Here is a 56,597-nt window from a genome sequence, read left to right as displayed (position 1 = left end):
TGCCCGCCTTTTCGCAGGAGCACCCCGAGGCCCATCTTGAGCTGCTCGAACGCCCGACGAGCGAGATGTTCCGACTGGTGGCGGACAACACGGTGGATTTTGCCATCATGAACACCAATCTCAATACGCCCGACTACCTGACCACTGAGACCATTCTTTACGAAAAGATCCTCCTGGTCGGCAACCGCGGCAACCGCGCCGCGCAGGCGCTTGCGGAGGCCTGCCGCGCGGGACGGGAGCCGGAGCTCTCCGTTCTCGAGCACGAGCGCTTTGTCCTGCTCTACCCCGAGATCCTGCTCGCCATGCGCGTCAACAACTTTCTCGAACGGAAGCATATCACCGTCGAAAACGCGCTCTACACCACCAACGCCACCACGGCGCTGAACCTGACGGCGGAAAACTACGGCTTCTGCTTCGTCAATGAGACCGCTGTCCACAACGCGCCGAACCGCGGCGAGCTGCTCTTCTTCGACCTCGACTCCCCCGACCTTGTCCACCCGCTGAGCGTGGTCTACAAGAAAAAGCGCCACCTTCTGCCCGCCGCCCGCGCCTTCGTCGATGCCGCGCGCCGCTTCCTGCAATCGCAGTCGTGGCGCAGCGAGTGCGACTGCCGCGTGGAGCACGGCCGTCCGGTATAGCACGGCAAAGCCCGCCTCCGAAGCGATGTCGGAGGCGGGCCTTGTTCATTTCTTTTTCTCGCGCGCCAGAATACTGGAATAAAAGCGCTCGCCGAGGCGGCTGCTCAGAAGGCCGCGCAGCGCCGTGCGCTGCTCGTCCGTCATGGCTGCGGTCGGCACAAGGTAGAGCTGATCGGCCGAAAGGCAGAGCATGAACACGCTCGAAATTTCGATGGCCGAGGCGAGCTTCGCGAGCGCGACCGTGTTGCGGAGCTTCTTCTCGGGGATCTCGACCGAAAGCTTGCCCGCGTCAAAGCGCAGAACGTACTCCGTCCCCAGCAGCGACTCGTCGCTCTTGAGGTAGCGCAGCACGCGCTGCTCCTCGCGTCCGAGCAGCAAAAGCATCCAGACAAGATAGGCCGCCGCGATGTAGATCGGAAGGTAGCTCAGGGGAAAGGTACCCTGCACGGCAAGCACGGTGTAAAATGCCACCGCCAGCACGACGGCGATGCCCACGCGGAAGGTATTGCGGTTTCGCAGGAACATGGCGTAGAGCGACGCCTGCCGAAACACCTTTTTATTGACGCGGTAACGGATCTCCTGAGCTTCCATGGTTCTTCTCTCCTCGCTTGGATTCTTACGCTACAGTATACCGCGCGTCGGGGGCGCGGTCAATGAAAAAATATGAGGGTCCCTTTTCAGGACCCTCATATTCCGTATCCGGTTCAGCGGAGCTTACTTCTGCTCCTGCTTGGCCTTGTGCTTGTCCATGATGAACTTGGGACCCTTCTCCCACTTCTTCACGTTGATGAGAAGCAGAGCGACCGCGATCACAAGGCCGGTGATATCCGTCAGCGTGCCGGGGATGAACATCAGCAGGCCGCCGGCGATGAACACGATGCGTTCAAGCCAGTTGAGCCTCCACAGCAGCCAGCCCTGGAAGCCGGCGGACATGATGGCAACGCCGATGATCGCGCTGATGGCGACGGAGATGATCTCGCCGACGCTGCCCTGCATCATCATTGCCGGGTTGTAGCAGAACGCGAAGGGCACCATGAAGCCGGCGAAGCCGAGCTTGCAGGCCTCGACCGCCGTGGTCATCGGGTTGGTCTTGGCGATGCCGGCGCCGGCATAGGCCGCGAGGGCGACCGGCGGGGTGATGGCGGACAGGCACGCGAAGTAGAACACGAACAGGTGCGCCGTCAGCGGGGCAAGGCCGAGCTTGATGAGGGACGGAGCGAGGATGGATGCCGCGATAACATAGGCCGCGGTGGTGGGCAGGCCCATACCGAGGACAATGCAGGTGATGGCAGTGAAGACCAGAGACGGGAAGAGCATGTTATGCGCCGCCTGGATCATCATGTCGCCGAAGATAACGCCGATGCCGGTGATGGAGACCATGCCAACGACGATACCGGCGCAGGCGCAGCCGATGACGATGGACATGGCGCTGAAGCCGGACTTGACCATGGCGCTGGGGATGGTCTTGAGGGTGAAGCGCTTCTTCTTATCGAAGAGCATGACCACGGGCACCGCGCAGGTCGCCCACAGGGCGGAGTAGAGCGGAGAATACTGCGCGATGAGCAGGCAGTAGAGCAGAACGCAGATGATGAGCAGATAGATCCAGCCGTCCTTCATGACATCGCGGGTCTTGGGAATGTCCTTGGGGTCCATGAGGGTGACGTGCGCGATCTCGGTCTGCGTCATAACGGCGACGGCGCAGCCCCAGTAATAGAGCAGCGCGGGAATGACCGCCGCGATGACGATGGCGATGTACTTCTGCTCGGTGAACGCGACCATCAGGAACGCGCCGGAGCCCATGACGGGGGGCAGGATCTGACCGCCGGTGGAGGCAACGGCCTCAACGCCGCCGGCGAACTGGGGCTTGTAGCCGCGGGACTTCATCAGAGGAATGGTAAACGTACCGGTGCCGACGACGTTGGCGACGGCGGAGCCGTTGATGGAGCCCATCAGACCGGAGGCCACGACTGCGCTGAGCGCGGGGCCGGACTTGATCTTACCGGTAAGAGAGATGGCGATGTCGTTGATGAAGTCGGAGCAGCCGGAAGCCTCGAGGAACGCGCCGAACATGACGAACATGAAGATGACCGTGGCGGAAACGCTCATGGTCGTGCCGAACAGACCGTCAAGGTCGGTGGCGAGGAACTTGCAGATACGCTCGAGGGAATAGCCACGGTGGGCGATGGCCATGGGCAGGTTCGGCCCGGCCAGTGCGTAAGCGATGAAGAGGAGAGAGAGGATCGGCATGATATAGCCGAGGGTACGGCGGGCGCACTCGAGCACGATAATGACGAGGCAGGCGCCGGCGAAGGTCGCCATCCAGGTCGTCTTGCTCAAACGCTCGGTGAGGTGATGGACCTCGTCCTGCGCCATCCACACGGAGACCCATGTGAGGATGACGAGGATCATATCAAACGCGCGGCAGATGGCACGGAATGCCTTGCTGCCGGCGAATTTATCCTTGAAAACGTGCTTATAGAGAGGCTGAGTGAGCAGGATCAGCGTGAGGGCGAAGCCCAGATGCACGCCGCGCTGCACGGAGTAGTCGAACAGGCCCTTGAAGCCCGTGTAGATGTGGAAGGAGGTCATCAGGAAGGCGACGACGGAGGCCATCATAATGAACTTGTCGCCCTTACCCTCTTCGAGAGTTCTCGCTGCTGCCAGTTCGCTGTCAAGCGAGGCGACGTCGATCTCTTTGATTTCTTTCTTATCGGACATAAACGCATCCTTTCTGTTAAGTGGGGGGTCTTAACGAAACCTTAATGAAAAGGGGGAGCCGGAGTTGGGATGTCCCAACTCCGGCCAAAAAATGCTTTTCGCAGGGACGGTCAGATCGTCCTTTTGATCAAGTTTTCAGAATTCCTCGATTAGATGAGGCCCTGCTCGCTGTAGTACTTCTGGGCGCCGTCGTGCAGAGGAATGGGCATCTGGGTGCAGAGGAAGCTGGGATCGGTCATGTCCTTGAGCAGGGCGTTACCGGCAGCCATCTCCTCGGTGTGCTCGTTCATGGCCTTGCACAGATCGTAGACGAGATCCGCGTCCATATCGGCGGTGACGATGATGAGGCACTTGACGCCGAAGGTGTTGGCATCATTGTCCTGACCGGTGTAGGTGCCGGCGGGGATCTTGGTCTGGATGTAGGCAGCGTTGCCCGCGAGGACCTTGTCGATCTCCTCCTGGGTCATGTCGAGGACCTGGATCTCCTTGGTGGCAGCGAGGTTCAGCTGACCGCCGATGGGCAGGCCGGCGAAGCCGAAGGCCGCGTCGAGGATGCCGTCGCCGACGGAGTCGGCGCCGTCGCCGAGGCCGAGGTTCTCAAGGCTGGTGTTGCTGGAATCAATGCCCATGACACCAAAGGCGGCGAGGGTGGCATTCTCGGTCGCGGAGGCCGCAGGACCGACGGCAACGCGCTTGCCGAGCAGGTCATGGATGTAGGTCAGGCCGGAGCTCTTGAGCGCCACGCCGCTGAGCACGGAGGTGTAGACCGCGCCGATGACGCGCAGGTTGTCCAGCTTGCCGATGTCGGCGAACTTGCCGGTGCCGTTGTAGGCGTTGAGAACGACGTCGGAGGTAGCGACCGCGACGTCGACCTCACCGGTGGAGACGTCCTGGCAGTTCTGGAAGGAGCCGGTGGAGGTCTGGGTGTTGCACTTCACGCCCTGGACGTTGTTCGTCCAGACCTGGGAGACCGCAGCGCCGGCAGGGTACATGGAGCCGCCGGTGTCGGCGGTGCCGAAGGTCATAATGACGTTGCCGCGGGGGGGCTTGTCGCCATCGGTGTTACCGTCGTTGGAGGGTTGCTTCTCGCCGCAGGCGGCCAGAGCAAAAACCATTGCCAGCGCGAGGATCAGAGACAATACTTTTTTCATGCTGATATCTTCCTTTCAAAAATTATATACCCGGCTTGCGCCGAATACGACAAAAAAGTTAAATTCTCTGTTCCGGCTCGGAACAGAGAAAAGACCACATGGTCTTTTTCGCGTACGCCGCACCCTCGTGCGGTATGTTTGGTACGTTCACAGCTTATTCATTTTTTATGGACGGATTATAATTCATTCATCCTCGTCTTGTCAAGTCTTTCACAAGCATATTTTCCTGTTTTTTCGATGAAATTTTCTGGTCATTGTCATTCCGCACAGAAATGCTTCTTTCTTTTTGTGCTATCAGTCACTTTTTCCTTTCGTTTTTTCAGCAAAATTCAAATTTCACCGCAAATTTTTCATATTCTGCCGCATTTTCGCGCCCGCGCTCCCCCTGTATCCGGGGCGTTCAGGAGATGTTTTCCGCCGTAAGGACTCCGTTAAGCGCGCGCAGCCGTTTTCGTGAGAGCAGCGGATCACACGCAAAATGCTTTTGTATGAATATTCATTCTTCTATACATCAATATTTTGCCGTTTTCTTCTTGTTATCTGCTATATCCCACCAAATCAACAGGTTTTATTCTACGCTATTACGATAGCATAGTCAATCGCAAACATCACTTTTTTGGAATTTTAGGATATCTGCACAGCATTTTTCGCCGTTTTTTGACACCTCCGTGACATGATCCGTCCGCAGGCCGGTCCCGTTTCGCCGGGAGTTGCAATATTTCGCGCAATGGGTTATAATACAAATGATTATTTTCCGTGCAAGGAGGAAAACGCGATGAAGGCTAAGGTATATTTCTCCCGTGAGATCACGCCCGAGAAGGTCGTGGCGCTTTACCGTGCCGTGGGCCGCGAGCTGCCGGGAAAGGTCGCCGTGAAGCTGCACTCCGGTGAGCAGGGCAACCAGAACTTTTTGGGCCCCGACTTCTGGCGGCCGATGATCGAGGCCGTGCATGGCACGGTGGTCGAGTGCAACACCGCCTACGAGGGCGAGCGCAACACCACCGAGAAGCACCGCCGCACGATGATCAGGCACGGCTGGAGCACGAATTTCGACGTGGATATTCTTGACGCCGAGGGCCCCGATCTGGAGCTTGCCGTTCCGAACGGCAGGAGTATTCAGAAGAACTTTGTCGGCAAGGACATTGCCAACTACGATTCCATGCTCGTCCTCTCCCACTTCAAGGGGCATCCGATGGGCGGCTTCGGCGGCGCGCTCAAGCAGCTCTCCATCGGCTGCGCGTCCTCCTACGGCAAAGCCTATATCCACGGTGCCGGCGAGCCCGAAAAGATCTGGACCGCTGACCACGACAGCTTCCTCGACGCGATGGCGGACGCCGCCTCGTCCGTGGCGGAATATTTCAAGGACAAGACCGTTTTCATCAACGTTATGAAGAATATGTCCGTGGACTGCGACTGCTGCGCCGTGGCCGAGGACCCGTGCATGGCGGACATCGGCATCCTTGCCTCGCTCGACCCCATCGCGGTCGATCAGGCCTGCCTCGATCTGGTCTACGCCTCCGACGATCCGGGCCGCGACCACCTCGTAGAGCGCATTGAGAGCCGCAACGGTGTCCGCACGGTCGAATCCGCGGCGGCGCTGGGCTTCGGCACGCGGGAATACGAGCTCGTGGAGCTGTAACATAAAACGCCATAAGGGAAAAGCACGGGGCTTCCCGTGCTTTTTCTTGTACATTATAATAGGTATGGGTCACAGGAACTTATCCAGCTCGCGCTCGACCTCTGGCAGCTTCTTCGGCGCGGGATGCTCGACGCGATAGCCGTCCTTGATGACCATGGAGAGCGTGCGCAGGGCCGAGAGATCCGCGAGCGGATCCTTCGCGCAGACGATCAGGTCCGCCGCCTTGCCCGCCTCGATGGAGCCGGTCTCGCCGTCGATGCCGGCAAGCCGCGCGTTGAGCCGCGTCGCGGTGTGGAGCGCGAAGGCCGGCGTCACGCCGCAGTATTTCACGAAGTAGCACAGCTCGCGCCACATATCGTAGTGCGTGATATAGGGGCAGCCGGTGTCCGTGCCGAGGCCGACCGGAATACCGTTTGCCAGATTTTCCCGCGCCATGGCGATGATGCCGTCAAAGACGACCTTGCCGTTCTCCTGCTGCTCATAGGTCGCGTGGGAGACACTGCGGTCAAAGAGCGCATAGGGCAGTGCAGGCGAGAGCGTCGCGACCTGGAACGCGCCCTTCTCCTTGTAGAGCGCGGTGATCGCCGCGTCCGGCTGCGCGCCGTGCTCGATGGAGTCCACGCCGTTTTCCAGCGCCACACGCACGCCCTCGGGGCTTTCGACGTGCGCGGCGACCTTCATGCCAAGCGCGTGCGCCTTATCGCAGGCCGCCTTCACCAGCGCGGGCTGCATCCGCAGCACGCCCGGCTCGCCGACGACCTCGGCGTCAAGCACGCCGCCGGTGATCATGAGCTTGATGAGGTCCGGCTTCTCCGCCGCGATCCGCTCCACATAAGCCGCGGCCTCCTCCGGTGTCTTTGCTTCGTAGGCAAGGGAGCCGGCCATGTGCCCGTCGGGCACGGAGACCGCCATATTGGACGCCACCACGCGCGGGCTGAGGATCTTTCCCTGCGCGGCAAGGTCGCGGATGATCGTGTCGAAGTCCGCCACGCCGCCGACCGTGCGGATGGTCGTCACGCCGCTGAGAAGCTCCGTCTTCGCGTAGCCCTCGCACAGCTTCACGCCGATGCGGCGCGTGAGCGCGTTGGCGGTGATGAGCTTCACGAGCTTCTTCGGGTCGCTCGCCTTTTTCTTCGGCTTGCCGGAGGCGGGCAGATGAACGTGCAGATTGATCAGCCCCGGCAGCACATACTGTCCGCCGAGGTCCACGACCTCATAGCCCTCGCGGCGCGCCGCGGCATCGGCGACCGCGCCGATGCGCCCGCCCTCAATATAAATATCTCTGCCCGTCTGCGGCGTCATTTTCTCCGTGCCGTCGAGCAGCACACCGTTTGTGAGCACATAGTTTGTTTCATTCCGGAACATGGCATTTCCTCCGCTCCTTCCGTGTTTGCCTTATCATACCACACCGCTCCACGGCCGGCAAACGGATTTTTTGCGCACTTCGTGCATTCTGCACAATTTCGGGCCGACATTGTTTGACCAAAAGCGGGTGAAAAAACCTTGCATCCGCCGTCGAATTATGGTATCATTTCAATAGTTACAAATTGTAACCTTTGGTACCGTTCGGCGGCGCGCCCCGTCTGCGCCGCTTTTTCATGAGAATTTGAGGAGGATGCCCTATGAAACTGCGCCACGCGCTCCGCGGCACGGCTGCCGGCCTGCTGCTGGCGGTCTGCCTGACCACCCCCACCCTCGCGCTCACCGGCGTTGTGGACGTCGGCGGCAGCGTTCTGCGCGTGCGCAAGACCGCGAGCACCGGCTCCGCCATTCTCGATCAGCTGCCGAGCGGCAAACAGGTCGAGATCGTGGACACCGCGACGAACGGGTGGTACGGCATCCGGCTCGGCAGCGTGAAGGGCTACGTCTCCGCAAGCTACATCAAGCTGCTTGAGGAAGCCGTCCCCGTCGTCACGGCAGAAGTCAGCGCGGTGAGCGCCTCTGCCGCGCAGAGTGAGAGCGCCTACGTCAAGGTCACGGCGGACGTGCTCAACGTCCGCACCGGTCCGTCCACCGACTATGCGGTCGCAGACGAGCTCGCGCAGGGCAAGGTCGTCAAGGTCCTCGGCGCGCAGGACGGCTGGTATCAGATCGGCAGCGGCTACATCGACGCGGCGTACACCGAGGCCGCCACCTATGAGGAGGCGCTCGAGCAGCTCTACATCCGCGTCACGCAGGGTCCGCTCAACATCCGCTCCGGCCCCGGCACCGGCTACTCCAAGGTCGGCTCCCTCGCCAAGGGGCGCTGTGTGAAGGTCGTGTCCGTCCAAAGCGGCTGGTATCAGATCGAGCAGGGCTACGTCAGCGCCGCCTATGTGGAGGAGACGGACTACACTCCCGCCGCCGCTTCGAGCAAGGGGCAGGAGCTTGCGAACATCGCGCTCCAGTACGTCGGTTACAGCTACGTCTATGGCGGGGCCAGCCCGCGCGTCGGCTTTGACTGCTCCGGTCTTGTGCAGTATGCCTGCGCACAGCTCGGCTACTCCATCAACCGCACCGCCTCCGCTCAGCTGCAAAACGGCGTTACCGTTTCGTGGGACGAGCTTGCCCCCGGCGACCTCGTGTTCTTCAAGAAGCCCGGCAGCACCACCTCGAAGCCCGTCACGCACGTCGGTATGTACATCGGCAGCGGTCAGTTCGTCCATGCCTCGGACTACGGCGTCGGCGTCATCGTCAGCAACCTTTCTGACGCCTACTACACCACCGGCTATGTCAGCGCCCGCCGCATCGCGGTATAATGTCAAATCAAAACAGCAGGAGCCTGCGCATCGCGCAGGCTCCTTTCCTTATGGCTTTTTCCGTCACACCGGGTAGGCGCCGATGCGCGCGATCTCCGCGTCGCACAGCGCGTCGACCGCGTCGAAGTCCACACAGGGGCGGTAGAGCGCTTCGAGCGCGTCATGCCCGCGCTTGGCGCGCTTGAGAGACGCGACCGCTTCCTCCTCCAGCGCGCGGCGGACACGGCGGATGAAGCGCAGGTGCGCCTTTTCGGCGCGGGTCAGCTTCTCCTCCGCCATCGCGTCGACGCGCAGGCGGCGGTAGGGCTTCCCTTCATAGCGCACGCCCTCGCCGGTCGTGACGAACGCAAGGCCCCGTGCGGGGATCAGCAGATGCGCGATCTCCGCGGGCCGCAGCGGATCGCGGCAAGCCAGAACGTCCTCCCCCGTCTCCAGCGCCGCGTCGCGCAGCCGGCGCAGCACAGGCGCGGCAAGGCCGTAGCTGTCGCACAGCTCATAAACACGCGGGCAGAGAGCGTCCACGCTGTCGAAGCGGCACACCCTGCCCTGACAGGTCAGTCCGCCGAGAAAGACGTCCACCGCGCGTCCCCGCGTCTCTCCCCTGCCCTTGAGCTCGCGCGCGGCGATCCCCGCCGCGCGGCGCAGCAGCTTTTCCTCGTCGAAGTGCGCGCGCACCAGAGCGCGGCGCTCCGCATCCACACCGCCGAGCGCCCGCAGAACATGGTATGCCTCGCGATAGGACGCGCGGTAGGCGTCGGTCAGCGCCGTCAGGCCGTTCGCGACCTCCTTCGCCGCCGCGCTGTCGCAGCATTGCGACAGGTCCACATAGCGCTCGTGCGCCAGCGCGTACCGCGGCTCGAGGACATGGGGCGCGGTGCCGTCGACGATGGCCGTCCGGATGGCCGGAGCGATCACACCGTCGAGTGAATCGGGATCGCCGGAGCAATGGATGTACACGGTCTCCAGTCCGCGCTCCTCCAGCGCCGCGGCCACGCGGCGCATGAAGGTCGATTTTCCGCAGCCGGGAGTCCCCTTGAGAATGATCAGATCGTAAAGCCTTGCGTCGAGGAGCTGGTCATACAGCCCATAAAAACCCTCCGCGCTGTTCGCGCCGAGGAAAAAATGCGTCTGTTTCATGGTCCGCCTCCAATGGTCTTAGTTTCTACTTCAACCTATGCGCGGCGGCGCGTCCATGTTTGCGCAGCCGTAAAATTGTTAGACGCAAATAGGAAAAGCGCCCGTCTCGGGCGCTTTTCTCATGCTTTTTCAGATGCCGAGCAGCTGGCGCTTCTTCGCCGCGAACTCCTCCTCGGTGATGACGCCGGCGTCGAGCAGCGACTTATACTGCTTGAGCTCCTCCACGGTGCTCGGTGCGCCGCCCGCCTGCGCGGGGGCCGCGGTCTGTGCCGCGGAGGCGGCGCCGGTCTCCGGCGCGCCGGGGGCGATAAACTGCATCAGGTTGTGCGCAAGGGTGTGCAGCTCATTGACCTTCTCGTCGTACTTGTGCAGGAAGGAGTCCACGCTCGGATAGTCCTCGTCAAACTCCGGCGCGTCCAGCTCGTTGCGGTAGGCTTTCCAATAGGGATGGTCCAGCTCCAGCTCCACCACGAACTGACGGAACGGCGAGGACTCGCGGAACTCGGGCTTATGGAACTCCAGCTCGCGCTCACGCTCGCGCCACTCCTCGTTGGTGCGGTCGAGATACTGCACGCGCTCGGCCTGCATGATACGCTCATAGTCGCTTCTCTGCAGCTTGAACTGCTCGATACGCGGTGCGAGCAGACGGACGCGCTCGGGGTTCTTGCTCTCAGCGCAGACAAGACCGGCGGCCGTGCCGGTAAAGAGCGGTTCCTTATCTTCCGTGATGCGGAAGGACTTGAGCGCGGACTTTTCAAACACGATGGTGCTCTCGTCGTCCTTCAGGCGGAAGAGTCCGTTGGTCACATCAAGCACCAGCTGCGTGTTGAACGCGCCGAAGCCGAAGCGGTACTCGGGATGGAAGCGCTCGCGCAGCACCTGATTTTTGTTGTAAAAATCTATGTAGCGGCGGAAATCGTCGAGCGTCATGCTGTCCAGCACGCCGTTCGGCAGGTCGATCTTCTTGTCGCATTCCTTGCAGATGGGCACGCCCTCGACCTTGGTCGGCAGCAGGCGGGGCGTCGCGTTGCCGCAGATGGGGCAGGGCTTCTTATTATTGCTGAATAATCCCATAATGCTTCTCCTTCTATTCTCCGTTTTGTCCGGCGGCTGTCCGGCCGCCCCTCGGATACTCTTGCAGGAAAAGCATAGCACGCCCTGCGGAAAGATGTGCGTTTCTCGCCCGAAATGTATGGTTTTGGGGTGTGAAATGCATCCGTGTGCCGTCTCACGCCGCGAACGGCGTGAAGGGCAGGACTTCATATTGCTTGGTATAGCGCTCCATGAGCTGCTCCGCCTCGGCGCTGGGAATGGTCTTGCAGCGGTCTTCGAGCTGCGTGTCCTCCAAGGACAGGGCATCGAGACCCTTGGCGTGGTACCACACGCCGCCGCGGTCAAAAACGCTTTCGATGGGCAAAAGCGTCTCGCCGTAGCGGAGATAGGTCCTCCCCCAATGGTCGGCGCCGCCCGACCACTCATGTGCAAGCGTACCGTCAGAGCAGAGAAAATACTGGCTGCGGCTCCAGCCGTCCACGACGCGAACGGCTTTTGCGCCGTCGAGACGGTAAATATTAAAGATCACGCCGTAGCCGTCGCCCCAGTCCGCGCCGAGCAGCAGCTCGCTCGTGCCGTCGCCGTCAAGGTCGCGCAGCAGCCAGCCAGGTGTCTGGTAGTAGTCGTTCGCGGACAGGAGATCGTGGCTGAAGTCGGTCTGCACGTCGCTCGTGCCGGAGCGCCGCAGGTCGGCGATCTCGGCGAGCAGCGCGTCGTAGGCGGCGTAGCCGGTCGTGCTTGCCGCACCGCTGCGCGCCGCGTCCAGCGTCGTCACATACTCCAATATACCGCCGCGGTAACGATACAGATCTCCTCCCTCGCCCAGCTCGTCGACCGCGTTGATAAGATTTTTATATTCGTGCGGGAGATTGGCGATCAAGCCCGTGTAATTGGAAGCGATACAGCCAAGCGTCTCGTTCACATCGAGCCGTTCCACACGCCCGTCGCGCGCCGCGTAGATCACGATGTTCCCGCGGTCGTTGGCGCTCGCCCAGCGCAGCGCCTCGCAGCAGCCGTCATCATCGAGGTCGTGCATCTCGACATATCCGCCATCGCCCAGTGCGCACAGGTAAAGATAAAGCTCCTTGCTCTCCGTGCTCCTGCGTTCGCTGCCGCTGGTGAAGAACACCTCGTAGGGCTGCACACCCCTTTCCATCGTCACGGGACTCTCCTCGATCTTGAAGCTCACCGAGACGGCAGAGCTCCTGGAAGCGGTGGAAGCATCCGTCGCCTTGAGCGTCTGTGCCGCGTCCTGCAGTGCCAGGATCAGCTCGCTCGTGAGCGCAAGCTCTCCGCCGTTCGCCCCGGTCCCAAGGCGGTAGCTTGAGATGCTCTCGAAGCCAGCACGCGCAAGCAGCGCACCGACGAGGTCTTCCTCCGCACCGTCCTCCTCGAGCCGAAAGCTCTGCTCCATGACCTTGAGCTGGCCCTCCTCTAATCTGACCTGCCACTTGTCCGCGCCCTCATAGCTCCAGTACGATTCGATCTGATAGAAGCCGCCCTCCGGACGGGGATAGAGGCTGAGCATCGTGCCGCTCTCCCCCTCCCGCAAGGTGCAGCGGTAGTGGTCGGAGAAATACTTCAGCGTCCAGCCGGCGCTGTACAGCTCCATCAGCTTGTCGTCAAGGCCGCTCCCCTCCGTGACAAGGAAGTAAGCGCCTGTTCCCGCGCCCGAGCGCCAGAGCGGGCTGTCGCCCTCGCGCTCCCACCCGTCGAGGACGCGGATGCTCCACGCATCGGTGTAAACGCGGTCGGCATCCTCTGCCGCCTCGCTTGCACCAATACATTCAAGCAGATAGCCTCTCAGCTCCGTGCTTCCGGAACGCAGCTCATACAGCCGCGCTTTCCTGCCGTCCGTAATGGGATTGACCAGCATTTCACGCTCAGAGAGCATGACCTCGCAGCGTTCGCCCGCAGCGCTGATAAAATAGAGCCTTGCATAGCAATCCTGCATTCCTGACGCGGTGCCGAGGCGTTTGTATTGCAGGGCATCCAGCAAAGCGTAGACGGCGTCCGTTTCCTCCGCCGTCAACTGGACGTTGGATGGCTGCGCGCCGTTTTCGTCCGTTACATCGGCATAAGTGACCTGTTCCCGATGGAAACCGACCAGTCCGGCGGCGTCGGTATCCGTAGGCGGATTTGTCAAAAAACACACCGCCACAACGACGCACACGGCGACCGACGCCGCGACCGCCCAGAACGCGGGCTTTTTGTAGCGCAGCGCGTTTTTCACGCGCGCACCCACGCCCACCTCGCCGAAGGCGAGCGGACAGGCGGCAAGCATACGCCGCGGCACGCTGCACGCGAGCAGCGCGCTCGAATAGTCCTTGATCTGCCCGGCGTCCATGCCGCGCAGCACGCGCTCGTCGCAGGCCAGCTCGATGTCGCGGCAGAGCAGGGTATAGGCAAGCCACAGCAGCGGGTTGAACCAGTAGACCGCCAGCAGGGCAAAGCCCAGCGGCTTCCACCAGTGGTCACGCCGCGCGAGGTGCGCGCACTCATGCGAGAGCACACTCCCCCGCTGCGCCTCGTCCAGCGCGGAGGGTAGATAGATGCGCGGGCGCACGATGCCGAGAATGAACGGCGAGGCGACCTCGTCGCAAACATAAATATTCTCCCGCAGCGGAATGGAGGCGCTCACGCGCCGCCGCAGCCGCAGGTAACTCACGAGCGCATAGAGCAGCATCGCCGTGAGGCCGATGAGCCACACCCAGCCCGCGAGATAGGTCCACACATAGAGCGGGTTGACGCTTGCCAACGGCGCGGCGGCAAAGCTCTCGCTCAGCGAAGGGTTCACCGCGTTGTCGATGATCGTCACGCCGCTCGTGATGGTCGGCGCGGGATCGAACTGCACGACCTCGGGGCTGACCGTCTCCGCGCTCGGGATCAGGCTCAGCGCGCTCTCGATGGAGAACGGCAGCATCAGGCGCAGCGCGACCATGCCCCAGAGCAGGACGTTCACCCACTTCGGGGCCCTTTTAAGCACGAGGCGCAGCGCCAGCACGACCAGCACCAGCCAGCTCGCCGAAATGCTCAGATTGAGGAGCTTGAGAAAAATACCGCTCATACGCTCACGACTCCTTTCCGTATGCGTCGATCATCTCCCGCAGCGCGGCGACCTCCTCCGCCGAAAGCGCCTTGCGCGCGGTGAAGGCCGCGACAAAGGCGGGCAGCGAGCCGTCAAAGGCATCCTCCACCAGCCGTTCGCCCTGCGCGGCGTAGTATTCCTCCCGTGTGATCCGCGCGGTGACCACGCTGTTTTCATTTTGAAAAATGCCCCGCTCGCAGAGCTTGCGCAGCACGGTATAGGTCGTCGGCTTCTTCCAGCCCCATTCCCTCTCGCACAGCTTCACCAGCTCGCCGGAGCCGATCGGCTCATGCCTCCATACAAGCTCGGCAAACTGCGTCTGCACCGTGCCCATTTTTCTTTCGTCCATCGGCGGTCTCCTTTCGGTTTATTTTGGATAAACCATTCCTGCCGTGAGTTTATCATGGATAAACCATCCATGTCAAGACCCTTTTTCCCGCCTGAGGGCAAAAACAAGCACCCGCCGAAGCGGGTGCTTGTAAGAAGAGCTGTTAACGCTTGGAGTGTTGAACCCATCGTGTCAAAGTACCTCAATGCGTCGGAAACTCGCTATATCGTTGGATTTCGTAGAGGGGAAAATCGGGCATCGTGGGGTATCGTCGAGGGGTGTTCTGTATCGTCTTGCGTCCGATTTGCGTCAAACTTGCGGCAGTCAAAACGGCAGAAATAGAGCAAGCGGCAGGGTCAGCCTGCCGCTTGCTTGTTGTTCAGAATATTGGAAATCGTCTTTGCTGTCCGCTGTTTCGCTTCGGGGTATACATGAGCATATACACGGCTTGTAATGTCGCAAGAAGCGTGTCCGAGGTTCTCGCTGATTACCTGCATCTGCTCTCCGCTATAAACCAGCAGGGAGGCATAGGTGTGTCTTAACTTGTGAGCGGAAATCTCCGGCAGTCCGTTTTGCTTCATCAGTCGCTTCAGCCGCTTGTTCAGTTCGTTTCGGTCAAACCACTTGCCCGTTCCAGTCGTGAAAACCATTTCGGGCTGTTCCCATGCGTCACCAAACGCTTTCTTCAGCTTGTCCTGTTCCTGCTTGTGCCGCTTCAGCATAGCCCCGCTTCAGAAAGACTTCCACACGGTTGCGGCTGATGATTTTCTCCATATCTGCCCGCATGGCGTACCCGCATACCCGCAGACCATTGAGGGCTTGAATGTCTCGGAAGTTCAAACGGTTGATATTACGCATAAGCAGAAACCTCCTTTTTTGACATACTACGCTCGCTATCGGGCGTAGTATGCGAAAAAGAGGTTTGACACAGCCCCGCAGGGCTGTGAAGCCTGCTCCCGTCCCTCGTCCCCCCCGTCTTTCGTCCTCCGTCCCACCGCCCGACCAGAGCAAAGGCGGGAAAAAACAATGTCCGCCCATACTCCGCAAGAGTAGGGCGGCATTGTGGTCTGCCACGCTCCGCAAGCGTCGGCAGATTTTTTCGGCGGTGTCCTGCTATTTTGCGATACCAGCAAATTAGCGGGACTTGCGGCGGGAGGGACGGTGCTATTTTCTCGTTCAATTTCTATTTGCGTCAGATTTGCGTCAAGACATAAAGAAAGAAGCCCGAAACCGCTGCGGCTTCGGGCTTCTTGATGAGGCAATTTATCTCTTGGAGAACTGAGGCGCGCGACGGGCGGCTTTGAGGCCGTACTGTTTCTGTACGGAAGCCGCTATCCCTTGCAGCACAAGGCTTTGCGGGTTTGCCACCTGTCAAATAGCCTCGGTTAGTAACCACTAACAATCGGCACTTCCTAATACTTCAGTCTCCGCTTGCAAAAGCTACAAGTTCCTACACTTTCAAAATCCGATATTACATCTATCTGGCCTTTGCTTACAGACTCATTATATTAGCTTAAATTATTCCTGTCAATAACACTGGTTGGCCAACCCTGTTCATAGGGCAAGGCCGCGCTTTTAAGGTCGCAAAACCTAAGCCTTCAAAAATGCGTGCGACCTTGCGGCCTTGTAATGTTCCAAGCCCGAGTGTTCCAGTCTGAGCGTTATGTTTCTTTGACCTTCCTTTTCCCACGCTTTCAGTGATTTTATTGTGGAGCGAAACAGTTTCTCTCCCGTATGACGAGTCGCAACACGGATGGGCACGTTGTCGATCCATTCTACGGATTGGGGTATGCGCTGCTTGAAGCGCTCAAGTGCGACCGGGATCAGTGTTTCGATTTCTTTCACTGTCATTCGACTTCCCTCGCTTCAAACAGACCTATAGCTGTCACAGGCAGACCAGAGCTGAGAGATCGCATACAGCGGCAAGTTGATCAGCTTCTCCTGTTTTCGGTAATCCGACATGGAAGATCGCACGCCAAGGGACAGTTTGTTCCCTGCCACAAAGACCTTCAGGCTCTTTGCCATCAAATTCTCCTCCGCCTTGACCTCCAACGGGATCACATTCCCGCTGTGCTGAAGGACAAAATCCACCTCGCCGGTGGAGTTTTCGGCAGACCAGTAGTATGGTGTTGCGCCCAACTCTGCGATGAGCTGCTGGCAGACATACTGCTCCGTAAGAGCGCCTTTGAACTCCGTAAAGATTGCATTGCCCTTGAGCAGGGTTTTAGCGTCCAAGTCGGTCATGGCAGCAAGCAGACCAACATCCATCATATACAGCTTAAATGCAGGCAGATCCTGATATGCTTTCAGAGGAATTGCACCCTTTGTCACGCGGCCAACCTTATGAACAAGCCCGCAATCGATCAGCCACTGTATCGCAAGTTCAAAGTCCTTTGCTCTGGCACCTTCACGAAGGACACTATAAATAAACTTCTTATTCTCCTTCGCCAACTGAGATGGAATACCATCCCAGACCATGCGGATGCGTGGAATCACCGCTGTAGGAGCGTGTTTGGAAAAATCCTGTTCGTAGTCGGAGAGCAGACGCTTCTGAACTCTGCGTACAGAATTGAGGTTTTGCTTGGGAAGATAGGCGTTGACTGCTGCTGGCATACCGCCCACATAATAATAGGTTTTCAGCAAATCAATATACTTATCCTTGAAAGCAGTGATCATATCAAAGTCCTGCTGTTCCAGAAGCGATACCAGTTGACCGTTCCCGGTTGCATCAAGGAACTCCGTAAAAGACAACGGGTATAGATCCATGCTATCCACTTTTCCGACTGGGAAGGAAGTTCCTTCATGCATGGAGATGCCAAGGAGCGAACCAGCAGCTACGATATTGTAACGCTGTCGGTCATCTTCGCAAAAGTACTTCAAACTCTGAAGTGCAGCGGGGACTTCCTGTATCTCATCTAAAATGATAAGAGTATCTTCGGGAGCAATCTCTACTTCGCTTTCAATGGAAAGTCCACGCAAAATACGATCCACATCAAAATCCCCTGAAAAGAGCTGCTTCATACGGCTGTTGCGGTCAAAATTGATATACGCATATTTTTCAAATTCTGTGCGTCCAAATTCCTTCATCAGCCATGTCTTTCCCACCTGTCTTGCGCCGCGAATGATCATAGGAAGATGTCCAGGATCTTCCTTCCATTCAATCAGATGCTGCATTGCATATCGTTTCATGATGCTCACCACCCTTTCGCTTTACTCAAATTATATCCATACATCATCAGTAAGTCAACCGAAAAAATGTCGAAGCAAACACAAATATCGACTAATTTCTGTTGGCACGCAATAAGAAAGCCATTGCAAGCTCAAGATTTTTCTTTGAGCTTGCAATGGCTCTTTGAATGTGGGCTATCCAGCTCTGGCAAAGTCAGAATGCGGCGTTGATTTTTGCGTGTAGTTCTTCTGGGCGATTATAGGTGAGATGGGAATAGATTTCAAGCGTCGTCTTAGATTTCTCATGCCCTGCAAGATACTGAACGGTCTTTATATCGACGCCCCCCAGAAGCAGGTTGGTGATGTAGGTATGTCTCAGAATGTGGGGCGTTACATCGAAGTCGAGGCAGTAGGTGTATCCGCCACGCTTTGCCTTTGTTCCCAGTTTGGCTTCCACCTTGAACGCCGTCTTTTTCCCATCGGCATAACGGTAGTATATCCGCTCTTTAGCTCTTCGCCGTTCGATATAAGTCCACATACGCCTAAGCTGTGTTTTGGACAGGGGATCTCCGTTCGGTGCATGGATTACAAAGTCCGAGGTACTGTTCGCCTTCTCAGCCTTCAGGCAATCGGTGAGTTGGTTGGGAATTGGAATCGTCCGTCTGGCCGCTTTGGACTTCAGGCGATCCGTAACCACCGGCTTGCTGTCCTTGAATCGGGAAGCTCTCCGCACATCAATATGCGGCGGTTCGTCCAGATGCACGCAGTCCCACTTCAAACCAAGGATCTCTTCGGTGCGAAGGCCGGCGTACAGCCCGATCATGCAGAACAAGTACGGAGGACAGTCTTTGATGGCGTTCATAAGGATATTTACCTGATCGTCATTGAGAGCAGATCGCTCCGGGGCTTCGTTTCCCCCGTTATGCATCACGGGGCAAGGATTTTCCTCGATCAGCCCATTATCAAAAGCCGAAGTGAAGATGCGCTTCAGGAGCATAAAAGTGGTATTATGCAGCGTGTCGCTTTTGTCAGCCACCGCAGCGACAATGGTTTTGATGTCATTCTTATAGATTTCGCTCATTGTTTTTCCCTCGGTGAAGGGCTTGATATGAAGCTCAATAACTCTTTTATAGCTCGTCTGGGTTTCCTCAGTGAGCCCACCGGTATTCAGGCGAAACCACTGATCGATATAGTCATTCACCAGCGGGTCGTTGGGATCAGGACGATTTTCCATCTCTTCCTTAAACTGGCGAATTTTCGCTGTTAGCTCACCAGCCGTCTTCCCGTATAAAGCAACGAACTTACCATCCGGCCCTTTCACTCTCTTGCGGTAGCTCTGGTTCGCTTCAACATATTCATACTTTGACTTTTTGGGTTTCTTCGAGATTGCCATCGCTTTCTTCCTCCTCGGAGTCAGGGGTGTTTCCAAACGCATTCCGCACCTTGCCAATCAGCTCTTCAGGTCTGTTGTAAACAAGGTGTGCATAGATGTCCAGCGTAATGCGTGACCTCTTATGGCCTGCCAGATACTGCACCGTCTTGATGTCGATGCCGGCCATCAGCAGATTGGTAATGTAGGTATGCCTGAGCAGATGTGGGGTCACATCAAAATCAATCGTGTAGTAGTGTTTCTGATGTCTTGCCTTCTCGCCCAGCTTCGGCTCAATCGTGCCAGTCCTGATTTTGCCGTGATCCCAAGTCTTATAGGTGCGCTTCCTTGTGGTGCGGACAATCACGGCGTTCCACAGGCTTTTGAACTGCGAGCCGGAGAGTGGACCGCCCTTGCTATTTGCAATAACATACTCCGAGGTAGATTTTTCCTTTTCACCCCTCAAACAATCTGCCAGAACATCAGGGATGGGTATGGTTCTTTTGGCGGATTTGGTCTTCAGCTTATCAGAGACTACAGGCCGATTATGCTCAAAGCGCAGCGCACGCTTCACCTCAATATGCGGAGTATCCCCCAAGTCAACGCAATCCCACTGAAGGGCCAAAATCTCCTCACGGCGCAGGCCGCTATACAGCGCAATCATGCAAAAGGGATACACGTGCAAGTCCTTAACGGCTTCGATCAGAATCTGACACTGCCGTTCAGTCAACGCAGACCTCTCGCCCGGCTCAATACCTCCCTCCGGCTTCGGTGGACAGGGGTTATCCAGAATGTCATGGTTATCCAAAGCCGCCTTAAATACCTGGTTGATGATCTTATAGGTGCCATTAAAGATCGACTCGCTTTTATCGTTGAGTGCCGCCATGACCTCCAGAATATCATCAGGGCGAACATCTAACATTCGCTTTCCTTCCATTTTGGGTTTGATGTTGTGGTTGATGATGTACTTGTAGTTTACCTCCACCGTGTTGTGACCGAGACCGGCACCATGGAGTTCAAGCCACAGATCCAAGTAGTCGCAGACGAGCATATTTTTCTTTCCGGTTTCGCTGAGTTTCTCCCGTCTTCTAAACTCAGCAATTTTTTCTTCCAGTTTTTCAGGTGTCTTGGCAGCGAGTGCCACCAGCTTTCCGGTCACATCCAGAATCCTAATGCGATATAGCCCCTTGGATGGAATGTATTCATAGTTATGCTTTGGCTTAGCCATTGGGATCAACCTCCTTTCGTGGTCTCACACCATCAATTAAGGTTGAACCTGCCAGGTAACAACAATCGACCAATCGCCCTGCTTCGGCAGGGCGATATTTTTTTGCTTTTTTCAAAAAATCGTCGAAGGGGGGGGTATAAAACCCCCCTCCATTTCTACATTCATTACGAGGGGCATCGAAGGAGAGGTTTTACATCTTCCCACTGAATCGCCCCCAACAACGATCTCGCACCTGCACCTTGATAACTGAATACGACCTCAAGACTTTACCATATCGGAGCCACTGTAGCGAAGTGCTAAGGGCCGTGGACAAGCCCAGAGCGACGATGGTATGGGAAAACAATGATACTCCCGCCCGGCTGGATGCAAGTTCGGCGGCGGCAAGCCCACAGGAATGGGATGAGGCTGAAATGCCTGTGCTTCTCTTGACCAGAGAACTTGAGGTTGAAAATCTAAAAGATTGGGGGTGACGAGGTGGCCTGCACACAGCATAAGCAGCTCGTCTGTTTTCCAAAGGTACGGGTCCAGAAGAAATGGTTCCGGTACTTCAATGACCACAAGGATTTCAAAAACGATGGTACGGTTCATCTGTTCAGCCTGATGGCGCTCTTTTCCTATGCCAACTTCAGGTCAAACACCCGCACTATCGCTAATCAGCAATACATGGAAGCTCCCGGCCAGTGGGTCTGCAAGCTGTCTGCACTGCCGCGAATCCTCCGTGTTCATTCGAAGGCTCAGGCAAAAGAACTGTTGGATCACTTTCAGAAGCATGGGTTCCTGAGCTATGAGTTTCTTGACGAGGAAAGTAGCCTGCTGCGGTTCACGATTGCAGACTGGAAGCGCCACTGTGTCCATCTGGACTATAACTATTACAGCTACAAGGGGAGCGGTTTCTTTTTCTTCCCCCTACCCGTCAGTCGGCAACTACTGGCTACTGGACGCAAGGAAGGTAAGCTGGTCTTCAGCGAGTTGGATGCCATCATGGACTTTTGGCTGCACACCATCCTCAACGATCCGACAGTCGCCGGCTCTGAGCATATGCCGGTCGTCTACTACGCCAACATGAAGGGTCAGCCTCTGCTGTCCTATTCGTATCTGGCCAAGCGCTGGGGCTGGTCGAAATCCCGTGTCGGCCGCTTCATCCTGAAAATCGAGGAGGCTGGCATCATCAGTCGGGTCAGCTTCACCAGCTCTCACGGTTCGGTCATCTCTCCGTGCCGATACCGGGAAATGATCTATGGCGAAGATTGCGAAAAGCTCCAGCTTCTGAAGATTGGGGAGATCCTGGGACTTACCAGCATTGTTGCCCCGGCTGAGAACCTGGAAGACCTTGAGTTGAAGGTCGAAACTCGCGTCCCAAAACGCAAGCCTGTCTTGGACGGCGGAAAAGTCCTGAGAATTCAAGTGTTTCGGGCTGCCGGCTCCTCTTTTTTTGCCCGACCAGTTCCATTATGATTGGGTGATCTTGGCATGAGTATCATCCTCCTGTAGCTCTAATTTCATTTGATACTCAAACTATAGCATAAAACCTGTCCATTAAAAAGGACCATATACGAACATCCCCCTCTGCGAGCGGCTGCCTATCGGCGGTCGTTCTTTTTGTTCATAAAAAGTTTACAAATTATTTGCTGTTTTCCTGACACTTCCCGGAATTTGCAAGGAGAGCTAAAAGCAAGACAACCAAAGAAAGGGGCTTAGCCTATGAAGACGAAACAGAAAAGAAGCAAAACGACAATTCCCAGAAGACCAGTTCGCTGCCAATACTGCGGCGCAGTCGCCGTGCTTAGACCGGCCTCTGAGATCTATGGGGATGAGAAACGCACAGACATGCTGTATGTCTGCGGGCACTATCCTGCCTGCAACGCCTATGTGGCAGTGCATCCCGGCACGCTGGAACCTATGGGGCCGCTGGCCAATGGAGATCTGCGGCACCTGCGCATCCGGGCACATCGCACCTTCGATCAGATCTGGCAGCGCAGGATCATGAGTCGCCAGTCTGCCTACCGCTGGATGGCCGACTACTTCGGACTCCGCGTACAAGATGCGCATATCGGAATGTTCAACGAATACCGCTGCCAGAAGCTCATTGAGAAGAGCCAGGAGGTTCTTGAGCAGTGCGGCAAGGCAGCAAGCTGAGGAGGAATGAGACATGAAGAACATTATGACGGAATATCAGCGTGAACTGACCACCAATAACCTGCACCTCGTCAAGGAGGTCATCCAGAAGCGGATCAAGATCAACAACCTGCCGTTGCTCGCTTATGAGGACTTCTACGCCATTGGCTGCGAAGCTCTCTGCCGCGCCGCCATGGCCTATCAGCCCAGCCGGGGTGAATTTGCACCTCTGGCCTGCCGGTACATTTACAACACCTTGATCGATCATGTGCGTCACCAGAACTATTTCCACTCCTTCAGCGCATCTCCGTTCATTGACGATGATGATGAGCGCACCATCTATGATTTGATTGGTGCAACGGATGACATGGACGACAAAATCTATGGCAACAGCGTCATGGATGCTCTGGGCAAGTGCAAGGCCAAGTATTCTGGAATTACCCTAAAGGGGGTTGAAGCCATTGAGCTGAAACTGCTTGGCCACGAGACTCGTGAGATCGCAGAGCGTTATGGAACCACGGTCAACAATGTCAATGCGTGGATCGCGCGGGCACGCTCCAGACTGAAGGATGACCCGGAAATGAGCAAACTAAAGCAACTCTAAATTGCAACTAAAAATAGTTGCAATTTAGATCTGGTTGGCGTATAATATCAGTAACAGCAGGAGGATTGAATATGGGCCAAAAGGAAAAACTAATCCAACGCCTCAAGTCGAAACCCAAGGATCTCACCTTCGATGATCTCGAAACACTGCTTCGATATTTTGACTATTTGAGATCCAACAAAGGAAAAACCAGCGGTTCACGAGTCATATTTGTTTGTGAAAACCGTTCTCCTATCATCTTGCACAAGCCACACCCGCGAAAGGAACTGCTGGAATACCAGATCAAACAGATTATTGACGTACTGGAAGAGGAGGGTTTGATATGAGCAACACAATGGAATACAAGGGTTATGTCGGTAGCGTAGAGTTCTCCGAACCGGATGGAGTGTTTTTTGGCAAGGTCATCGGGATTCGGGCACTGCTCTCCTATGAGGGGACAAATGCCACTGAACTGGTGGAGGACTTCCACGGCGTAGTGGATGACTATCTGGAGCTGTGCGAGTCGGAGGGCAAGGAGCCGGAACGGGCCTATAAGGGCAGCTTTAACATTCGGATTTCACCCGAACTCCATAAGCAGCTTGCAATTCGGGCGATGGAGGCGCAGACCTCCCTCAACAGCTATATCGAGCGAGCGCTGGGGCGCTCTCTTCAGGCATAGGTCATGCATGAACCCTTCGGCTAAAATAGCTGAAGGGTTCATTTTTTGTTGTTCTCTTCGGCGTAGTGGCGTAATTAGAGTTAGAATACGGACGAGGAGGCAACTCTATATGATGACTTTTTATTGTGCTGTCGGAAGCTATCGGCTAAAGATCGAGCAGGGCCATAAAGTTCCATATATTCAGAAGCTGGGGGTGCTCCATCCCATCTCTACCCTGGAGTTCCTGATCTGGACCACCTTACTGTGGGAGGTCATGACCTATCAGGAGTTGAAGGAAGCGTATGTGGAGCAGTGCAAGGGGCTTGGCATGGATACACCGCCTCTGGACACTCTGTTGGATAATCTGGTGGCCCGCAAGCTTGTCGTGAAGGGCGTGGGTTACACCGGCGTTGATGCGCTCTACAATATGTTGGCAGATGCCTTTGTCATTCCCTATGAGCTGTCTGGTGTCAAGAAGACTGCCACCGCTGTTAAGCTATTCCTGAAAGGCAGGCTCTCCTTCATGGAAACGGTGCAGGTGCTGCGCTCCGGCAGCATGACTGCGGACGAAGCGCGGGTTATTGATTTGATTCGCCAGACGCCGCTGAGCACTGCGGAACTGGTACGCTGCTTTGATTTGAATCTCCGGGATGTAAGTACCCCGGATAAGCTGCTGGCAGGTCTGTATCCGGATGAGAGCTCTGACCAGGCCCATATTGCCAACGAAGAGATCTTCTCTCAGAACACCACGCCTGTGCTTCAAACAGTAGCCAATCTCTATCTGGATCGTAAGGTCATTTTGGAATATGCATAAACCAAAGGGGCATCTGCTTGATGATGAAGCAGATGCCCCGATTCTTATTTTGGAGGTAAGACATGGATACAAAACTCCCACCTGCGATCACGCAAAGGGTTTGCAAAACGATTGTGTGCGCAGTGGCCATCACCGTTGTTGGCCTAATCTGGGGCATCGCATCTCATGACGCCATTGTTGTTGGACTCACTTCTGCCATCGCTGTTGCTGGCGGCATAAAAGCTTGGGAGCTCTATCGAACGGCAAAGGCTCATAATTATGAAGCGGCAGATGGGATTGTGAGAGATCTCAAACAGAACAAGCTTCGCAAACGGACAGAATTGCTCTTTGAGGATCAGGGTGGTGATGTGCAGCGGCTGATTCTTGAGGGACTCCATCACTTACAGGTCGGAGTTGCTTACCGCCTCTATCTTCAGAAAGTCACAGTGGATTTAACATCTGTGCCGGAAGCACTTCTGCCCGGCCGGACCATGCTCGGCTATGAGATGCTGGATGCCTGAAGCAAATGCTCATGTACGGTAAAGTATCACAAGAAAATTATGTCGAATTGACAGCCGCCTCCGCTATACCGAATAAGGAAATAAAGAGTCCTCAAATTTTGCGCTACTAAATGAAGACGAGCGGAAGTAATCTCCCGCTCGTCAGTAAACTTAACTATGCCATATCAATCCCGCTTCTTTCCCGCCACCGGCACTAAGAACAGCGCGGGCAACAGCAGGAAAGCGGTACAGACCAGCCCCCAGGGTATGGACACCTGCTGGGCTACCAGCCCCACAATAGGCCCGCCGATGATCTGCCCGAAAGAGTCCAGCTGTCCGCTGGTGGAAAAGACTGTGGCGCGCATTTTCTCATCCACATGGTCGTTCATCCAGGCGGCCAGCACAGGCTCCTTGATGGTGCGCATAAGCCCCGCCAGCAGGAACACCAACAACATGAACCAAAAGCTCCGCCCCACCGCGAAGAGAACCAGGCACAGGATATACCCGGCACTGGTGGACATGACCACACTGGTTCGGCTGACAGTCCCTTTTTTCTCCATGCGGGCGATGAGCAACTGAGAAGCCAGAATACCTAAGCCGTTGCCGATAAGACTGATAACACCGAACCAAGTGACGCTGTTCAGCGGCCCGATAACGGGTATTACCGTGTCATTCAGAAAATGAGCGGTGGAGAGCCGGTCAAAGCCTTCACTGGCAAGTCCCCCGCATAGTGTGATTGCTAAGAGCGCCAGCAACACAGGTGCGCCTTTCACAAAGCCCAGGTTGAGCTTGAACAGGCAGACAAAGTCTTTAAGCAAGCCCTGCCGTTCCTCAATAGCAGGGGAGAAGTTGGTTTCTGGCATGATGCGAACCATCACCAGCCCCAACAACAAGCACAAACTGCCCCCCAAGATGACAGGCATTTGCAGGTTTATGTTTCCCAGCAGTGTGCCCAGCACCACGCCCAGAACGCCGCCGATTTGCCCCATTTGACTGCCCCGCAGGAACACCTTGTCTATGGGTTTGTCCTCTTCCTCCGAGGCAATCCACGCCTCCAGAGCGCCGGTGATGAAGGTATCACCGCAACCCCAGACAACCTGGGCCAGCAGAACCGTCGCGAACCACGGTAGCGCACCCTCCATCAGAAAGCCCAGGCCGTAGAGGAACATTCCAATCAGCACCGAGCGCCGACGGCTATACAAATCCGCCACCACACCGGTGGGCATCTCGAACAGAAAGCAGGAGGTCTCCTGAACCGTCCCTACCAGGACAAGCTGGAAAGCATCCAGCTGCACCACCTCCAGGTGGTACACGATGGAAAGCACTGTGGACATAGAAACCGCCAGGGAACAGACAAATCGGAACAGCAGGTAGACAGAATATGCCTTTGAATTTTTAGCAAACATGAAGTTACATTCTCCTAGTATAATAATGGTGTAGTCAAGAACGACTACTGGTTAATAGTTACAAAGTCCAATCTAATAAATCTATATAGATATAACGGAAGGAGGAGTTCCCCCTCCATCAGAAGTTATAGGACATATTTACCGTGTCTGAGGTTTCCTTAATGCACCAGACAAAATATAGAGGTATAATCACTGAAGGCAGGATCATTGACGTTTCCTCCTTGGGAGCCGGCCTTCTGGGATATTTCGCAATAGCCAGCAATGAACGCTTGCATTGCGCAAGACGTTACATTATCTTCTGAAACATATGCCGGATCTTGTCTAAACGGCTGTTCGGGCGGCGTGGCTGAAATACAGGCTCGCCGGAAGTTTCCTGATACCCTTTTAATTCTGTAATGCAGACACTTCTTCCATTTGTATAAAAATTCAGATCAGTACGGTATGCCTGTATACAGCGGGCGGGAATCTCGCCAGTAAAGACAACTTCATCCTTTTTTACCTGGGCCGTTTCGATGGTGGCACAGTATTTCGGTGCATCATGATAAGCCCTGGAAAGGTATTCCTGGGGCGCATAGAGGATGAAGGAGAGATAAGGTTCCAGCAGCTGCGTCCCCGATTCCTTCAATGCCTGTTCCAATACAATCGGGGCCAATGAGCGGAAGTCCGCCGGCGTGCTGACCGGACTGTAATAAAGCCCGTATTCAAAGCAAATCTTACAGTCCGTTACGTTCCAGCCGAACAAGCCCTGCTCCAGCCCGTAACGGATACCATCCCTGACAGCGTTTTGAAAACTCTGGTTCAAGTATCCCAGCGAAACCCGGCTCTCGTATTGTACACCGGAGCCAAGCGAGAGTGGTGTAACAGACAGTCCTATGGATGCCCAAAACGGGTTGGGCGGCACCTCGATATGGATGGTGTGGCTGGCTGCTTTGAGCGGCCGCTCCATATAAATGACGGAGGGTTCCTTTACCACTGTTTCAAGCTTGTATTTTTCCGACAGCAAAGCGGAAACAACCTCCAACTGCACCCGGCCCAAAAAAGAAAGAATGATCTCATGGGTGATGGAATCCACTTCGCAACGCAAAAGCGGGTCAGTATCCGCAAGTTGCGTAAGAGCGTCCAGCAGCCGTTCTCTTTGCGCTGCCGTTTTCGGTGCAATCGTCGTCCGCAGCATGGGGAGGGGGTCCTCGCGCCACCTTTTACGAGGGAGCCGGGTTTGGTCCCCTAATACATCGTTTAACCTCACGCTGTCGCTGGGAAGGATAACAATTTCACCCGGATAAGCGGTGTCTGTCCGAACAATTTCCCCTTTGGATGGAATACGCATCTCTGTGATTTTCAGCTTTTCTCTCCCGGCCAGGGCCACCGTATCCCGCAGGCGCAGCGTTCCGCTGTATAGCCGTAGATAGACACGCCGCTGGCCGCAATCTGTATACTCCACCTTGAAAACGCTGCCGCATAGGGCGGCGCTCCCCTGTTCCCCAATCGGTTGGAACAGCCCTGTCACCGCATCCATCAACGGTTGAATGCCAAGGCCCTTTTTGGCGCTGCCATAATAGACCGGGAACAGGGAGGCGTCTTGAACCCGCCGCTGTTCCTCCCGCACAAGTTTTTCCCGGCTGATTGGTTCTCCTGCGATATACTTTTCCAATAATTTATCGTTATTTTCGATGACCGCATCCCATGCTTCTATGTCGGTATTTTCCTCCAGGACTATTTCCGGGGACAGCGACACCGTCTGCTTGATGATAATATCGGCGGAGAGCTTATCCCGAACAGACTGAACCACGCTCTGCAAATCAACGCCAGCCTGGTCGATCTTGTTGATAAAGATAACGGTGGGAATGTTCATTTTCCGCAGGGCATGGAACAGAATACGGGTCTGGGCCTGCACGCCATCTTTAGCGGAGATCACCAAGATGGCCCCATCTAAAACAGCCAAAGAGCGGTACACCTCCGCCAAAAAATCCATGTGGCCGGGCGTATCCACAATGTTGACTTTACATCTGTGCCACTGGAAGGAAGTGACTGCCGCTTGAATGGTAATCCCACGCTGCCGCTCCAAAAACATGGTGTCCGTCCTCGTTGTCCCTTTTTCGACGCTCCCCGGTTCTGAAATGGCTCCGCTGGCATATAGCAGGCTCTCCGTCAAGGTCGTCTTTCCAGCGTCTACATGGGCAAGAATTCCAATATTGATTATTTTCATGTGATTGTCCTCCCTTTACTGCCCCGAAGGGCATAAAAATCCCCAGCAGTAAAATACTTTTACCACTGGGGATGATAATTTGCGGACATACACATATACAGCATACACCTGTTTGTGAGTGCTGTTTTTGGGGATATGTCAAAATTGATAAGGCAAAAGTATTCTTAAATTGGGTACAAAAAACTAAGCCCCTACAAAAGGGACTATCATAATCCTTTGTTCCCACTATTTGATTATAGTTTTATTTAAGAATACCTTGCCGCATATTTTTTACTCCTTTTCTGGAATGAAGCTATTATATCACATCAGTTTTAGGAAAGCAAGTACTTAAAAGAAATTTTTCTTCCCCTTATATGTAACAATCATACCGGCTTCCTGGTGTTCAGAATGGTTTCTGCTGTCTGCTGTGGTGTTTGATTGGAATTGTCCAGCCAAAAGCCGATCCGTGGTGTTGTCTGCATAAATGTATCGTATATTGATAAAATCAGCATCAGAGAGGAGGAACCATTTTGAACCAGAAACAGACGGATATTACAACAGGAAAGCAAATACGTCATCTGCGAACACAATCGGGAATGACACAGGAAGAACTGGCTGGGGAATTGAATGTTACCCGGCAGGCGCTATCGAATTGGGAGAGAGATGTTAATGAACCCGATTTAAATACGTTGAAAAAAATTTGTTTTCTTTTTGGAGTCCACATGGACGATTTTGCGAAGGAGGTAATAACAAAAATGGAAACATGTGAAAAAAAAGAGAAACGACAATTTAATAAGTATGATATGGCAATTGGACTTTTTTATGGTGTCGGGATATTTCTTGGCATTGGTATTTTCTTTGTTGGCGGTTTTATGACAATGTCGGGTGCAGGGTGGGGAGCATCACTATTTGGCGGTGGCTGTTTTTCTCTTGTATTTGGCTTGATATGCCATGCAGTTATTACATTGAGAAGAAATGACAAATGATGACATATCCTGCTTTCTAGACTTTTCGGTCATATCGCGTAAAAAAGCCGCTGCTTTTGGCTTTCCAATAGCGGCGGCAAAGGGAAATATCCTTTGAATACCTTACAGAAGAAAAGTTTTGCAGCATTATAAAAATAAAAGCCTATACCATTTTGGAAAGAAAAGATACATAATAGTCAAGACGGCAACAATCAGAAGTTATGGAGGGTAACAATGGAATATAGTAAGGAAGATTTAATGGAAGCAAAAAGGCAAATTTTGGGAGTGGGAGAGAACATGGGAACAGAGGAAAGTAAAAAAATCTGGGAGAAAAACGCACAATTTTGGGATAATGCAATGGGTGACAAATCTAATGAATTTCACAGAGAGGTAGTGCGTCCCAAAGTAACGGAACTTCTATCTCCTAATCCTGCGGATTACATTTTGGATATTGCGTGTGGCAATGGAAATTATTCTTCGTATCTTGCACAAAGAGGCGCTTCGATTGTCGCTTTTGATTACAGCAAAAAAATGATAGAATTGGCTAAAAGACGGCAATCACAATATGCAAAACAAATTGAATTTTGTGTAGCGGATGCGACCAATAGAGAAAGTATATTAGAATTAAAAAGAAATCGAGCCTTTACGAAAGCAGTTTCTAATATGGCAATTATGGATATTACGGATATTGAACCACTTCTTATGGCTGTTTATGAACTGTTGGAGGAAAGCGGAATTTTTGTCTTTGCAACGCAACACCCTTGTTTTATCACGTTGACTGAAAAATATATGACACCGCACAGTTACTATGGTATAGCGATTGAAGGGCAACCGGAGGAGCAGATTTATTATCATCGTTCCATACAAGATATTTTTAACCTTTGTTTTAGAGCTGGATTTGTCATTGATGGATTTTATGAAGAATGTTTCAAAAACAACAAAGAAATTCCTATGGTAATGATAGTAAGGCTTAAAAAGGTAAAACGTGATAGCTTAAAATAAATTCAAGTTTGCCGGATAAATAGCAAACCTGGCCGAGCCAGTCAACGGTCAAGATGAACGGGCTTCGCCCGCCGTTGACAGCCCCGCCCGGTTTTGCAGTTAGGCAGTCAAGGAGCGACAGCCTAAAGTGCTGCCGCCCCTTACTATCATAAAAAGCAACTACTAACCAGCCACAGCCCTTTTGGGAGGAAAGGGGGATTTTCCATGACCTGTACAGAAGAATATCGGGAACATATCGAGTACACTTTCCATGCCTTTTGCAAAGTCGTTATCCGAAATGCAACGATCAACGCAGCGAGGACACGGAGCAGGAAGCACAAAAGAGAAATATCCCTTGAATACCTCACAGACGAAAAGCACTACCCTTTAGGCACGACAGATGAATATTTCCAAGCCCCGGAGCCGGACGAGGAATACATACTTACCCTTTGCGGCGATACGGTCATTTTCAGCAGCGGCTTACTTGCGGAAGCCCTGTCACGGCTGGACGAACGGGAGCGGGAAATGATTTACCTGTCCTTTTTCAAGCGTATTCCACAGCACGAAATTGGCAGACAGTACGGGCGCAGCCGCAGCACAGCGGGCTACCATATCCGAAAAGTCCTACGGCAGCTCCAAGCGGAAATGGAGGGAATGGCATATGAGAAATAATAGGCTTCTCCCCTATGAAACAATCGTCCAAGCCACCAGCGGGGAGCCGGAAGCGGTGGGAACTGTATTGCAGTATTACCGCCGCCGCATACAATGTGCCGCCCGTGTGAATGGACGGGTAGACCAAGATACAGAGGACTACATCACCCAGACGCTTCTCACAGCTATTTTCAAGTTCCGCTTTGGGAGATAGCCCTACCGCCTACAACTGAATAACCGCCGCTTCGCCGGCAACCAGAAAGCAGTAAATCTATTCAACAGATTTGCTGCTTTTTTTCGTTCCTGTTTGGCATTTTTGAAAATCCCCAGTATGAAAAAACAAAAGGGAAAATTGCCGCCGCAGTTGGCAAAATCCCTTACTTATCCGTGGAGGGTATCAAAGAAAAAAATACTGCCATTGTCCGCCTTTTTCGGCTTGCGTGGTGTTGTAGGGAATAAGGGGAAATTCTAAAAATCTCCGTCCATTTTGCTTTGCGTGGTGTTGTAGGTAGTGAAAGGAAAATTTTCAAGATATGCCGGAATAGCGGGTAGCAAAGCCCTTTTGAAACGTCTTGTTAGCGGAAAGTACGGAAGCCGGGGAACGCCGGAGTTTTTCAGAGCAAGATTCTACCGCAGTACCAAAATTCGCTTATCGCTCATTTTGCCCCTGCGGGAATCTTGTTGGGGAGTGCCTTCCCCAAACCCTGCTTATGCGGCTTACGCCGCTGGAAAATCCCTCAAAATAATTTTTCGGATTTTTCAAAAACAGTTCCGCTTTACACCCTGTTTTTCTCCTATTAGTGAGAGGACACCACGCACAGCCGAAGGAGGTTTTACCATGCGAAAACGATATAACACGCCGCACCGCAGCCGGGTAGTCAAGACACGCATGACCGAGGAAGAATACGCCGAGTTTGCGGAAAGGCTTTCTGCTTACAACATGAGCCAAGCCGAGTTTATCCGGCAAGCCATAACCGGGGCAGCCATACGCCCCATCATAACCGTTTCCCCCGTCAATGACGAGTTGCTTGCCGCTGTCGGGAAGCTGACCGCCGAATACGGCAGGATCAGCGGCAACTTAAACCAGATAGCCCGGACGCTGAACGAGTGGCACAGCCCCTACCCGCAGCTTGCCGGGGAGGTACGGGCGGCGGTTTCCGACCTTGCTGCCCTAAAGTTTGAAGTCTTGCAGAAAGTGGGTGACGCTGTTGGCAACATTCAAACATATCAGCTCTAAAAATGCGGACTATGGCGCAGCGGAAGCCTATCTCACATTTGAGCATGACGAGTTTACCATGAAGCCCACCCTTGATGAAAACGGGCGGCTGATACCGAGGGAGGATTACCGCATTTCTTCCCTCAACTGTGGGGGCGAGGATTTCGCTGTTGCCTGTATGCGGGCTAATCTCCGCTATGAGAAAAACCAAAAACGGGAAGATGTGAAAAGCCACCACTATATCATCAGCTTTGACCCACGGGACGGGACAGACAACGGCTTGACCGTAGACCGGGCGCAGGAGCTGGGCGAGCAGTTCTGTAAAGAGCATTTCCCCGGACACCAAGCCTTAGTCTGCACCCACCCGGACGGGCATAACCACAGCGGCAATATCCATGTGCATATCGTCATCAACTCCCTGCGGATTTATGAAGTCCCGCTTCTGCCCTACATGGACAGACCAGCCGACACACGGGAGGGCTGCAAGCACCGCTGCACCAACGCCGCTATGGAATATTTCAAGAGTGAAGTCATGGAGATGTGCCACCGGGAGGGGCTTTACCAAATCGACCTCCTAAGCGGCAGCAAGGAACGGATAACCGAACGGGAATACTGGGCGGCAAAGAAAGGACAGCTTGCCCTTGATAAAGAGAACGCTGTCAGAGAAGCCGCAGGACAGCCGACCAAGCCCACCAAGTTTGAAACGGACAAGGCGAAGCTGCGCCGGACGATACGGCAGGCACTTTCCCAAGCTGGCAGCTTTGACGAATTTTCTTCCCTTTTGCTGCGGGAGGGTGTGACCGTCAAGGAGAGCCGGGGGCGGCTTTCCTACCTCACGCCGGACAGGACAAAGCCTATCACAGCCCGGAAGCTGGGGGACGATTTTGACAAGGCTGCTGTCCTTGTCCTGCTTACGCAGAACGCCCACAGAGCCGCCGAACAGAGCAAAGCCATACTCGAATACCCTGCCGCGGTTAAAAAGCTGTCACAAGGGGAAAAAACCACAAAAACCACCCCGGCAGACAACACCTTGCAGCGCATGGTTGACCGGGAAGCCAAGCGAGCCGAGGGCAAGGGCGTGGGCTATGACCGCTGGGCGGCAAAGCACAACCTAAAGCAAATGGCAGCTACCGTTACCGCCTATCAGCAGTACGGCTTTTCTTCCCCGGAGGAACTGGACGAAGCCTGTTCTGCCGCCTATATGCAGCGTTGCTTCGATGCCCTTCGAGACCAGCAGAAGCAGGCGCAGCAGAACAGTCAGAATCAGCAGCCTTCCGGCTCTGGTGGCAGTCAGCCACAGCAGGGACAGCAACAGCAGAATGCAGGAAGTCCCGGTCAGGGCGCTCAGGAGGCGCTTCAGGCGATCCGAGCGGCGCTTCAGGCTCAGGTGCCTAACCTGCCTCTGAATCCGACCGGCAAAAATACGCCGGCGGCAACTACCCAGGCCTTCGTGCCCAACCAACAGCAGCAGGAAGCTCTGAAGGAGGAGGTGCAGAAGGTTCTGGCCGAGGAAACAGCCAGAATTGCGGCCCATGTAACCCACGGCATTGACAGTGAAGGTGATGGCGAAATCACCACCAACACCGAATACGCCGGCAATGGGTACCAGCACGCTGCATCCGATATTGAACGGGTACTGGAGGAGATGGCAGAGGGCATCGTCCACGAGGCCATGGAGGAGGAGCTGTCTGAGGAGCTTCAGCGTGAGGCAAATACCATTTCGTATGGCAATGCGCACCGAGGTATCAATGTGACCGTGAACCGAATGTCTCAGGTCGATCCGGATCTGGTGGATGACTACAACGCAGTCGCCCCGGAACTTCTCCGATTGTCCAAGAGGCTCCAGAAGAGCGTCAGCGCCGCCCTGCGTGATAAGCGCCAGGGTGGCAAGCAGACGGGCCTGCTGGCTGGTAAACGGCTCAATCAGCACGCACTCTATCGTGACGATGGAAGACTGTTCTATAACACCAGACTCCCGATGGACCCCATCAATCTGGCAGTTGGTCTCCTGATCGATGAAAGTGGCAGCATGGGTGGAAGTGACCGAATCACAAAGGCTCGTGCAACGGCAATCGTCGTGCAGGACTTCTGTGAGAAGCTGGGCATTCCCATTGAAATCATTGGCCACACAGCGTCCTGCTGCCATGTGGAACTGTTCTCCTACGCCTCCTTTGATTCTGTGGATCGAAAGGATCGGTACCGCCTGATGGATATGAGCGCCAGAAGCTGTAACCGGGATGGCGCGGCGCTTCGCTTCGCGGCGGAGAAGCTGTATCGCTACCCGGCGGATGCCAAGATGCTCATTCTCATCTCGGACGGGCAGCCCAATGACCACGGTTAAGATCGCACAGGTCAATGCGGATGCCTACATACGAGAATTGGTTGATCTCGGCAAAGTCGATCTGACTATGTATGGCGCAAAGGCCAGCAACTGAACGAAGGTTGATAATTATCCTGAAACTTCCTCGGCGCTACTTATTATGGAGGCTCAGATAAATGAAGCGAAAAACCCTCGCAATACTGCTGACATTATTCCTGCTCACCGGAGTGGTTGGAGTATTCTCAGACTCCGGCACATCGAACAATTCTGAGGTACCTCCAGCACATTTTTCTGTTTTGGAATATCCGCTGGGAACTTCCAGTGACAAGGGACCCGCCACCGAAATACCCACCGAACTGCCAACGGATTCTGAAGCGCCCACTGGAGACGAGCCTGCTCCATTTGTGCCTAATAACGCCACAACGCAACCACCAGAAGAGGAACCCGGCACACAGCCACCGACAGGCAAGACCGCTTCTTTCAGTATCGCAGATGTTCCTTCTTATTCCGGCAGCCCCTATGTCCAGATGAACGGGAATATGCCGTACTTCGATACTGCGACGCTTTCTTCTCAATCGATGGAAAACTACAGTGCGCTGGATGAACTTGGTCGGTGCGGCGTTGTCTATGCCTGCATTGGGCGGGACATCATGCCGACTGAGGAGCGTGGCAGCATCGGCATGGTTAAACCCAGTGGTTGGCACACCGTTCGATACGACGATCTTATTGCAGATAAATACCTGTATAACCGTTGCCACCTAATCGGCTACCAGCTCACCGGCGAGAATGCAAACCTGAGCAACCTGATTACCGGCACCCGCTATTTGAATATTGAGGGAATGCTTCCCTTTGAGAACATGACCGCTGATTATGTGGAGCGTACTGGAAACCATGTGGCCTACCGGGTGACACCCATCTTTGAAGGCACCAATCTGTTGGCTACCGGTGTCCTGATGGAAGCTTGCTCCGTAGAGGATCAAGGCAACGGTATTTGCTTCTGCATCTTTGCCTACAATGTGCAGCCTGGCATCGAGATCGACTACGCAACAGGCGATAGCCGTGCGGCAGAAGAATCCAGCACGATGGTTGCCCCGGTTGTCATTCCCAACCAGACGGTAACATCTCCTGTTGAGAATACTCCAAGCGCCACCACCACGGAAGAAGAACCTATTGCCGCGGACTATATTCTGAACACAAACACGAAGAAGTTCCACTACCTAAGCTGCTCCAGCGTATCAGACATGAAAGGAAAAAATAAAAAGGAGTTTACAGGTAGCCGGGATGATGTGATTAGCATGGGCTATAAGCCGTGCGGTCGCTGCCACCCGTAACCTCGCAAGAAGGGAGCCACAAATGTATTATTTCAGCACAAAGAGCCGTAAGCATCTTATACATATCGCCGGCTGCCACCATGTTGCTGGTATCCAAAAAGGAAACTTAGGATCTTTTACTAATCTCAAAGATGCCTACAGAGAAGGCTATCAAATGTGCCAATGCTGTAATCCCTTGAACAAGAAGTATAAACTCGAAGGCGATAGTCTGCTGGAGTACTGCGCTCAAAATGGCGTCTCCTTCAAATTCACACCGAAGGCCATAGCCGTGGAAACTCCTCGAAGCCGCTGGAAGATTTCTTTGGATGATAACTCCAGCCATACAATGCTTTACCATCAAAACACATATCACCCTGACTCAGAAACTTGTGAACTTATGCCTGGCTATCATTGTCAACAGGTCGTGTATGCAACCTTATTTGCGATTGAATTCCACATAATCGACCCACTTAGGTTCATCGAACATCCGGTAGGACATCAAGATGACCGCCTCATTGTGGCGCTCCTTCTTCGTGTGGAGATACGGAATATGCTCCGTTACCCAATCCAGAAGCTGTTCAAATAGCTCCTGCTCGCCGCTGCGCTCAATCAGCTGCAACATGGCCTCAAACCACACAGCCTCCTCTATGTCACCGAGATTCGTGGCAACACCATGCCGGTAAGAGTATTTCTTGTCCCGGCCGGAGCCGGACAGGAGAATCGCCTGTCCGGTATAGTGGCCAAACTCCAGATCGTCATAAGAGGCATTCGCAGGGATACCTTCGATACTGTTGATTTGGATGATCGACATAACTACCTCCCCCTGAATGCAGACATCAGATCGCCCAACTCCTCCGCATCAGGGGGCACGGAGCTGGACTTGGGGGCCTGGGCAATAGTGCCCAAGCTCCCCTCGGCCTGCATCTCTTCAATGACTTCACGAATGATCTTACGCAGGTTGTCCCGGCTGAGCTCATTCTGCGCATCCGGACAACTGATATAGTGGAGCAGGGCGTTGACCACGAAATCCGTCTTGGTGCGGGAATGCGCCTGAAGGATCTCCATGGCCTTGCGGTGCCGGAAATCACAGTCCTTAAACTGAAGGACAATTCTGGGCTTATCGGCCATGAGCAGACACCTCACTCCGGTACAGAATGTCGTAGCCGACGGCGTTGGCGTGGATGTCTTCAATGAATACCGGGAAGGCCACCTTGTTCCCACGCTCAATCATATTCCGCAGCAGCAGAGAGCCGCCACCGGCGAAGACACACTTAGCCGTACCCACATCAATACCACGCTCTCGGATGAAGTTGTAAAACTCGCCGAGGAACTGATTGGCCATGTTCCGGATCATCATCTGAACTTCACCGGGCAGGATCGTAGGCTCGCCCTTGATGACCTCATCCACATCGCAGTCCTCCAGAAGACGGGCATACTGGGAATTGCACTGGCTGATGATGCTGTTATAGAGCGTGATGGTACCCTTCTCAAAGGACTCCATGACCTCCAGATCCGGCCGCCCGCTACGCAGCTTCAGGACATCAACGGTGAAGCCGCCAATGTCAATGATGTAGGACACCGGATAGCTCTTCAGGCTGGAGAACTGCGTTACCGCAGCGGCCAGCGCCTGGATGTAGCAGACAACTCGGTTGATTCGGATGGAATAGAGCCGGTCGTTGTACTCGAAGTCCACCACCTGCCGATTGCGCAGGAAGTACTTCTCGAATCGCTCATGGAGTTGGCCGAAGTGTGCGGGAGGCAGGCCGATCAGCAGCGTAATATCCACGGGATCATCGGTCTCCTTGATCCCGGACAGTTCCAGCTCGCCAGCGATGGCGAACAGGGTAAGGATATAGAAACGGTCATCCTCTGTCTTATCCCGCATATAGGCGATGCGCTTCTCGGTGAGGGAGTAGTATTTACCACCCCAGAAAATGGTGTCGGTCTGCATACTCAGGCGGCTCTCGGTTTCAATGATGCCGGAGGTAAACAGCCGATGCGGTGTCTTCACGCTCTTGTTTCCGTGATCAACAGAAATAATCATAGGGAAACTCCTCCTTTTATAATGCTATCAGATCTTCAAACGCGGCCATCTTTTCTCTTAAAGGCGAAAATTCAATCAAATAGAACCAGAGGGGGGTTAAAACACCCCCTCTTTTCTACATTCATTATGAGGGACAACCAGACTCATAGTGAAAGGAGAAGCATCTATGGAATTGTTCTCAAGAAAGCAGACGGCCAAAATGCTCGGCGTATCGTTGTCAACGCTGGATAACTTGAGACAGGAGAGAAAAATCGGCTACTATCAGAAGTACCCTGGCTGCAAGGTGCAGTTTACACAGGCACACATCGACAAGTACCTTAAACGGGTGGAACGCGAGGATCGAGAACCCAAGATCAGAAGAAAGTAGGCGAGTCAAGTCAGATGAAAACCGTGATGATATTCGAGATTGAGCAGGAATTATACGATCAAGTTACTGCTGTGCTGAATCCGTTGGGATATACACTCGAAAGCGCAATCATCCTATTTATGGAAGCGTGCGTGGCCTGCAATGGTATCCCATTCACCTACACCCAAGAAGAATTGGATGATGCAAAACGCAACCCTAGAGTTAACCTCATCAACAAGTACCAGGAGGAGTGATGATGCGATCATTCGTATCCTCAATACACCACCATGAAAAGCACTTGGCAATCGGTAAGTTGCCAAGTGCTTTCCCCTTCATCTGATGAAGCGATATTCGTAAAGGCGGTCAGTTTCCTGAAGGTATCTCAGCAGCCTTTTGGCGTAGCAAGTCTTCATATATTGAAGCCTGCTGTTGGTACATAGTAACAGCCAGAACGAGTGCGTTCCTCAGTTCGTCTTCCGGTATTTGGTTTACGGTGGCCATAATACCTTCTTTTCCATTGGCGTGTAAAAGAGCACTAAGTTGGTCCTTTGTGAACATCATGATCCTCCCAACGAAATTCCCGTGATGATACGGTAGCTTGAGAATAGCGCACCATAATCACAATTTCAAGAGGAAAGAGCAAATCATAATCACTATGATTTTTGAGCAAAATTCGGGGCCAAAAAATAGCCTCAAATGGTAACCACTAAGCCCGAAAAACAGGGCAAAATGGGCCAATAGCCTCAAATGGTAACCACTAAAATTGTGGTGCATTTTACGACAAACCACAAGATATTGTTGTCTATAATTTCAGAATTTTGTCCCCTCAGATTTTGGCATGTCAATGCTTTACAACAAAAGGCATAAGAAAACCCCGGAAAACCGAAGTTTTCCGGGGAAAAGAGAACTTTTTTAGCGCTTGGAGAACTGGGGAGCGCGACGGGCGGCCTTGAGACCGTACTGCGCTGGCCCGCAAACTCGTATTCATTGCGCCGCAACGGTTTCAGGGCTTAAAAATGTTTCCCACCGCAAATTTAACCTCAAACAAAGGGGGGTATCAAGAGGGGCATCCTCGCGACCTGCCGCACAATTACGCATACACCACCATTGCTTTGATAGTCTTATTATCCCACATACAATCAGCTCTCTCCTGCGGATGAACAAGGGCAGCAAAAAATTCTATATCAACTTCTGGGTAAAATGGGGGCAAACTGCTGCATAACCGCTCCCTTCTGGTGCGATTATGGTTACAATATACCTAACTCATCACTTGCGACAAAAACTTTGCTTTCTCCGGCAGCAAAATGATAATAAGCAGACGGATTTTCTTTGGAGACAATATCCGCTTCCCAGCCGATTGCATCTGCAACCTTTTCCGAGATCACATCACTTTTTGTAAAAACAATGGTTCGTTCATTCCTTGAAATGAGAGGCGCAGTAATGGCGGCGATCTCTTTCAGCATTTCCTCTTCCGAATGGAGGGTTCGGAAATCATATGTAAATCATCAAAAGGGCGGGGCATATCAGGCTATTGACTATGCCGAAAAAACCGGAAAAAAAGTAATTAACCTTGCAAATGAGGATCAATAATATGAATAGAACGGGAGAAAACGAATGGACATGGATAATATGTGCCCTTTGAGCGAGAATATCGCTCTATCAAACATGACCGTAAAGGACTTGAACGATATCTTGAAAAGAGAATTGACGGTCAGAAAACCGAACCTTGATCTGATGAAGAGCGTTCTGGCTGAATTGCGGTTGCGAGGGGAAACAGATGATGAGCTTTACGACATAGAAAAGGCTTGGAAGGATTTCTTGGAACAAAGCTCAGTCGCTCTATATGAACTTGATGAACTCAAATAAAATCGCAAGCGCGATGCCCTTATGTGAGGGACATCGCGCTTGCCCATATTGATAGTATCGGCAGAACTCTTGTTACCAAAAGAGGAGACACTACCCGGAAATCACCCCATACCCGAGGATTTCATGGTGCCCAACGGCATACTGCCGCTCACGGCAGCCGTCGCTGGAATTGCCTTCAACCGTGTAGACGATGCCATCTTCCACTCTCTCAACGATACCGGTATGGTCTGCGGAACCGTCCTGCTTGCCGGAGGAGCCGCGATCATCCCAATCGAAAAAGATAATCATGCCGGGTTCCGGCGCTTCACTGCCATCCATCCATTGGCAGTGGGATTTGAACCAATCCACGCCAAAGGGACAATACGCATATAAAGGAACAGCGCCGCTTTCAATATAACCGCATTCGTTGGCACACCAGCTCACAAAGCAGGCACACCATTCTACGCGGGAGTTGAACCCGTACCATGACCAGTACGGCTCACCGCCGACATTGCCGATCTGGGAAAGTGCCACGGCAACAATATCATCGCTGCCGCCGCTGCCGCCGAGCTTTATTCCGTAGATTACAGACATCCAAAGAGGACTATAGTTGTCCTCGTTGAAAACTAGTGAAATTGGCTCCATAACATATAAAAGACCATCTCGCCGAAAGACTTTATGAGCATTCTCGTCGAGATCAAAATACTTAAAGGAAACCTGACGCTTCTGCTGTAGAGCGTCTTCCAAAAAACCTACAGCATAATAGATTGTCTCATTGTTGTGCTTTTGAAAAACAGCGTACTTTTCTTGAATTCCTGGCAGTGATGTTATATACTATACTGTACTTTGACCTGTGAATACTGAGCAATAGAAGAGGTGTACTGGTCCAACAGGATAATTGTTGCTTTTGAGAGGTATATAGCATGGAAAGATTAGACAACAGCAAACTAAGTCCTATTCAAAATCATATTGTTAATATGATTTCAAGAGAACAAAAAATAGCAATCGTTGGTGGCCCGGGTACAGGGAAAACCGTACTGGCAATGTCTGGGATGAGCAAAAATGGAAATGCAAAGCAGATCCTGTTGACTTACTCCAATCCGCTGAGCAGGATGATAAATGGTTGTTCTGTCGATTCAAATACGGTTCATTCATTTTGCTGGCAATTGGGGTCAAAAATGGAACAGGCGCTAAACCAATTCGAAAATGAGCATATGCGAGATTACCGCTCTCAAAAATTCAGGGATGTTATCAACAGAGAATACGGATATGGAAAAACCGGATGGCCTCAGTGGGACAACTTGTATAATAGCTACTGCAAATTGCCATCCAATGCGCAAAAAGAGATTCGGTATAATGACATATTCATCGATGAAGGTCAGGATCTGCCAAATGAAGCATACGATTTTTTCAGCAAAATTGCAGATCGGATTGTTGTGACGTATGATGATGCTCAAGAAGTCGGCAGAGAAAATGAAGATGCAAACGTCGAATTGATTCGAAAGGCCGGACTCGACTGCAATAGAATTCTGTCGGCATTGAAGTTGCAAGAGTCTTTTTATGACTTGGTAGATAACTTTAGGAACACGGTGTCAATTGAGCGAGTCGCAAAGCTTTTTTATAATAATTACGGGAATAATGCGCTGTCGTTGAGGACCACAGTTTGCAAGAGAAGCATCGGTGAATTGCCAGAGGTTATTTTTTCCAATGCAACACAAACCATGATAGATCAATTAGCAGATACCGCTTACCAGATGAATAAGCAGGTGGGTATCATTGTGCCTGACCAAGAATCATTCGAATTGCTGAAACAACTGATGGATAATGCGGTATCGAAGGGTATCATCCCAAGGTCGAAGTTCTTCTATAAATATGGTTATACAGACAACATGAAAAAGGCTGACAACTTAAACCAGACTGGCGTATTCCTCGTTACTTTTAAGAGTGCAAAAGGAATGGAATTTGACGAAGCATACATAATGAATTGCCAGAAACTCGACTTAAATACTCCAGCTGATAAGAATAAGTTTTATGTTGCTGTTACGAGAGCAAAAGACAAGTTGACACTTACCTTTAATTGCTCATACGATTACAACTGTGCCGTACTCAATGTAATAAAGCAAAATGAAGCGTTATTCAAAATCATGAGGTGAATTCATGGACAATTTTACTGAAGTTTTCTTATATACAAATCAATCGGCCTTGAAAAGGTACATGATTAACAATGAAATAGCCCCTATTGAGGATGAGTTTCAGAGCAACTATACATTGTCCGATAATATGTCTGGAGGCGTTCTATATTTCAACAAGGCGATAGCACCAGATGAAGTTATTAAGCGATGCTGCAACGGAAGCTACGATGTTGCTGTCGTTGTGAAGGTGTATATCAGCAATGAGTGTTTAGCAACCTCATATGACAAAAGCGGGAGCATTCACACTGGGAAGATATCAGATTTTCCAAATGCGGTTGCATACCATCTTGAAAACTCCGTGCCTTTCAGCAATGTAATAAGCATTACTGCGCTTGAAAAGCAACTCGTTTTTTTGCAGGGCGACACAACGCTTTATGTCCCATCTCATTTGATTAGCAAAAAACCGTACTCACCAAAAACAGTTCTTTCAAATGGGGTGGTAGATGCTATCATTGCCAGCCTCAAAGCGAATGATTCATTTGGTGATGAAGTATCGATGTTCCTAGACGATATGGATGAATTTGACTTAAGCAGTGTCGATCTGTCTAATTCCATTGGACAAGAAGAAAAAAACAACGAATATGTGAACCTAAAAAACAAATTGCTTGCAGGCTATTTAATGCTTATCCAAGGGAATCGCCCGCTCAATGGCAAATTGGATGCTACGCTCTTTTCGTTATTAGGGTATGATTGCTCGTTCGAAGAGTATATCAAGTCCTCTGTTTATCCTAACATGCCTTTTGACCTCGCGTGTTATCTCAAAAAGCCGAACAGCTTACTTGAGCAGTATTATTATGAGCTAAAAAGTGTTGCGCAAGGTAAAGAGGATAGTGGAAACTTCTATTCAATCGTTATTTCTACATTGCTTGATTATGATATTAAGGATAAAGCAGAGTTCAAATCAATGCTCTTAGATAGAATAACCGATTGGAATGTCAGGTGTCATGTAGAGGAATGCCTTTCTGATTTAAGAGCGCGAGACCGGATAGCTATTCTTCGTAATGACAGAGATGTTGTGCTCCCAGTTTATGCATTATATATGTTTTTTGACTATGGCTTTGATCGCATAAATGAAAACATTGCTGAGTTTGGACTTAATGGCACAGTATGCGTCCCTATCCTTCTTTCACTTTGGGCTATCAAAAATGGAATGAAGAGCATATATGAGGAGTTTAAGAACCCCGAAGTTGTATACGCTGGCGAGGCTCAAGTAGCCGACTGGCAAGATACTTCTTACAGCTTAATCCCGGTAGATGCATTCCAGAAAATCAATGGAATTAAATTAAAACCCGACGAAATGATGGTTGGGAATTATCGCTGCACTTATATAAATACTAAAATTGAGTATTGCTATTGCGTTGGAAAAACAGACGACAAAATTCAGGCGCTTGTGGAAAAACTCCGCGACCTTCTTTCAAAAACTCTTCCGTTCCAGTATGTTGCGTTGAAAGAAGCACTGTCCAAATCATATGCGTTAGAAGCAGATATTACGATGTTTGCGCCTCAGATTCATAAACAGTACTTGACTTTGTCAAAGAAAAAAACTTCAAAAAAGAAAACATCAAAAAAAACGCATCAGGCTTCTGAAAAGCCTGATGAAGAGATGAACCTTTTTACCATGACACAGGAAGGTGAGATACGGTGATAAAGCAAGAAGACATCAACCAAATATCAAATCTTGATTCCATTGAAAGAATATATGAAGAATTGATGTTAAACGGTATTGATGCGGTTCCTGCGCAAACGAAAGAAATCCGCTCAAGAGTTTTTTCAAAAATTTGCCACGACTTAATACAGCAATATATCTCATGGAATGACTATATTCACTCAAACAATATAATGCAGTTATTCAAAAGCGTTGCGTTTAGTTCTACGTCTAGCACGAAGCCGGGATGGTTTATTCGCTATGAGATTATTATATACGGAAGGCGAACTCCTCTCTACTTTATAGAGAATCCATCTGCTCTTTTTGAGAAAATTATTACTGCTTGTGGGCAAAATAAAGCAGAGCAGCTTGAACGTCTTGCTGCTGCTGTAGAGTCATTATTCAACTATTACAAGAATAATTTTTTGTCTGCAACTGTGGCTACAGAAGATAAGGAATTGTTCGTTTCGCGGTTTCAGAGCGTTTTTATTAAAGAATACCATAGATGTGACCGGACCCGTTTTCCCCAATCAGTACAAGATGTGTTTGATGACTTTACGGCATATGTTGAAAACCCGGGAAAGTATGTCGAACCTGGCATTACCCACGAGGAATTTGTCTTGTGGGATGAGGACGAAGATTCTATCGTCGTCAAGGAAGCAGCGACTGGGATTAATACGCATGCCCCTGCAGGGAAATACTTTGAAAAGAAAGAACCGCAACAGGTCCTGGAGGTTGTTGATGTTCCTGATTTGCCTGACGCCGAATTAAGGTTCTTGCGAGGGAAAACAATAAGATTTATTGGCGCATTAAACAAGCCCTCTATCAAGAATAAACTGCACGGCATTTCTAAACAGTATGGCTTCACTATTGAAATGTTTGATGACTATGAAAAGATTGCAAACATGGATTTCAGTAAAATGAGATATAGCAACAGAATTAATGGGATAATTGCCGGCCCAATGCCACATAAGATTAAAGGTATGGGAAATTATTCTTCCGGATTAGAAATGCTTAGGAGCGAGCCCGGTTATCCTCCTGTTTTTGAGTGCATTGCAGGAGATAAATTAAAGATTACTACTACATCCCTTTGGCATGCATTGAGAGAACTTAACAAAGAACTGGCATCCATTTGAGGGAAACACTTATTGCAGAAAAAAGGTCAGACTATGAGAAAATACAATATTGGCTGGGGACTAACGAGTTTATGTAATATGCATTGTTCCTTTTGCTATAGCCATGAGACACGAGAAAAAACGAATGACATTTCAATTTCTGACTGGATTAGGTTCGTTGACGAAAACCACGAACAGATCGATTCAATAAATTATGGAACCGGAGAAAATGCAGTAATTGACGATTTCTTTTGCTTCATTGAGTACGTTCGCGACAATTATCCGACCATAGCACAATCAGTTACCACCAACGGTTATATTTCACAACGAATAACCGACAGTCCGGAACTTAAACGCATTTTTCTGAAATCTATTGATGAAGTCGATGTTTCGCTAGATTTTGCTGACCGAGAGAAGCATTGCTCATTTAGAGGACAAAAGTCTGCATACGATTGGGCTCTCCAGACGCTATCTATCTTAAAAAACACCGGCAAAAAAGCAACAATCGTATTTGTGGGATTCGAAGACACAATAAAAAAAGATAATATCGATGGCTTGTTCAAGATAGCCGAGACATATGATGCGATCTTAAGACTAAACATTTATCGACCTGTTAGTGAGAACAAAGAAATAAACAAAAGGTTTATTTTGAAGTACGATTCCTTAGTAGAAGCATTAGAGTATATTAACAAAAAATATCAAGTCTTAGGGCTGAGTGATGTTCTTATCGGAAACCTTTTTTCAAATGATGCAAATATTAAGGAAAATACGGGAATAGGTAGTATTCGAATTTTGCCAGACGGAAAGATTTGTCCATCAACCTATTTAATATCGGATAAGTACAGCAACCAGTATAGCATCAAGGAAAAAAATATCCTCTCTCGAATAAATTTTGAAGATTTCGAAGGAGCGACCATTCCGAAAGAATGTGCGGGCTGCGAAATTGTTTTCAAGTGTAGGGGTGGAGTATTTGACAGAAGAATACTGTGGTATGGAACGTTAGCTGAAAGAGATCCATATTGCCCAAAGAGATACGGATTCCCATTACCGGAAAGAAAGTTTTCCATACCAGAGCATGGCAGAATATCTGTGCATGACGATTACTTGCCCACATTATTTTTTGGGAATAAGGGGAAATTGGAATGAGTGATTTCAACCCAAAAGTTGCACTAATTATGAGAAGCGATGATCTAATCGATCAGTTTCATTTGAAACGAGTCACGGTCGATACTTCATTTGGACCAGTAGATAGATGCTTTGAGGGATATGTTTTTGATGTTCCCGTATTACTCATTTATGGAAGGTTTAATGGTCAAAAGGTGCCATCGGATGAAATTAATTATCAACAGACAATTGAAGCAATTAAAAATAGGGGCGCTTCTAAAGTAATTGGCACATTTGTCGTTGGCGGCATCAATCCCCAAATGCCTCAAGGATCAGTATATGTTTTAGGAGACCTGATCGGTATTACTGGATATCACATTAATTGGAACAGAAACCAATCTTTCCATAATGCGGAAATGTTTGAACCGTTTTGCCCGGAGTTAACAAAACGCGTTTGTGAAGCTGCAAAAAAAATGGACTTTCCGGTAAAAACAGATGCAACATATGTCTCAAACTATGGTTGGCCACGAATCGAAACAAAGGGAGAATTAGAATTTTACAATAAAATGGGATGGGATGTTATCGGCCAGACGTGTGATCCCGAGGCAACACTCGCAAAGCTTTACCAAATGTGTTATGCAGCCGTCGCGGTTCAAATAGATGATCCTAATAGTCGGAGCAGTTATATTGGTGATTTACAAAAGAAAGAACAAGCTACCGAGTATGTTGAATCAATTAAATCCTGTAGAGAGCGTACTTCAAAAATCGTGCTACAGTTTTTGAAAGACTATTCGGATTATGATTGTCCCATCTGCAAAAAAATGGCAAGAAAAAATAAAGATTTTAGAGAGTTCCCCGATAAGTATTATGAATGAAGAGCAGACAACCGTATACTTGTTGTCAGTTCATAATCAAGGTTTAATATTTCTGAATATGGAAGAATCGCTGTAAGTGATGAATACTTGCAAAAATGATTTTTGGAACAAGGAGAAATTGTAATGAGTGACTTTGAACCAAAAGTTGCATTAATCATGAGAAGTGATGATGTGATCGAAGAATTCAATCTAAAACGCGTTACTGTAAACACATCATTTGGACCGGTAGATAGATGCTTTGAGGGATATATTTATGATGTTCCAGTTATGCTGGTTTATGGAAGATTTAATGGTCAAAAAGTTCCGTCGGATGAGATTAATTTCCAGCAGACAATCGAGGCTATTAAAAATCGTGGCATTTCAAAAGTAATAGGTACTTTTATTTGCGGAGGCATTAATCCCGACATGCCACAGGGTTCCGTATATGTTTTGGGAGATTTAATCGGGATTTCTGGATATCACATTAATTGGAACAGAAACCAATCTTTCCATAATGCGGAAATGTTTGAACCATTTTGCCCAGAGTTAACAAAACGCGTTTGTGAAGCTGCAAAGAAAATGGACTTTCCGGTAAAAACAGATGCGACATATGTCTCGTTTTATGGTTGGCCACGTATTGAAACCAAAGGAGAGCTTAAGTTCTATAATAAGATGGGCTGGGATGTTGTGGGACAAACATGCGATCCCGAAGCAACACTTGCAAAGCTAAATCAAATGTGCTACGCCGCTGTTGCAGTTCAAAAGGGCGATCCAAACAACAGAAGCGAATATATCAATTGCCTAGAAAATAATAAAACGGCAGTAGAGTATGTCGAAACGATAAGGTCTTGTAGAGAACGCACAACTAAAATAGTGTTGCAATTCTTAAAGGATTATACTGATTATGATTGCCCAATTTGCAAAAAAATGGCGAGGAAAAACAAGGACTTCAGAGAGTTCCCGGATAAGTATTACGAATAAGGAACGCTTCTGAATCTATGATGTTCCAAATCGATTTATAAATGACGTATTTCCGCCAGGGGAGTAATAAATGGAAAATGGTGGCTTTGACATTATCGGAAAAACGGTTGCTGGAATAATTGATCGACCAATAGGGAGCCAACATCCAAGCAATCCGAATATCGAATATCCAATTAATTATGGATACGTAGAAAATGTATTTGCGAATGATGGTGAAGAACAAGATGTTTATGTTTTGGGTACAAACATACCGATAAAACGATTCAAGGGAGAAGTGATAGCTGTTTTTCATAGAACAAATGATATTGAAGATAAGTGGATAGTGTCTATAGACGGGAAACAATATTCCGATGAGGAAATATTAGATATGATACATTTTCAAGAAAAATACTTCGAAGGCTTTTTAATAAGATAAGTGAATCAAATGCCGGGCTGGGAACATTTTCGTTGGTAACGATCATCTGGGAGAAAACATGAATAGATTTCAAAAATACTATTTGCACATTGAAGGAATGGATTTGGCGGGGAAATCGACGATTGCTGATATAATTGCTGGGCGAAGTGGAGAAAAATGGGAAATATACAACAATTGCCTATCGCAGAACAATCCTATTCAACAATTCGAAAAGCAGATAAAATCCCAAAAATTGTATGATGACGAAATATATGGGTATTTACACTATGTATCATTGCTTGCAGATATCAAGAAGTTCGAACTAACAGAAAACGTAATCCAAGATTCAATGCTCTTGTTGCGGTCAATCAATTACCATAAAGAAAAGGGCAATATTGATTTGGTGCAATTATTTGAAGCGTTAGCACCTAAACATCCGATTCCGAATATTTCTGTATATCTGACTGCAAACATTGATTCAAGAAAGAAACGACTGTTGAATCGAATTGAGAGCAATTCCAAGACGCTAACGCAAAATGATCTCTTAATACTAAATGATTCGGGAAAATTTGAAAAAAGAGACATTGGACTAATGGAATTATCGCAAAAATATTTCAATTCGATTGTACTAGACACTTCCAATATGAGTGAAACGGAAACGGCGGATTATATTTTGACTCTTTGCTATCAAAGCCATAATATGAACCACGAGGAGAATAAAAGATGACTGATATACCGGCATTAAATGATTTGCACATTAGGATTACTTCTGGTTGCAATTTTAACTGTCAGCATTGCTATGCGGCAGACTGGTTCAATGAAAAATGCGAATTATCAATTGCGGATATAAAGTCTCTGGTTAATCAAGCAATCGAATTGGGCTGCAAAAAAGTCACTTTCAGTGGCGGTGAGCCGCTATTTGCTCAAGATATTACGGAGGCAATGGGGTATTGCTTAGAGAAAAAGCTGAAAGTGGCTATTGAGACAAACGGCGTATTAGTTGACAAAATCATTGATGGGTTGGGAGAAGAGAGAATTCGGAAAGTGGCGTTTGCAATTAGCTACGATGGCAATAAAATGAGAGATGAAAGATATTCTCATCAGGTAAAAGAGAATATTCTTAAAGTTGCGAACCTAGGCTGTGATATCAGAATACAAACTGCAATAACCAAAATAAATATCGACGAGATAGATGATATTTTTCAATTTTCAAAGGAAAATGGAATAAAAAACAGATGCTTCCTCGCTCATAGTCCGACTGGTAATGGGAAAAATATCCCGTTATTTGAAGTTAAAGAATGGCTGGCAATACGAAAAAAAGTGATCGATAATTACCCGAATGTAATGATAGAATTACCGGATATATTCCCGGAAAGAAAGAAGAAAAAATGCGGATGGGGTGTACATAGATGTGAAGTTATGCCCAATGGTGACGTGACTTCTTGTGCTCCGATCACTTTTAATCATCGGGAGTTTGTGGCTGGCAATATAAAGCAAGAAATGTTAAAAAACATTTGGGTAAGCAAACATTTTGCGGAAATTCGAAAGATTAAGCAAAGTGATTACGAACTACCATGTTCAAAATGCGTGTATTGGAAAACTTGTTTGGGATCTTGCAGATCATTGGCATATTCAAATGGGACAACACTATTGGCGCCACATCCATTTTGCCAAGCGCTATACGATGCAATAAAGAACAATGAAATTGATGAAAGCCTCCTGCCGGATGCTGAGTTGGTGCATGCATGGATTAAGGGAATCGAGAGCTCTAATTTTGCCCCCACAGATGATTCTTATAGTGATATAGTAAAAAAGCAACACATGGAATAATCAAAAGAAAAGGAATATGATTATATCGCTTCTGAAATAATCATACAAGAAAGACATGAATAAAGTAATTGCGTTCCTTGTGAGCCTTTGCGTGGTATTGTCACTTGTTGGCTGTGCAACGGCGCCAACAGTCGCCGAAGATACAATCCTTGTTGGATGTATTCTGCCGCTTTCGGGAACATCGGCATATGATGGCGAGAGCGCTATGAACGGCGCAAAAGCTGCCGCAAACTATATCAACGAAAATGGCGGTATAGCAGGCGGGAAAAAAATTGAACTCATTTTTGAAGATTCTGCAACTGATCCTAATACAGCGGCATCAGCGGCTGAAAAGTTAATCAGTTACGATGGCGTTAAGGTACTGGTGGGTGCTTTCAACTCCTCTTGTACTGCAGCGGTACAGCCCGTAGCAGAATCCAACAAGATTCCGCTAATAACAGCTATCGCCACATCAGGAACTCTTACAGAGAAAGGCTATAAGTATTTTTTCCGTGCGGTCGGTATTTCTAACCTCTATATTGATGCATTTGCAGGCAAGATTATTGATGAACTTGGCATTAAGAAGATTGCTTACATCTATGAGAACGGTGATTGGGGCCTTGGTTCAGTAAATACATTCAAAGAATATGCTGAGTTGCATGGCGCAGAAACTACAACCGTTCAGGTTGTAAATAAAGAAGATGCTGACCTTTATACACAGCTTACAGCTATTAAAGAGTCCAAACCTGATGCTGTGTATGCGGTATCTAACCTTGCAAACGCAGTTCGTATTGCGGTTCAGAAGCAGGAATTGGGAATTGAGTGTCCTATAATCGGCGAGGGTTCCTGGGCATCAGGCGACTTTCTTAAGCAAGCTGGTGCAGCAGCGGAAGGTGTATACGGTATGGTCGAATACCTTCCTGATATCAAAACGGAAATGAACCCGTTATTCACAGAATTGTATGGTGCTGTAACTAATGGGAAAGCTCCTGACAAGTATGCAGCATGTGAATTCAATGCAGTATTAGTAGTCGCTAATGGCATAGACAATGCTATAGACCCAGATGATCCAACTTCTATCCGTGATGCGCTTAAGGATACCGATATAAATATGCTTACTGGCCCTATTAAATTCGATGAGAATGGGCAGGGATATGGCTTTGAGGTGTTCCTTTCTCAAAACGAAGAAGGTATGGCGGTCTGTGCTGGATCAACTACTGTATCACTTCAGAGGTAATTGAGCTTTTGGGCGTTGGGGGAGCATTATTTCTCTCCCCCAATGTTAGAACAGCGGAGGAGATTTATGTTTTTGCAATTGCTCCTTAATGGTATAGTCCTTGGATCTGGATATGCGTTGATTTCTATTGGACATACCATTATTTTCGGACTAATGAGAGTGTCTAACTTCGCTCATGGCGAATTCTATATGCTTGGTGCATATTTTGCATTTACATTTCTCGATTTGCTGGGACTTCCTTTTGCGTTGGCATTCTTCCTTACAATTGTATGCGGAATAATACTTGGGTATCTTCTTAATAGGCTTGTTTTTAAATATGTTAGAGATGACATGACAGTAAACGGACTGGTTACTATTGGTATGTCAATCTTCTTTACAAATCTAGCACAGTATATTTGGGGTGCACAGCCAAAGAACCTTATGAGCCCATTTAAGAGCAACACAATTTTCCTCGGCAGAGTTTCTGTTACGCCTGCAAGACTGTTCATAATTCTTGCGTCAGCAGTATCATTATTTGCTTTCTTTTGCATTATTAAATACACCAAACTAGGTAAGGCCTTCAGAGCTACTTTTCAGCAGAGAGATGCCGCTCGGCTTGTTGGTATCGATTCAGAACGCATTTACTCAGTAAGTACAATTCTTGGAACAGTAATGGCTTGTATAGCCGGGGCTCTTCTCGGACTTGCCTATTCTCTTGAGCCAACAATGGGTGCGAAGGCTATATCAGTATCTTGGGCAGTTGTTGTTGCAGGCGGTCCCGGAAACTTCATTGGCGCTATTACTATCGGATTACTGATGGGTATTATTGAAGCACTTGGTGGCGGATACATCTCATCAGCATATAAGGATGCATTCCCCTTCATCATTTTAATCTTAGTTCTTATCTTCAAACCTCAAGGTATTTTCTCTAAAGGTGGAAGCAGAATGAATGGATAAGAAGAATATAAAAATAAAGAGAAGTTCTTTGACCTTCCTTGGTTGGACAACTGTGCTATGCATCATTCCATTCGTCTTTTCATCTGATTATTCAAGACATTTATGTATTAATGCCTTGATTTATATTATGCTTGCGCAGGGATTAAATATTTGCCTTGGGTATTGCGGGCAGATGTCACTTGGTCAGGCGGGCTTCTTTGCTATCGGTGGGTATGTTTTTGCAATCTTAACAACAAAGTTTGGCTTCTTCTGGTGGGGATCAACTATTATTGCAGTGATTATGACTGCATTAGTTGGTTTCTTGCTTGCGGTAATCGGCATGAGAGCAAGAGGTAGCGCTTTTATTGTCATTTCTATCCTTTTTGCTCGTGTCGTCAGACTGGTCGCATTAAACTGGACAGATATGACAAATGGTCAGGCCGGCATCCTTAGCATTCCGAGAATGGCTTTCTTCGGGAATCAGTTAACCTCAAAACTTTCAATTTACTATTATGTACTCATTTTCGTTGTCATTATACAGTTCCTTATGGAACGTATTATTGATTCAAAAATTGGAAGAGCTTTTGTAGCTGTTAAGCAGGCCGACTCACTTGCAGCCAGTCTTGGTATTTCACCTTATCATTATTCTATAGCAGCATTTACCATAGGAGCTGCAGTCTCTGCATTTGCAGGGTGCTTCCATGCCAGCTTCGCACAGATGGTTTCTCCTGAAATGGCCGATTTCAACAATGTTATGCTATACATCATTATGATGGTCGTGGTAGGAGGACGCGGAACAATATGGGGCCCTGTCGTTGGCGCATTTCTCTTCACATTCCTACCTGAATATTTACGTTTCGCCGATATGCTTAGAATGCCAATTTTCGGATTGATTCTTATCTTTCTTGTATTATTTGTGCCTGATGGTTTTATACCTGCGTTCACAAAATTAACAAGAAAGAAGAAATAACTATTGAACGGCAACAAAGGAGATGCAGTAATGTCTTTATTGGAAGTAAGAGGCCTAACAAAAATATTCGGTGGACTTACTGCAGTAAAAGATGTATCTTTTGACGTTAAAAAAGGGGAAATTGTAAGTCTAATTGGTCCTAATGGAGCTGGGAAAACTACTCTTTTCTCAATGGTTACAGGCCTTGAAAAGCCTACATATGGTAAGGTTACATTTAATAATACGGACATTACAGGCTGGGAAGCATATAAGGTTGCGAACCTTGGCCTTGTAACAACATTTCAGAAAACGAAGGTTTTCTCTTCATTAACTGTTGAAGAAGCAGTTTTAGTAGGTACACACAGCAAGCACAAAACTACGACTTTAGATATTATTCTCAGAAATAAAAAGTTTTATTCCGAACTCGAACGCTCCAAGAATAAGGTCACAGAAATACTTGAGTACACGAAACTTTCTGATAAGAAAGATTTTATGTGTGCCGAACTCTCCTATGGCGAACAACGCGTTCTTGAGATAGCAGTTGCTATGGCTGCCGAACCAAGACTTCTCCTCCTTGATGAGCCGGTAGCTGGACTAAATCATACTGAATCGAAAGAACTAATGAATATGATCAATGATCTGCGCCATTCAGGTGTTACAATACTGCTTATCGAGCACGACATGGACCTAGTTATGAAAATATCTGATCGTATTGTGGCTCTTAACTTCGGCGAAAATATATGTTTTGGTACTCCACAAGAAGTAACCAGTAACGTAAGAGTGATCGAAGCATATCTCGGTTCAGGAGAGGATGTTGGTGGTAGCGGATGTTATTAGAGCTAAATGATGTCCATGCGGCGTATGGATCTACCAAAGTATTGAATGGAGTTAATCTTCAGGTCGGGGAAGGTTCACTGGTCGCTATGGTTGGACCTAATGGTGCCGGAAAAACGACCACACTTAGAACGATCTGCGGACTACTCCCTATATTAAAAGGCGAAATTATTTTCCGAGGTCAGAGAATTGATAGGATGAAATCAAAAGACATAGTAAAGGCAGGAATTTCGCATTGTCCTGAAGGAAGACAGATTTGGCCGACTATGACAGTTGCTGAACACCTTGAACTTGGAGGATATATCAACAGTTCCACTACATGCAAGAGTGACATTGATAGAATGTATGAATTGTTTCCCATTCTTAAGGAAAGAAAGAAGCAGTTATCAGGTTCTCTTTCGGGCGGAGAGCAGCAAGTACTTGCTGTTGCAAGAGCGCTTATGTCAAGACCAAAACTTATCCTTTTTGACGAGCCGTCGCTTGGCCTTTCACCCAAATTAGTAAGCGAGATTCTTATGTTAGTCAAAAAGATTAATGCTGAAGAAGGTGTTTCCGTTCTTCTCGTTGAACAGAATGCAAAGATGGCGCTATCGATTGCCAACGATGGTTATGTTCTTGAAAAAGGTTTTGTTACTATGAGAGATAAAGCGGAAAAACTTCGTAATAACGATTATGTGAAGAAAGCGTATTTTGGAATGTAGTATTACTTATTCTCACTTTGAGAATAAAAACATTGCTGTATGACAATACTGGATTTTTCATAATATTAGTAAGGGGGAGAATATGACACTAAACGATTTTTTTGATGAACATCCAAAAGTCGCGGTTGCTTTTTCGGGCGGCGTTGATTCCGCCTATTTATTATATGTTGCAAAACAGTACTGCGCTGAGGTGCGTGCGTATTTTTTGAAATCTGAGTTTCAGCCACAGTTTGAATTGAATGATGCCATTCGTTTAGCCAAGGAATTGGATGTTACGTTGAGGATAGTATCAATAGATGTGCTGTCCTCGGAGATTGTTGCCAATAATCCAGCAGATCGTTGCCATCATTGTAAGCGATTGACCTTCCAAGCAATCCGACAAGCGGCATCAAACGACGGCTTTTCAGTGCTAATAGATGGAACGAATGCTTCCGATGATCCAGAAAAGCGCCCAGGAATGTGGGCAATAAGTGAGTTTTCCGTATTATCACCGTTGCGAGAATGCGGCTTGACAAAGGCGGACATTCGTCAGCTTTCCAAAGAGGCAGGGCTTTTTACATGGGATAAACCGGCATATGCATGCCTTGCCACAAGAGTTCCATTCGGAGAGAGAATTACCGAAGAAAAACTGAGTGCAACGGAAGCGTCGGAGGATTTCCTTATGTCACTTGGCCTTATAAATTTCCGGGTGCGTCGATTTGGGAATGCTGCAAAAATTCAGGTCACTCCTGACCAAATCGGAAAAATAATTGAGAATAGAGAGATTATTCTATCTGAACTTAAAAAAAATTATGCTGACGTTATGTTGGATTTGAAAGTCAGAGAATGACTATTCAGGATATTTGATTCAATAATGGAACGAAGCCTTTTTGAAAGAGGAGAAGACGATGTCAGATTATTTCGATTACGACAAAGCAGAAGCAGATCTCTATGATTCCGGTTGCCCATATTCAGAAGATATTTATGGGTATCGATCCGAAAAGGGTATTAACGAGTTCATGCGTGAAAACGGACTTGATCCAGATAGGTATTATTCGGGAGGCAATAATAGTGGAGATTCCTCCAACAACGGAGGATGCTTTATCACTACCGCCTGCGTCGAAGCCAGAGGGGTAGCAAATGATTGCTTTGAATTGAACATCTTAAGGGAATTCCGAGACAACTATTTGAAAAACCGTGCAAATGGCATGAAAGATATCGCAGAATATTACCGAATTGCCCCCAGAATTGTCGAAAGCATTAACAATACCAGTGCGGCAAGCGAAATCTGGGATGCTATCTACCGTGACATGATTTCCCCGTGCGTTTCTCTTGTCGCGGCGCATCGGTACGAAGATGCGTATGAGCGTTATAAGTCTTTCGTTTTGAAATTGCGCTCGAAGTACATTGCAATCAGTTGTCAATAAAAACCATCTTACGAGGCGGCGAAGCAAGAATGTTCTTCGCCGCCTCGGATTATATTTTTGCTTCAATAATAACCAAAGCCAAGAATCTCATAATGCCCGACGGCATACTGCCGCTCACGGCAGGTCCCGTCAGGTCCCGTCAAGATTTATGCGCAAAATTGTTTGCAGGTGTTAGTGTCGGGAGTTCACGACCCCGTTTTGTCGGGAGCAACGAACCGCTTTTTGTCGGAAAACCGGAAGCCAATCGATAGAATTTCATAGTACCAACAACCCAGATTGGCAAATAAA

58 protein-coding genes and 3 pseudogenes (1 of these 61 running past the window's edge) are annotated in these 56,597 nt (G+C 50.0%); 38 read left to right on the top strand and 23 right to left on the bottom strand.

Annotated elements, in window-relative coordinates:
- Positions 1-638: the 3' portion of a LysR family transcriptional regulator gene (locus KQI17_RS06310; RefSeq protein WP_253285720.1), read on the top strand. Its footprint begins 331 nt before the window's first position; only the last 638 of its 969 coding nucleotides appear in the window; its start codon lies off the left edge, out of view; its stop codon occupies positions 636-638.
- A 45-nt stretch (positions 639-683) separates the two neighbouring features.
- Here the strand turns inward: KQI17_RS06310 and KQI17_RS06305 are convergent, their stop codons facing one another.
- The 3 genes from KQI17_RS06305 to KQI17_RS06295 all read right to left on the bottom strand — a co-directional run bounded on the left by KQI17_RS06305 (position 684) and on the right by KQI17_RS06295 (position 4,507).
- On the bottom strand, positions 684-1,229 hold the full coding sequence (locus KQI17_RS06305) for a hypothetical protein (protein ID WP_216495366.1): 546 nt from the start codon (positions 1,227-1,229) through the stop codon (positions 684-686).
- 123 nt (positions 1,230-1,352) lie between these two features.
- Entirely contained in the window at positions 1,353-3,356 is a 2,004-nt protein-coding gene (locus tag KQI17_RS06300; protein WP_216495365.1) for a TRAP transporter permease, read from the bottom strand.
- 149 nt (positions 3,357-3,505) lie between these two features.
- Positions 3,506-4,507 carry a TAXI family TRAP transporter solute-binding subunit gene (locus KQI17_RS06295; protein ID WP_216495364.1) on the bottom strand — a complete coding sequence of 334 codons (1,002 nt, stop codon included), beginning with the start codon at positions 4,505-4,507 and terminating at the stop codon, positions 3,506-3,508.
- Positions 4,508-5,282: 775 nt separating this feature from the next.
- Between KQI17_RS06295 and KQI17_RS06290 the strand changes: the two genes are divergently transcribed.
- On the top strand, positions 5,283-6,146 hold the full coding sequence (locus tag KQI17_RS06290) for a DUF362 domain-containing protein (protein WP_216495363.1): 864 nt from the start codon (positions 5,283-5,285) through the stop codon (positions 6,144-6,146).
- A gap of 69 nt (positions 6,147-6,215) precedes the next feature.
- Here the strand turns inward: KQI17_RS06290 and KQI17_RS06285 are convergent, their stop codons facing one another.
- The gene (locus tag KQI17_RS06285; protein ID WP_216495362.1) at positions 6,216-7,511 is read right to left on the bottom strand and encodes an amidohydrolase family protein; all 1,296 of its coding nucleotides are present in this window, start codon (positions 7,509-7,511) and stop codon (positions 6,216-6,218) included.
- A gap of 257 nt (positions 7,512-7,768) precedes the next feature.
- Between KQI17_RS06285 and KQI17_RS06280 the strand changes: the two genes are divergently transcribed.
- Positions 7,769-8,884, top strand: a complete 1,116-nt coding sequence (locus KQI17_RS06280; RefSeq protein ID WP_216495361.1) for an SH3 domain-containing protein — start codon at positions 7,769-7,771, stop codon at positions 8,882-8,884.
- Between the two features lie 63 nt (positions 8,885-8,947).
- On the opposite strand, the gene KQI17_RS06275 is transcribed toward KQI17_RS06280, so the two are convergent.
- The 10 genes from KQI17_RS06275 to KQI17_RS06230 all read right to left on the bottom strand — a co-directional run bounded on the left by KQI17_RS06275 (position 8,948) and on the right by KQI17_RS06230 (position 20,255).
- Complete coding sequence (locus KQI17_RS06275; protein ID WP_216495360.1) at positions 8,948-10,021, bottom strand: AAA family ATPase; 1,074 nt, start codon at positions 10,019-10,021, stop codon at positions 8,948-8,950.
- Positions 10,022-10,150: 129 nt separating this feature from the next.
- A complete protein-coding gene (locus KQI17_RS13575; RefSeq protein WP_253285716.1) occupies positions 10,151-11,095 on the bottom strand; it encodes an SHOCT domain-containing protein in 945 nt (314 codons plus the stop codon).
- Between the two features lie 154 nt (positions 11,096-11,249).
- A complete protein-coding gene (locus tag KQI17_RS06265; protein WP_216495359.1) occupies positions 11,250-14,141 on the bottom strand; it encodes a M56 family metallopeptidase in 2,892 nt (963 codons plus the stop codon).
- 4 nt (positions 14,142-14,145) lie between these two features.
- Positions 14,146-14,511 (bottom strand): BlaI/MecI/CopY family transcriptional regulator, encoded by a 366-nt coding sequence (locus tag KQI17_RS06260; RefSeq protein WP_216495358.1) that lies wholly within the window; start codon positions 14,509-14,511, stop codon positions 14,146-14,148.
- Between the two features lie 335 nt (positions 14,512-14,846).
- A complete protein-coding gene (locus KQI17_RS06255) occupies positions 14,847-15,212 on the bottom strand; it encodes a tyrosine-type recombinase/integrase (protein WP_216495357.1) in 366 nt (121 codons plus the stop codon).
- Complete coding sequence (locus tag KQI17_RS06250) at positions 15,160-15,348, bottom strand: hypothetical protein (RefSeq protein WP_216495356.1); 189 nt, start codon at positions 15,346-15,348, stop codon at positions 15,160-15,162. The genes KQI17_RS06255 and KQI17_RS06250 overlap by 53 nt, the downstream gene beginning before the upstream one ends.
- 732 nt (positions 15,349-16,080) lie before the next feature.
- Entirely contained in the window at positions 16,081-16,341 is a 261-nt protein-coding gene (locus KQI17_RS06245; RefSeq protein ID WP_216495355.1) for a hypothetical protein, read from the bottom strand.
- 15 nt (positions 16,342-16,356) lie between these two features.
- On the bottom strand, positions 16,357-17,679 hold the full coding sequence (locus tag KQI17_RS06240; RefSeq protein WP_216495354.1) for an ATP-binding protein: 1,323 nt from the start codon (positions 17,677-17,679) through the stop codon (positions 16,357-16,359).
- Between the two features lie 193 nt (positions 17,680-17,872).
- A complete protein-coding gene (locus KQI17_RS06235; protein ID WP_216495353.1) occupies positions 17,873-19,051 on the bottom strand; it encodes a site-specific integrase in 1,179 nt (392 codons plus the stop codon).
- On the bottom strand, positions 19,014-20,255 hold the full coding sequence (locus KQI17_RS06230; protein WP_216495352.1) for a site-specific integrase: 1,242 nt from the start codon (positions 20,253-20,255) through the stop codon (positions 19,014-19,016). The genes KQI17_RS06235 and KQI17_RS06230 overlap by 38 nt, the downstream gene beginning before the upstream one ends.
- Before the next feature lie 474 nt (positions 20,256-20,729).
- On the opposite strand from KQI17_RS06230, the gene KQI17_RS06225 reads away from it, so the two are divergent.
- The 8 genes and pseudogenes from KQI17_RS06225 (at position 20,730) to KQI17_RS06195 (ending at position 24,925) form a co-directional block, all read left to right on the top strand.
- Positions 20,730-21,710 (top strand): hypothetical protein, encoded by a 981-nt coding sequence (locus KQI17_RS06225; RefSeq protein ID WP_216495351.1) that lies wholly within the window; start codon positions 20,730-20,732, stop codon positions 21,708-21,710.
- Positions 21,711-21,956: 246 nt separating this feature from the next.
- Positions 21,957-22,346 (top strand): annotated as a pseudogene (locus KQI17_RS06220) (zinc-finger-containing protein); the annotation flags it as partial.
- Positions 22,297-22,401 carry a hypothetical protein gene (locus tag KQI17_RS13870; RefSeq protein ID WP_371821970.1) on the top strand — a complete coding sequence of 35 codons (105 nt, stop codon included), beginning with the start codon at positions 22,297-22,299 and terminating at the stop codon, positions 22,399-22,401. The pseudogene KQI17_RS06220 and the gene KQI17_RS13870, both read left to right, overlap by 50 nt.
- Before the next feature lie 3 nt (positions 22,402-22,404).
- Complete coding sequence (locus KQI17_RS06215; protein ID WP_216495350.1) at positions 22,405-22,974, top strand: sigma-70 family RNA polymerase sigma factor; 570 nt, start codon at positions 22,405-22,407, stop codon at positions 22,972-22,974.
- Between the two features lie 71 nt (positions 22,975-23,045).
- Positions 23,046-23,300 carry a type II toxin-antitoxin system HicA family toxin gene (locus tag KQI17_RS06210; RefSeq protein WP_216495349.1) on the top strand — a complete coding sequence of 85 codons (255 nt, stop codon included), beginning with the start codon at positions 23,046-23,048 and terminating at the stop codon, positions 23,298-23,300.
- A complete protein-coding gene (locus KQI17_RS06205) occupies positions 23,297-23,632 on the top strand; it encodes a type II toxin-antitoxin system HicB family antitoxin (protein ID WP_216495348.1) in 336 nt (111 codons plus the stop codon). The genes KQI17_RS06210 and KQI17_RS06205 overlap by 4 nt, the downstream gene beginning before the upstream one ends.
- 109 nt (positions 23,633-23,741) lie before the next feature.
- A complete protein-coding gene (locus tag KQI17_RS06200) occupies positions 23,742-24,425 on the top strand; it encodes a hypothetical protein (protein WP_216495347.1) in 684 nt (227 codons plus the stop codon).
- A 62-nt stretch (positions 24,426-24,487) separates the two neighbouring features.
- Positions 24,488-24,925, top strand: a complete 438-nt coding sequence (locus KQI17_RS06195; RefSeq protein ID WP_216495346.1) for a hypothetical protein — start codon at positions 24,488-24,490, stop codon at positions 24,923-24,925.
- A 164-nt stretch (positions 24,926-25,089) separates the two neighbouring features.
- Here the strand turns inward: KQI17_RS06195 and tet(40) are convergent, their stop codons facing one another.
- Both tet(40) and tet(W) read right to left on the bottom strand, forming a co-directional pair.
- Complete coding sequence (tet(40), locus tag KQI17_RS06190) at positions 25,090-26,310, bottom strand: tetracycline efflux MFS transporter Tet(40) (RefSeq protein WP_216495345.1); 1,221 nt, start codon at positions 26,308-26,310, stop codon at positions 25,090-25,092.
- Positions 26,311-26,596: 286 nt separating this feature from the next.
- Positions 26,597-28,516 (bottom strand): tetracycline resistance ribosomal protection protein Tet(W), encoded by a 1,920-nt coding sequence (tet(W), locus tag KQI17_RS06185; protein ID WP_216495344.1) that lies wholly within the window; start codon positions 28,514-28,516, stop codon positions 26,597-26,599.
- A gap of 509 nt (positions 28,517-29,025) precedes the next feature.
- Between tet(W) and KQI17_RS06180 the strand changes: the two genes are divergently transcribed.
- The 8 genes and pseudogenes from KQI17_RS06180 (at position 29,026) to KQI17_RS06150 (ending at position 35,959) form a co-directional block, all read left to right on the top strand.
- On the top strand, positions 29,026-29,481 hold the full coding sequence (locus KQI17_RS06180) for an XRE family transcriptional regulator (RefSeq protein ID WP_003505401.1): 456 nt from the start codon (positions 29,026-29,028) through the stop codon (positions 29,479-29,481).
- 213 nt (positions 29,482-29,694) lie between these two features.
- Positions 29,695-30,462: a class I SAM-dependent methyltransferase gene (locus KQI17_RS06175; RefSeq protein ID WP_003505400.1), complete on the top strand. Its 768-nt coding sequence runs from the start codon at positions 29,695-29,697 to the stop codon at positions 30,460-30,462.
- A 204-nt stretch (positions 30,463-30,666) separates the two neighbouring features.
- Positions 30,667-31,113, top strand: coding sequence for an RNA polymerase sigma factor (locus KQI17_RS06170; protein WP_003505338.1), 447 nt, complete (start codon positions 30,667-30,669; stop codon positions 31,111-31,113).
- Positions 31,103-31,306 (top strand): helix-turn-helix domain-containing protein, encoded by a 204-nt coding sequence (locus tag KQI17_RS06165; RefSeq protein WP_003505336.1) that lies wholly within the window; start codon positions 31,103-31,105, stop codon positions 31,304-31,306. The genes KQI17_RS06170 and KQI17_RS06165 overlap by 11 nt, the downstream gene beginning before the upstream one ends.
- A 624-nt stretch (positions 31,307-31,930) precedes the next feature.
- On the top strand, positions 31,931-32,329 hold the full coding sequence (locus KQI17_RS06160) for a mobilization protein (RefSeq protein WP_216495343.1): 399 nt from the start codon (positions 31,931-31,933) through the stop codon (positions 32,327-32,329).
- Positions 32,301-33,513 (top strand): annotated as a pseudogene (locus KQI17_RS13570) (relaxase/mobilization nuclease domain-containing protein); the annotation flags it as partial. The gene KQI17_RS06160 and the pseudogene KQI17_RS13570, both read left to right, overlap by 29 nt.
- Positions 33,510-34,649 carry a hypothetical protein gene (locus tag KQI17_RS13865; RefSeq protein WP_371821971.1) on the top strand — a complete coding sequence of 380 codons (1,140 nt, stop codon included), beginning with the start codon at positions 33,510-33,512 and terminating at the stop codon, positions 34,647-34,649. The pseudogene KQI17_RS13570 and the gene KQI17_RS13865, both read left to right, overlap by 4 nt.
- Before the next feature lie 155 nt (positions 34,650-34,804).
- The gene (locus KQI17_RS06150) at positions 34,805-35,959 is read left to right on the top strand and encodes a DNA/RNA non-specific endonuclease (protein ID WP_216495341.1); all 1,155 of its coding nucleotides are present in this window, start codon (positions 34,805-34,807) and stop codon (positions 35,957-35,959) included.
- 106 nt (positions 35,960-36,065) lie between these two features.
- On the opposite strand, the gene KQI17_RS06145 is transcribed toward KQI17_RS06150, so the two are convergent.
- From KQI17_RS06145 to KQI17_RS06130, 4 genes are all read right to left on the bottom strand, one after another.
- Positions 36,066-36,281: a hypothetical protein gene (locus KQI17_RS06145; RefSeq protein ID WP_216495340.1), complete on the bottom strand. Its 216-nt coding sequence runs from the start codon at positions 36,279-36,281 to the stop codon at positions 36,066-36,068.
- A gap of 93 nt (positions 36,282-36,374) precedes the next feature.
- Positions 36,375-36,749 carry a hypothetical protein gene (locus KQI17_RS06140; protein ID WP_216495339.1) on the bottom strand — a complete coding sequence of 125 codons (375 nt, stop codon included), beginning with the start codon at positions 36,747-36,749 and terminating at the stop codon, positions 36,375-36,377.
- 2 nt (positions 36,750-36,751) lie between these two features.
- Positions 36,752-37,066 (bottom strand): hypothetical protein, encoded by a 315-nt coding sequence (locus tag KQI17_RS06135; protein ID WP_216495338.1) that lies wholly within the window; start codon positions 37,064-37,066, stop codon positions 36,752-36,754.
- The gene (locus KQI17_RS06130) at positions 37,056-37,982 is read right to left on the bottom strand and encodes a ParM/StbA family protein (RefSeq protein ID WP_216495337.1); all 927 of its coding nucleotides are present in this window, start codon (positions 37,980-37,982) and stop codon (positions 37,056-37,058) included. Before KQI17_RS06130 ends, KQI17_RS06135 begins: the two co-directional genes overlap by 11 nt.
- Positions 37,983-38,148: 166 nt before the next feature.
- Here KQI17_RS06130 and KQI17_RS06125 point away from each other — a divergent pair, with 166 nt between their 5' ends.
- Entirely contained in the window at positions 38,149-38,349 is a 201-nt protein-coding gene (locus tag KQI17_RS06125) for a helix-turn-helix domain-containing protein (RefSeq protein WP_216495336.1), read from the top strand.
- 14 nt (positions 38,350-38,363) lie between these two features.
- The gene (locus KQI17_RS06120; protein ID WP_216495335.1) at positions 38,364-38,582 is read left to right on the top strand and encodes a hypothetical protein; all 219 of its coding nucleotides are present in this window, start codon (positions 38,364-38,366) and stop codon (positions 38,580-38,582) included.
- Positions 38,583-38,691: 109 nt separating this feature from the next.
- Here the strand turns inward: KQI17_RS06120 and KQI17_RS06115 are convergent, their stop codons facing one another.
- Both KQI17_RS06115 and KQI17_RS06110 read right to left on the bottom strand, forming a co-directional pair.
- The gene (locus KQI17_RS06115; protein WP_216495334.1) at positions 38,692-38,889 is read right to left on the bottom strand and encodes a hypothetical protein; all 198 of its coding nucleotides are present in this window, start codon (positions 38,887-38,889) and stop codon (positions 38,692-38,694) included.
- Between the two features lie 686 nt (positions 38,890-39,575).
- The gene (locus tag KQI17_RS06110; protein ID WP_216495333.1) at positions 39,576-39,791 is read right to left on the bottom strand and encodes a hypothetical protein; all 216 of its coding nucleotides are present in this window, start codon (positions 39,789-39,791) and stop codon (positions 39,576-39,578) included.
- A 151-nt stretch (positions 39,792-39,942) separates the two neighbouring features.
- On the opposite strand from KQI17_RS06110, the gene KQI17_RS06105 reads away from it, so the two are divergent.
- A complete protein-coding gene (locus KQI17_RS06105; RefSeq protein WP_216495332.1) occupies positions 39,943-40,194 on the top strand; it encodes a hypothetical protein in 252 nt (83 codons plus the stop codon).
- Between the two features lie 90 nt (positions 40,195-40,284).
- On the opposite strand, the pseudogene KQI17_RS06100 reads toward KQI17_RS06105, so the two are convergent.
- A pseudogene (locus tag KQI17_RS06100) lies at positions 40,285-40,791 on the bottom strand (CHAP domain-containing protein); the annotation flags it as partial.
- Positions 40,792-41,096: 305 nt separating this feature from the next.
- Between KQI17_RS06100 and KQI17_RS06095 the strand changes: the two are divergent.
- The 16 genes from KQI17_RS06095 to KQI17_RS06020 all read left to right on the top strand — a co-directional run bounded on the left by KQI17_RS06095 (position 41,097) and on the right by KQI17_RS06020 (position 56,309).
- On the top strand, positions 41,097-42,326 hold the full coding sequence (locus KQI17_RS06095; RefSeq protein WP_216495331.1) for a 3'-5' exonuclease: 1,230 nt from the start codon (positions 41,097-41,099) through the stop codon (positions 42,324-42,326).
- 4 nt (positions 42,327-42,330) lie between these two features.
- Positions 42,331-44,010 (top strand): hypothetical protein, encoded by a 1,680-nt coding sequence (locus tag KQI17_RS06090; RefSeq protein WP_216495330.1) that lies wholly within the window; start codon positions 42,331-42,333, stop codon positions 44,008-44,010.
- Positions 44,007-45,146, top strand: coding sequence for a hypothetical protein (locus KQI17_RS06085; protein WP_216495329.1), 1,140 nt, complete (start codon positions 44,007-44,009; stop codon positions 45,144-45,146). Before KQI17_RS06090 ends, KQI17_RS06085 begins: the two co-directional genes overlap by 4 nt.
- Positions 45,147-45,179: 33 nt before the next feature.
- Positions 45,180-46,271 (top strand): radical SAM protein, encoded by a 1,092-nt coding sequence (locus KQI17_RS06080; RefSeq protein ID WP_216495328.1) that lies wholly within the window; start codon positions 45,180-45,182, stop codon positions 46,269-46,271.
- Entirely contained in the window at positions 46,268-47,104 is an 837-nt protein-coding gene (locus KQI17_RS06075; protein ID WP_216495327.1) for a hypothetical protein, read from the top strand. The genes KQI17_RS06080 and KQI17_RS06075 overlap by 4 nt, the downstream gene beginning before the upstream one ends.
- 123 nt (positions 47,105-47,227) lie before the next feature.
- Positions 47,228-48,064 (top strand): hypothetical protein, encoded by an 837-nt coding sequence (locus tag KQI17_RS06070; protein ID WP_216495326.1) that lies wholly within the window; start codon positions 47,228-47,230, stop codon positions 48,062-48,064.
- Positions 48,065-48,134: 70 nt separating this feature from the next.
- On the top strand, positions 48,135-48,479 hold the full coding sequence (locus tag KQI17_RS06065) for an inorganic diphosphatase (RefSeq protein WP_216495325.1): 345 nt from the start codon (positions 48,135-48,137) through the stop codon (positions 48,477-48,479).
- 58 nt (positions 48,480-48,537) lie between these two features.
- Positions 48,538-49,185: a hypothetical protein gene (locus KQI17_RS06060; RefSeq protein WP_216495324.1), complete on the top strand. Its 648-nt coding sequence runs from the start codon at positions 48,538-48,540 to the stop codon at positions 49,183-49,185.
- Positions 49,182-50,288, top strand: a complete 1,107-nt coding sequence (locus KQI17_RS06055; RefSeq protein ID WP_216495323.1) for a radical SAM/SPASM domain-containing protein — start codon at positions 49,182-49,184, stop codon at positions 50,286-50,288. The genes KQI17_RS06060 and KQI17_RS06055 overlap by 4 nt, the downstream gene beginning before the upstream one ends.
- Positions 50,289-50,343: 55 nt before the next feature.
- Entirely contained in the window at positions 50,344-51,504 is a 1,161-nt protein-coding gene (locus KQI17_RS06050; RefSeq protein ID WP_216495322.1) for an ABC transporter substrate-binding protein, read from the top strand.
- Positions 51,505-51,570: 66 nt separating this feature from the next.
- Positions 51,571-52,440, top strand: a complete 870-nt coding sequence (locus KQI17_RS06045; protein WP_216495321.1) for a branched-chain amino acid ABC transporter permease — start codon at positions 51,571-51,573, stop codon at positions 52,438-52,440.
- A complete protein-coding gene (locus KQI17_RS06040; protein ID WP_216495320.1) occupies positions 52,433-53,389 on the top strand; it encodes a branched-chain amino acid ABC transporter permease in 957 nt (318 codons plus the stop codon). Before KQI17_RS06045 ends, KQI17_RS06040 begins: the two co-directional genes overlap by 8 nt.
- Before the next feature lie 30 nt (positions 53,390-53,419).
- On the top strand, positions 53,420-54,205 hold the full coding sequence (locus KQI17_RS06035; RefSeq protein WP_216495319.1) for an ABC transporter ATP-binding protein: 786 nt from the start codon (positions 53,420-53,422) through the stop codon (positions 54,203-54,205).
- Positions 54,196-54,903, top strand: coding sequence for an ABC transporter ATP-binding protein (locus tag KQI17_RS06030; protein WP_216495318.1), 708 nt, complete (start codon positions 54,196-54,198; stop codon positions 54,901-54,903). Before KQI17_RS06035 ends, KQI17_RS06030 begins: the two co-directional genes overlap by 10 nt.
- An 82-nt stretch (positions 54,904-54,985) precedes the next feature.
- The gene (larE, locus tag KQI17_RS06025) at positions 54,986-55,732 is read left to right on the top strand and encodes an ATP-dependent sacrificial sulfur transferase LarE (RefSeq protein ID WP_216495317.1); all 747 of its coding nucleotides are present in this window, start codon (positions 54,986-54,988) and stop codon (positions 55,730-55,732) included.
- A 58-nt stretch (positions 55,733-55,790) separates the two neighbouring features.
- A complete protein-coding gene (locus KQI17_RS06020) occupies positions 55,791-56,309 on the top strand; it encodes a CFI-box-CTERM domain-containing protein (protein WP_216495316.1) in 519 nt (172 codons plus the stop codon).
- Positions 56,310-56,597 lie beyond the last annotated feature (288 nt).

It is taken from the genome of Oscillibacter sp. MSJ-31, from assembly GCF_018918025.1.
Lineage (GTDB): Bacteria > Bacillota > Clostridia > Oscillospirales > Oscillospiraceae > Hominicoprocola.
This window is presented reverse-complemented; position numbering and strand designations above follow the sequence as displayed.

Bases quoted from the DNA above. Each gene is read 5' to 3' on its own strand.
- KQI17_RS06305 (WP_216495366.1), bottom strand. From the start codon at position 1,229: ATGGAAGCTCAGGAGATCCGTTACCGCGTCAATAAAAAGGTGTTTCGG.
- KQI17_RS06260 (WP_216495358.1), bottom strand. From the start codon at position 14,511: ATGGACGAAAGAAAAATGGGCACGGTGCAGACGCAGTTTGCCGAGCTT.
- KQI17_RS06110 (WP_216495333.1), bottom strand. From the start codon at position 39,791: ATGCTGAAAGAGATCGCCGCCATTACTGCGCCTCTCATTTCAAGGAAT.
- KQI17_RS06045 (WP_216495321.1), top strand. From the start codon at position 51,571: ATGTTTTTGCAATTGCTCCTTAATGGTATAGTCCTTGGATCTGGATAT.
- KQI17_RS06245 (WP_216495355.1), bottom strand. From the start codon at position 16,341: ATGACAGTGAAAGAAATCGAAACACTGATCCCGGTCGCACTTGAGCGC.
- KQI17_RS06140 (WP_216495339.1), bottom strand. From the start codon at position 36,749: ATGTCGATCATCCAAATCAACAGTATCGAAGGTATCCCTGCGAATGCC.
- KQI17_RS06115 (WP_216495334.1), bottom strand. From the start codon at position 38,889: ATGATGTTCACAAAGGACCAACTTAGTGCTCTTTTACACGCCAATGGA.
- KQI17_RS06230 (WP_216495352.1), bottom strand. From the start codon at position 20,255: ATGGCTAAGCCAAAGCATAACTATGAATACATTCCATCCAAGGGGCTA.
- KQI17_RS06065 (WP_216495325.1), top strand. From the start codon at position 48,135: ATGGAAAATGGTGGCTTTGACATTATCGGAAAAACGGTTGCTGGAATA.
- larE (WP_216495317.1), top strand. From the start codon at position 54,986: ATGACACTAAACGATTTTTTTGATGAACATCCAAAAGTCGCGGTTGCT.
- KQI17_RS06080 (WP_216495328.1), top strand. From the start codon at position 45,180: ATGAGAAAATACAATATTGGCTGGGGACTAACGAGTTTATGTAATATG.
- KQI17_RS06135 (WP_216495338.1), bottom strand. From the start codon at position 37,066: ATGGCCGATAAGCCCAGAATTGTCCTTCAGTTTAAGGACTGTGATTTC.
- KQI17_RS06205 (WP_216495348.1), top strand. From the start codon at position 23,297: ATGAGCAACACAATGGAATACAAGGGTTATGTCGGTAGCGTAGAGTTC.
- KQI17_RS06035 (WP_216495319.1), top strand. From the start codon at position 53,420: ATGTCTTTATTGGAAGTAAGAGGCCTAACAAAAATATTCGGTGGACTT.
- KQI17_RS06120 (WP_216495335.1), top strand. From the start codon at position 38,364: ATGAAAACCGTGATGATATTCGAGATTGAGCAGGAATTATACGATCAA.
- KQI17_RS06095 (WP_216495331.1), top strand. From the start codon at position 41,097: ATGGAAAGATTAGACAACAGCAAACTAAGTCCTATTCAAAATCATATT.
- KQI17_RS06145 (WP_216495340.1), bottom strand. From the start codon at position 36,281: ATGGCTGGAGTTATCATCCAAAGAAATCTTCCAGCGGCTTCGAGGAGT.
- KQI17_RS06175 (WP_003505400.1), top strand. From the start codon at position 29,695: ATGGAATATAGTAAGGAAGATTTAATGGAAGCAAAAAGGCAAATTTTG.
- KQI17_RS06250 (WP_216495356.1), bottom strand. From the start codon at position 15,348: ATGCGTAATATCAACCGTTTGAACTTCCGAGACATTCAAGCCCTCAAT.
- KQI17_RS06130 (WP_216495337.1), bottom strand. From the start codon at position 37,982: ATGATTATTTCTGTTGATCACGGAAACAAGAGCGTGAAGACACCGCAT.
- KQI17_RS06020 (WP_216495316.1), top strand. From the start codon at position 55,791: ATGTCAGATTATTTCGATTACGACAAAGCAGAAGCAGATCTCTATGAT.
- KQI17_RS06295 (WP_216495364.1), bottom strand. From the start codon at position 4,507: ATGAAAAAAGTATTGTCTCTGATCCTCGCGCTGGCAATGGTTTTTGCT.
- KQI17_RS06240 (WP_216495354.1), bottom strand. From the start codon at position 17,679: ATGAAACGATATGCAATGCAGCATCTGATTGAATGGAAGGAAGATCCT.
- KQI17_RS06060 (WP_216495324.1), top strand. From the start codon at position 48,538: ATGAATAGATTTCAAAAATACTATTTGCACATTGAAGGAATGGATTTG.
- KQI17_RS06125 (WP_216495336.1), top strand. From the start codon at position 38,149: ATGGAATTGTTCTCAAGAAAGCAGACGGCCAAAATGCTCGGCGTATCG.
- KQI17_RS06200 (WP_216495347.1), top strand. From the start codon at position 23,742: ATGATGACTTTTTATTGTGCTGTCGGAAGCTATCGGCTAAAGATCGAG.
- KQI17_RS06170 (WP_003505338.1), top strand. From the start codon at position 30,667: ATGACCTGTACAGAAGAATATCGGGAACATATCGAGTACACTTTCCAT.
- KQI17_RS06195 (WP_216495346.1), top strand. From the start codon at position 24,488: ATGGATACAAAACTCCCACCTGCGATCACGCAAAGGGTTTGCAAAACG.
- KQI17_RS06255 (WP_216495357.1), bottom strand. From the start codon at position 15,212: ATGCTGAAGCGGCACAAGCAGGAACAGGACAAGCTGAAGAAAGCGTTT.
- KQI17_RS06105 (WP_216495332.1), top strand. From the start codon at position 39,943: ATGGACATGGATAATATGTGCCCTTTGAGCGAGAATATCGCTCTATCA.
- KQI17_RS06265 (WP_216495359.1), bottom strand. From the start codon at position 14,141: ATGAGCGGTATTTTTCTCAAGCTCCTCAATCTGAGCATTTCGGCGAGC.
- KQI17_RS06285 (WP_216495362.1), bottom strand. From the start codon at position 7,511: ATGTTCCGGAATGAAACAAACTATGTGCTCACAAACGGTGTGCTGCTC.
- KQI17_RS06030 (WP_216495318.1), top strand. From the start codon at position 54,196: ATGTTATTAGAGCTAAATGATGTCCATGCGGCGTATGGATCTACCAAA.
- KQI17_RS06300 (WP_216495365.1), bottom strand. From the start codon at position 3,356: ATGTCCGATAAGAAAGAAATCAAAGAGATCGACGTCGCCTCGCTTGAC.
- KQI17_RS06165 (WP_003505336.1), top strand. From the start codon at position 31,103: ATGAGAAATAATAGGCTTCTCCCCTATGAAACAATCGTCCAAGCCACC.
- KQI17_RS06090 (WP_216495330.1), top strand. From the start codon at position 42,331: ATGGACAATTTTACTGAAGTTTTCTTATATACAAATCAATCGGCCTTG.
- KQI17_RS06055 (WP_216495323.1), top strand. From the start codon at position 49,182: ATGACTGATATACCGGCATTAAATGATTTGCACATTAGGATTACTTCT.
- KQI17_RS06290 (WP_216495363.1), top strand. From the start codon at position 5,283: ATGAAGGCTAAGGTATATTTCTCCCGTGAGATCACGCCCGAGAAGGTC.
- KQI17_RS13575 (WP_253285716.1), bottom strand. From the start codon at position 11,095: ATGGGATTATTCAGCAATAATAAGAAGCCCTGCCCCATCTGCGGCAAC.
- KQI17_RS06235 (WP_216495353.1), bottom strand. From the start codon at position 19,051: ATGGCAATCTCGAAGAAACCCAAAAAGTCAAAGTATGAATATGTTGAA.
- KQI17_RS06040 (WP_216495320.1), top strand. From the start codon at position 52,433: ATGGATAAGAAGAATATAAAAATAAAGAGAAGTTCTTTGACCTTCCTT.
- KQI17_RS06275 (WP_216495360.1), bottom strand. From the start codon at position 10,021: ATGAAACAGACGCATTTTTTCCTCGGCGCGAACAGCGCGGAGGGTTTT.
- KQI17_RS13870 (WP_371821970.1), top strand. From the start codon at position 22,297: ATGCGCATATCGGAATGTTCAACGAATACCGCTGCCAGAAGCTCATTG.
- KQI17_RS06280 (WP_216495361.1), top strand. From the start codon at position 7,769: ATGAAACTGCGCCACGCGCTCCGCGGCACGGCTGCCGGCCTGCTGCTG.
- KQI17_RS06050 (WP_216495322.1), top strand. From the start codon at position 50,344: ATGAATAAAGTAATTGCGTTCCTTGTGAGCCTTTGCGTGGTATTGTCA.
- KQI17_RS13865 (WP_371821971.1), top strand. From the start codon at position 33,510: ATGCAGCGTTGCTTCGATGCCCTTCGAGACCAGCAGAAGCAGGCGCAG.
- KQI17_RS06160 (WP_216495343.1), top strand. From the start codon at position 31,931: ATGCGAAAACGATATAACACGCCGCACCGCAGCCGGGTAGTCAAGACA.
- KQI17_RS06075 (WP_216495327.1), top strand. From the start codon at position 46,268: ATGAGTGATTTCAACCCAAAAGTTGCACTAATTATGAGAAGCGATGAT.
- KQI17_RS06070 (WP_216495326.1), top strand. From the start codon at position 47,228: ATGAGTGACTTTGAACCAAAAGTTGCATTAATCATGAGAAGTGATGAT.
- KQI17_RS06210 (WP_216495349.1), top strand. From the start codon at position 23,046: ATGGGCCAAAAGGAAAAACTAATCCAACGCCTCAAGTCGAAACCCAAG.
- KQI17_RS06150 (WP_216495341.1), top strand. From the start codon at position 34,805: ATGAAGCGAAAAACCCTCGCAATACTGCTGACATTATTCCTGCTCACC.
- KQI17_RS06215 (WP_216495350.1), top strand. From the start codon at position 22,405: ATGAAGAACATTATGACGGAATATCAGCGTGAACTGACCACCAATAAC.